This is a genomic window from Bradyrhizobium zhengyangense, assembly GCF_022012435.1.
Classification (GTDB): Bacteria; Pseudomonadota; Alphaproteobacteria; order Rhizobiales; family Xanthobacteraceae; genus Bradyrhizobium; species Bradyrhizobium zhengyangense.
The window spans coordinates 1-55109 of sequence record NZ_JAKLUA010000021.1; the positions used below are offsets into that span (position 1 = coordinate 1).

The window sequence follows — 55109 nt, forward strand, 5'->3', positions numbered from 1 at the left end:
ACGCCGCGCGCCGCGGACGTCAAGGCTGGCCGTCGCTCCTGCCTCACCCCAAACTCCGCCCTTGCCAGGCCACGCCTTGACGGCCACAAGCACGGCGTCATTCTCGAAGCAATCGGGCGGATCTTTAATGGTTGCTACGGCACCGGTGCCTTGGCCGGCCTCACCTTCCGCTGCAGCAATGCCAGCACCGCGCCCAACGCCAGCAGCGCCGCCGACACATTGAGCGCGTAACTCAAGCTCCCCAGCGCATCGGTGATGGCGCCGACCACGATGGGCCCGAGCGTCTGGCCGACGCCGAACGATATCGTCATTGCCGCGATTGCGGTCGGCCACATCTCCGGCGGATAGTTGAAGCGCACGAAGGCGGTGGTCGAGCCGACGACAGCGAAGAAGGCGACGCCGAACACCACGGCCGAGATTCCAAGCCAGGCGGGCGAATGCCCGAGGATCGGCAAGGCAGCCCCCAGCGCGTTGGTTCCGAGGATGATGGCGGTGGCGAGACCGCCGCGATCGAGCGCGAGCACGCGGCGCCAGGCCCATGGCGTGACGAAGGCACTCATGCCGATCAGGCCCCAGAATGCCGCCTGCGCCGCGGCCCCGCCGCCGCCGTCGCGGACATAGGCGATCATGAAGGTCATGTAGGCGATGTAGCCGGCGCCGAACAGGAAGTAGGCGGCGAGATAGATGAGCACGGGAAGCACAGCGAAGGCGCCGTGGCTGCCTTCCGAAAAGCGCGCGCCGCTCTCGATCCGGACCATGAACAGCGGCACGGTCATCGCGATCGAGAGCAGCGTCATCGCCCACCATACGATCCACCATGAGCCCGGACCGAAATGCTGCAGCGTGAATGGCGCGATCAGCCCGGAGGCGAGAATGCCGATGCCGGGCCCGGCATAAAACAAGCTCAGCAGGAAATTGGCCCGCTCCGGGCGCGACTGCGCGATGGTCGCCGCCAGCGCGCCACCGGCGACGAAGCCGGCCGCAGCCCCCAGGCCCAGCACGAGGCGGGCGAGGCTCAGCGCGATGAAATTCCCCGTCAGCGCACAAGTCGCGAGCGCGGCGACGCAGGCTACGGTTCCACCGCGGATTGCAGCTGACCAGCCGACACGCTGGATCAGCCGCGACGCCAAGAGCGCGCCGATGAGGTAGCCGACGGCGTTGATGGTGTTCATGAACCCGGCCGCCGAGTAGGACCAGCCGAGGTCCTCGCGCATGTCGGGCAGCACCAGCGCATAGGCAAAGCGGCCGATGCCGAGCCCGACGGTTGCGGCCAGCGACAGGGTCAGGATCAGCCGCGCGGGATGTGCGACGGGTGGGCGGTCAGGTGCGAGCAAGGGGTACTCCGGCGATCCGCAGTGTGGCAGGCCCTGCCCGGCTTGCACAGCCGCGACGCGGCAATGGTGTCTTGCCAAGCGCGCAACGCCGCTCTAGCACTCCGGCCGAATTTCGATCTCAGAGGAAACGGATATGGCGACCCACAAATTGCTGCTGCTCCCCGGCGACGGTATCGGCCCCGAGGTGATGGGCGAGGTGAAGCGGCTGATCGATTGGCTCAATAGCGCGGGAATCGCCAAATTCGAGACCGATACGGGCCTTGTCGGCGGCTCCGCCTATGACGCCCACAAGGTGTCGATCTCCGAGGGCGACATGGCCAAGGCGATGGAAGCCGACGCCATCATCTTCGGCGCGGTCGGCGGCCCGAAATGGGACGCGGTGCCTTACGAGGTGCGCCCCGAAGCCGGCCTGCTGCGCCTGCGCAAGGATCTGGCTTTGTTCGCCAATCTCCGCCCCGCCGTCTGCTATCCGGCGCTGGCGGACGCTTCGAGCCTGAAGCGCGAGGCGGTCGAGGGCCTCGACATCGTCATCGTGCGCGAGCTCACCGGCGGCGTCTATTTCGGCGAGCCCAAGACCATCACCGATCTTGGCAACGGCCAGAAGCGCGCCATCGATACCCAGGTCTACGACACCTATGAGATCGAGCGCATCGGCCGCGTCGCCTTCGAGCTTGCGCGGAAGCGCAAGAACAAGGTGACGTCGATGGAGAAGCGCAACGTCATGAAGTCGGGCGTGCTCTGGAACGAGGTCATGACCGCGGTCCACAAGCGCGAATATCCCGACGTCACGCTCGAGCACCAGCTCGCCGATTCCGGCGGCATGATGCTGGTGAAGGCGCCGAAGCAGTTCGACGTCATAGTCACGGACAATCTGTTCGGCGACATGCTGTCCGATATCGCGGCGATGCTGACCGGCTCGCTCGGCATGCTGCCCTCGGCCTCGCTCGGCGAGGTCGACGTCAAGAGCAAGAAGCGCAAGGCGTTGTACGAGCCCGTGCACGGCTCGGCGCCTGACATTGCCGGCAAGGGCCTCGCCAACCCGATCGCGATGATCTCGTCCTTCGGCATGGCGCTGCGCTATTCCTTCGATATGGGCGCGCTCGCCGACAAGGTCGACCAGGCAATCGCGGCCGTGCTCGCCAGCGGTCTTCGTACCGCCGACATCAAGTCAGAAGGCACCACCGCTGCCTCGACCACACAGATGGGCGAAGCGATTTTGAAGGAACTGCAGAAGCTGCACGCGTAAGCGGCAGACGCAGCTCTCGTAGGGTGGGCAAAGCGCAAGCGTGCCCACCATCGGTTGTGATCAGAGAGAGATGGTGGGCACGGCGCGACGCGCCTTTGCCCACCCCAGGCACCTGTTCTCGGAGCCACCCCATGGATGCCTCAGCCCGCCCCAAGATCGCGGAAACCTTCATCCATGAAACGGTGCGCCAGCGCGAGGCGCAGATCGGGCGGCGCTGCGAGATTCTCGCCGGCACGCGCATCGAATATGCCGCGCTCGGCGATTACTCCTATCTCGGCGAATCCTGCGATGTCGCCGACGCCGTCATCGGCAAGTTTACCGCGATCGCAAACTCCGTGCGGATCGGCGCGCCCAATCATCCGATGGGCCGGCCATCACAGCATCGCTTCACCTATGTCCCCGAATATTACGAGGCGAGCGCGAGCCGTGACCGCGACTTCTTCGCCGATCGCCGCGGCGACCGCGTCATCGTCGGCAATGATGTCTGGATCGGCCACGCCGCGATCCTGCTGCCCGGTGTCACCGTCGGCGACGGTGCGGTGATCGGCGCTGGCGCCGTCGTCAGCCGCGATGTCGCGCCCTATACCATCGTCGGCGGCGTCCCCGCGCGACCCATCCGCAAGCGCTTCGATGACGCCGTTGCGGCAAGCCTGCGCCGCATCGCCTGGTGGGACTGGCCGGACGAACTCATCTTCGCGCGCCTCGCCGATTTTCGCTCCGAGGCGATCGAGGAGTTTTGCCGGCGCTATGACCCGGCGGCCAATGCGTAAACAAAAAGGCCGGGCATGAGCCCGGCCTTTTGATTCGGTCGCTGCGTCCGCTCAGTACAGCGGGAAATTCTGCGGATAGCCGCCGACATCGGCCGGGGTCGCCAGCGGCTGGCGGTCGATCGGGCGGTTGAGGTTTTCGCGGGCGAAAGAGGGATAGCCGACGGCCGGCGGGAAGGCGTAATCGCTGAACTTGCGATCGCCCGGATTGACCTCGGTGCCACCGTCGAGCCATGAGCGCTTGCTCACGTAGATACGGGTGCGGCCCTGCTGGTAGACCGCATTGGGGCCGCTCGGGCCGTAATAGTGCCGGCCGCGATCGTCAAAGCGCTGCTTGGTCTTGGTGTCGGCCGACGCCGGTGCCGCGAAGGCCACGGCCATCACGGCGCTCGCCGCAAGCAAGGTCGCCAATTTGTTCGCGGCAGAAAAATTGAAGCTCATCACGTCCCCTTCAGGCGGCAAGCCGCCAGTCGATTTCATCCCATACTAGCCCGGCCGGGGGCACTGCAACTAGGTCTATTCAGTCACACCGCGCTGGAATAATCGGGCGCGCCGGCAAAAGTTGCATGGATACCAGCCACTTGAGCTTGATGCGGATCAGAGCGCGCCGCGCAATTGCGCATTCGCCGCGCCCAGCAGCCAGTCGGCCGAGCCTTGAGACGACCCCTGGGGCTCACAGGAGCGGCGCTTCAGCTCCGCATGGGCGAACATCTCCGCCAGCTTCGGCTCGTTGCCTGAGGTCAGGAGCGTCAGCCGGTTCAGGGTACAGGCGATTGCGGCGCGCCGGGCCGGCAGGGTGTCGCCCTGGCAGGAGAAGCCGGAGATCTGCAGCGCCGGCTCCTCGTTGCGCTTGAGGTAGCCGAGGCAGGCCGGCGACCCATCCGCCGTGCCCGATGGCCGGAACAGGGCGACGGGGCCGAATTTGGTGTCGATCAGGCCGGCCTGCTCCAACGTGGTGGCCGCATCCAGGCCCATCCGGGCGGCGAGGCCTGAGGCTGCCGGACGCGTCACGTCGAATTCGTTGCCTTCCCGGTAGATCTCGAGCTCGGCCCAAGGTCTGTCGGCGGGCTTGTCGGCGTCGCCAGCCCAGCGCATGACGTCGCGGCGGCCGCCTTCGGGGTGCCTTAGAATCGTGTAAGAGGCTGTTTTCTCAGATGAATCGATCCGGCTGAGCGCGAAGGCCGGATGCGAACGGTCAGCCATAGCCCAGCTGGGCTTTGCGGTCGGCTCGTCGCTGCGCAAATCAGGCAGCTGGCCGAGCCCGGCAAGCGCGAGGATGGCAAACAAAGCCAGCACCCCCACATAGGCCAACAGGCGCGCCAGCGTGCCGACCACCTCGTCGGCGAAATTGGCGAGCGCCAGATGGATCTGGGTGGGGTTTGCGGCCGTGCCGGCCTCAGGCGACTGCATCCACGTCCCTAAGGCATGGTCCAACGTTGTCTTGAGGCCGGTTCTCGCATAGAAGCGCTGCTCTTCCTGTTTAAGCGTCAGCTTCAGGAATGGGCTTTTTCATCGGAGAGTGAACGATGGGTTACAAAGTCGCAGTCGTCGGCGCGACCGGCAATGTCGGACGGGAAATGCTCAACATCCTGGATGAGCGCAAATTCCCGGCGGACGAGGTCGTGGCGTTGGCGTCACGCCGCAGCGTCGGCGTCGAGGTCTCCTATGGCGACCGTACCCTGAAGGTCAAAGCGCTCGAGCACTACGACTTCTCCGATGTCGATATCTGCCTGATGTCGGCGGGCGGTTCGGTGTCGAAGGAATGGTCGCCGAAGATCGGCGCAGCCGGCGCTGTCGTGATCGACAATTCCTCGGCCTGGCGCATGGATCCGGACGTGCCGCTGATCGTGCCCGAGGTGAATGCCGCCGCGACCGAAGGCTTCAAGAAGAAGAACATCATCGCCAACCCGAACTGCTCGACCGCGCAGCTCGTGGTCGCGCTGAAGCCGCTGCACGACAAGGCCACCATCAAGCGCGTCGTGGTCTCGACCTACCAATCGGTGTCGGGCGCCGGCAAGGACGCGATGGACGAATTGTTCTCGCAGACCAAGGCCGTCTACACCAACAGCGAGCTGATCGCGAACAAGTTCCCCAAGCGCATCGCCTTCAACGTCATCCCCCACATCGACGTCTTCATGGAGGACGGCTACACCAAGGAAGAGTGGAAGATGATGGCGGAGACCAAGAAGATTCTTGATCCCAAGATCAAGCTCTCCGCCACCTGCGTGCGCGTGCCCGTCTTCGTCGGCCACTCCGAGGCCGTCAACATCGAGTTCGAGAATCCGATCAGCGCCGATGAAGCGCGCAACATCCTGCGGGTGGCGCCCGGCTGTCTCGTCATCGACAAGCAGGAGCCCGGCGGCTACGCGACCCCTTACGAAGCGGCCGGCGAGGACGCCACCTATATCAGCCGCATCCGTGAGGACGCGACGGTGGAGAACGGTCTCGTGCTGTGGTGCGTGTCGGACAATTTGCGCAAAGGCGCCGCGCTGAACGCGATCCAGATCGCGGAAGTGCTGATCAACCGCAAGCTGATCAGCGCGAAGAAGCAGGCGGCGTAACTCCGCTGCTTCTGTCATCGCGGAACGAAACGCGGCGGATTACGCTTCGCTAATCCGCCCTACGTCACCGAATTCGGTCTCGTAGGGTGGGCAAAGGCGCGCAGCGCCGTGCCCACGATCTTTTCCGATTGCGACAGGTGGTGGGCACGCTTCGCTTTGCCCACCCTACGAGAGCGGCGATTACACCACGCTCCGTGCGCTCTTGAATGCCTTGCTCGCCTTGTCCAGCACGAACAGCGTTCCCTCGGCGACGCCGAAATAGGCGCCGTGCAGATGCATCTGGCCGCTCTCGACGGCCTTGCGCACGAACGGGAAGGTCATCAGGTTTTCGAGGCTGCGGAACACCGCGGCCTTCTCGATGCGTTCGACGAACTGCGCCATGGTCTCGTGGTCGCGCTGCTCGACCACTTCGCCCGGCTTGATGAACATCTGCATCCATTTGCCGATGAAGTCGCCCGGCGTGAGCGGCTCGATCTTGTCGACGAAGGCGCGGATGCCGCCGCATTGCGCGTGGCCGAGGATGACGATGTGCTTCACCTTCAGCACCGTGACGGCATATTCCAGCGCGGCCGAGACGCCATGCGCGTTGGCGTCGGGCTGATAGGTCGGCACCAGATTGGCGATGTTGCGAACGACGAACAACTCGCCCGGGCCGACATCGAAGATCGCCTCGGGCGAGACGCGGCTGTCGCAACAGCCGATCACCATCACTTCGGGCGACTGTCCCTTCACCGACAGTTCGCGATAGCGGTTCTGCTCGGCCGGCAACCGGTTGGTGGCGAAGGCGTTGTAGCCGTCCAGCAAGGACTTCGGGAATGTGATCATGGCCCTATGCCTAATCATATACCGGTAGGGCGAACAAGCCTTTCGAATAGGCAGGCCAGATGGTATCGCCTCCACCTAGAACCAGTCCGAGCCGTCAGGAAGGAAGTCGCATGACCCGCCCGCGCCGCAGCCATCTGTTCATGCCCGGCTCCAACCCTCGCGCCCTTGAAAAGGCAAGAAATCTCGCCGCCGATGGCCTGATCCTCGATCTCGAAGATTCCGTCGCCCCGGACGCCAAGGCGGTGGCGCGTGATGGCATCGCCGCCGCGATCGCTGCAAAAGGGTTCGGTAAGCGCGAGATCCTGATCCGGACCAACGGCCTCGACTCCCAATGGTGGGCCGACGACGTTGCGATGGCCGCCAAGGCCTCGCCTGACGGAATCCTGGTTCCAAAAGTTTCAAGCATCGAGGATCTCCAGGCCATCGGCCGCGATCTCGCCCATCTCGGCGCCGCGCCGTCCGTGAAGGTCTGGGCGATGATCGAGACCGCGCGCGCGGTGTTGCACGCCGAGGAGCTGGCCGAGGCCGGTCGCGATCCATCGTGCCGTCTTGCGGGCTTCGTGTTCGGTCCCAACGACATCTCGCGTGAGACGCGGGTCAAGATGATGCCGGGCCGCGCCGCGATGATCCCGATGATCACGCACTGCATCCTGGCAACGCGCGCCGCGGGCCTCGAGATCCTTGACGGCCCCTATAGCGACATCGCCAATCCTGATGGCTTCGCCACCGAATGCGCGCAAGGGCGCGATCTCGGCTTCGACGGCAAGACGCTGATCCACCCTTCGCAGATCGAAGCCTGCAACGCGATCTTCACGCCGCCTGAAGAAGACATCGCGCGCGCGCGAAAGATCATCGCAGCGTTCGAGCTGCCGGAAAACGTCTCGCGCGGCGCGATCCGTCTCGACGGCGCGATGGTGGAACGCCTGCACGCCGACATGGCGCGCCGCACCATCGAGATCGCGGACGCGATCGCCGCGATGAGCAAGGGCTGAGGAGGCCGGTCTGCTTGGGGAATCTGGCCAGTGCGGAACAGGGGTCGTTTTGAGGCTTTAAACGCCGCAATGGATCGATTTGCTTGAGGCACGGCTGGGCCGGTTTCTGATCACGACCGCGCGAATATCCGCCGCGGTCGCTGCCGTTGACTTGCATAAGGTCCACGTCGCAAGGTAATCCCGGAAACACTTGAAAATACTGGGTCCAACCTGGTGTGAGGTATCCTCATGACGGCTCTTGCTGAAGTGGCTGCTCCGGCCAATCTCGTCGACGAACTTACCGCCCATGCGGTGCGCAGCATCGAGGCCGCTGATCATTCCGCGTCTCCGTTTCCCCACATCGTCTTCCGCGATTTCTTCCCCGCGGATTTCTACCGGGACATGATCCGGAGCGTGCCGACCCAGGGCTACGATCCGATCACCGGTACGGGGACACGGATGGCGCTGCGTCTCTACGGCGAAAATGTCGACAAGATCGAGCCGTCGCTGCGCCCTGCCTGGGCTGCCGTCTCGGCCATGCTGACGTCGAAGCCCGTCGAGCAGGCGATACGGAACCGGCTGCATGACGGGCTCGAGATTCGCGCCCGTGGCGACAAGGTGGCTAAGCCTGAGGATCTGACGCTGGTCGCAAAGCCGGTCGTGTATGTCGACAGGGACGGCTATCAGATCAAGCCGCATCCGGACACGCGCAAGAAGGTCGTGACGATGCAGCTCTATTGTCCGGCCGACGACAGTCAGGAAGCGCTGGGAACGACGCTCTACCAGGCATCCCTCAAGGGACTGTTTCACGTCGGCTCCTACTGCCTCGAGCCCGTGAAGACGATCCCGTTCCTGCCCAATGTCGGCTATGCCTTCGTGGTCCTGAAGGCCTATCACACCCTGACCAGGATGAGCTGGCACGGCCGTCCACAGATCCATACCGATCGTGACAGGGTCACCATTCTCAACACGTTCTACATGAACGAGAAGGTCGGATTCTGAGCGCTGGGCGCTAGAGCATGATCCGGAAAAGTGTGAAGCGGTTTTCCGAAAAGATCATGCTCAAGCAAAAAGCTAAAGCGCGATGACGATTGGACCCAATCTCATCGCGCGTCAGCGCGACGCGACCTCGGTGCGATCGAGCGATTCCAGCGTCGCGGCGTTGCCGCAATAGCCGTGATAGTTTTCGGCCGCGGTGCCGTCGGCGAGATCGCGGTCGCACTGGCCCTTGTGACCGCAGAGCGAGCAGACCCGCTCCATGTCGCGCAGCAGCAGCGGCTGTGCGCGTCCGAGTGCCTCCGCGTCGATGCCGAGCTGCTCCAGCATCTTGGGCAGTTCGTCGGCGGCATGCTTGCCGTGGCGGACCAGCTCTTCGAGATCATCAGGCGCGATCCTGAGATCGTTTGCGATCCGGTCGAACTCGGAGCGATCGAGCTGCCGCATCTCGGCCATCTCGCGGCGATGCTTCAGCCAGCTCGCGAAGGACTCGATGAGATCCTGAACGATGGGATAAGGTCTGCTTGCGGTGCTCATGGAAAGCTCCATTCGAACGTCGGAACTGGAGCGACATTAGGCACAATGATGCAGGAGCACGTTGCGCTGGATCAAATTCAACTCCCGTGTCCCGGACGCGGTGCGGCGCGTCCGGGACACGGGATGAGAGACCTCAGCGAAACCGCTCTACCGCCCAGGCGAACAGGCTGCCGGGAATCGGCGGCTGCAAGGAGCGCCCCTTGCCGGAGATGTGGAGGCCGATCACTTGGGGGTCGGTGATGATGCCGAGATAGCTCGAGGGATCGAAGAACAGCCTTGGCTCGGAATGCACCGCATAGAACGATTTCTTCGGCAACGCCTTTTGAAGATCACCTGAACGCTTGGCGAGGATGGTCAAGGCCGGCGGCCCGAAGATGGCGATGCGAAGGTCGGACAGACGCTGCGAGCCGCCGCTCAGGCGCTTGATCGCAAAGCTCAAGCGGTGGCTCAGCGACAGCCATTCCGGGGTCAGTTCCTCCTGCTCCATCAGACCCTCGAAGGCGCGAACGATCTGATGGTCCTGCGGCAGATAGAGAACGGAGTTGCCGAGCCGGCGGGATCGCTCCCAGGCAAAATAAGGCTTTGCCGGATCGATCTCGACGGGTTTGAGCAGCAGCACGTCGGCGTCGAGCCAGAGGCCGAGATTCTTCGCCATCAGCTTCATGCGGAAGAAGTCGCTGAACTGGAGCGTGGTCCAGTCGCGCCAGCTGCCGTCCGGCTGCGGCGGCCGCAAGCGTTCGGAGAAGGCGTGCGGCAGGATCGCTTCGGCGTCCGCGTTCTCGATGCCAGCCGGAAGACCCGGAATGGTGTCGAAGCTATAGACCGTGACCTTGTGGCCGGCCGCCAGCTGCGAGCGCAGGCAGGTCTGGCGTAGCGTGTCCATCGGGCCATGCCAGAAGGTGACGATCTCGGGAAGCATGGCGCAGCTATACGGGATATCAGAGGCAAAGAAAAAGCCCCGGCGCTTGTCGCACCGGGGCTTCAAATGAAACTTGAGTTCAGGCCCAGGCGCGTTCGCGCTTGAGCTTCTCTTCATAGGTGTCGATCGAGGACTTCTTCTCCATCGTCAGACCGATGTCGTCGAGGCCGTTGATCAGGCAGTGCTTGCGGAACGGGTCGATCTCGAACTTGACCTTGCCGCCATCGGGCCCGCGGATCTCCTGGTTCGGCAGGTCGATCGTCAGCGTCGCGTTGGCGCCGCGCTCAGCGTCGTCGAACAGCTTGTCGAGGTCTTCCTGGGAGACGCGGATCGGCAGAATGCCGTTCTTGAAGCAGTTGTTGTAGAAGATGTCGCCGAACGAGGTCGAGATCACGCAGCGGATGCCGAAATCGAGCAGCGCCCAGGGCGCATGCTCGCGGCTCGAGCCGCAGCCGAAATTGTCGCCGGCAACCAGCACCTTCGTATTGCGATAGGCGGGCTGGTTGAGGACGAAATCCGGGTTCTCGCTGCCGTCGTCCTTGTAGCGCTGCTCGGAGAAGAGCCCCTTGCCAAGGCCGGTGCGCTTGATGGTCTTCAGGTACTGCTTCGGAATGATCATGTCGGTGTCGACATTGATGATCTTCAGCGGCGCCGCGACGCCTTCCAGCGTGGTGAACTTGTCCATCTCTAGGCTTCCCGGTTTGCAGTCAGGGGAGGGCTGTTTAGCCCGGTTGGAATACAAATCCTAGGCCGGATTCGGCAATCTTGGTCTGTCAGCTTGGCGGAGCCATGCTGTCAGGCGCAAAGCCGGTCGGCAGGCCGTCGATGCTCTTCATGTTCTTCAGGCCCCAATATTTTCGCAAATTGTTGACGCCCTGCGCCGTCCAGTAGCGGATGAGGCTGCCACGCTCTTGCTTGTAGTCGAACAGGGGCACGCCCATACCGCATGAGCTCTGCACGAGCTCGACCGAGAGGCGCACGATCTGGCGCGCTCCGGTCATGTCCTCGAACCGAGGGGCGAGCTCGGCGTATTCAGGCGAGCCACGCATGAGCGACCGCCCCTCGCCGTACAGCCGCAGGATCATCGGAGGGCCGTCGAAAGCGCAGAACAGATGGTCAACCGCTTGTCGTCGGAAGCGATCAGGTGCGCGCGGGTCTCGCTGCCGCTGCCGGTGCAGTCGAGATAGGCGACGTCGTTCTCGCCGAGCACAAGGAACGACGCCAGGCCCTTGGGAGACACGTTGATGCGTCCCTTCGGCGGGGCGCTCGCGACGAAGAAGATCTTCTGCCGCTCGATGAAAGCCCTGTGCTCGGGTTCGATCGCAGCGAATTGCTTGCCCATGTCGGTGCCGTCCTTGCTCGGCGAGAGGGCCGAGGCAAAAAGGCTAACACACCCAGGGTACCGGTTTAAGAACACAAGATATGCTGGTATAAAAACCACCATGAAACGACCAGACCCGATCGCCCCTGCTCTCTCGCTCAGCGCGTTCTTGCGGGCGCTCCGGGAGCGTCAGTCTCCGGCGGAATTCGGCCTCGCCGCCGGACCACGGCGGCGCACGCCCGGCCTCCGGCGTGAGGAGGTCGCCCAGCTCTGCGGATTGAGCGTCACCTGGTACACCTGGATCGAGCAGGGGCGCGATGTGTCGGTCTCTGCCTCGGCCCTCGCGCGCCTCGCCCGCGGATTGCGCCTGTCGCTTGCCGAGCGCGGTTATCTGTTTGAAGTCGCGGGTAAGCGCGATCCCGAGCGGCCGGGCCACAGAGACGATCCACCCGAGGAGATCCTGGCCTGCGTCGATGCGATCGATGGTCCCGCCTACATCCTCGATCGCACATGGAGCGCGCGCCGTTGGAATGCGAAAGCATCGCGGTTGTTTGCAGGATGGCTCGACGATGACGGCGAGAAAAACCTGCTGCGCTACATCTTCGTCAGGCCAGAGGCGCGAAGCCTGATCCTCGACTGGAGTTCACGTGCGCAGCGCGTCGTCGCCGAGTTCCGTGCCGCCGCGACAGCCTACTCCGACGATCCGGAAGTTCGCCGGCTGGTGGAGGAACTGAGACTGGCAAGCCCCGACTTCCAGCGCTGCTGGGAAACGCAGGGCGTCTTGGCACGCGAAGGCGGCGAACGCGCGTTCAATCATCCGACCATGGGACTGCTGCATTATCAGCAGGTGTCGCTGTCGCTCGCGGGTTGGCCCGACTATCGGCTGACGATGCTTCTGCCGGCGCCATCCCTATCCGATCGATGATTTCCTATTCGGCCTGCGCCTCGATCGCTTCCATGTCATCGTCCGAGAGGCCGAAATGGTGGCCGATCTCGTGAATCAGGACGTGGCGGAGGATATGGCCGAGGCTCTCGTCGTGCTCGGCCCAGTAGTCCAGGATCGGGCGGCGGTAGAGCCAGACCATGTTGGGCAGCCGGGCCACGTCGCCAAGGCTCTGTTGCGGCAGGCCGACGCCCTGGAATAGGCCGAGCAGGTCGAATTCGCTCTCGCATTCCATCTCGTCGAGCACGTTCTCGGTGGGGAAGTCGTCGACGCGGATGATCAGGCCCTCGCACAGCCCGCGAAACTCCGCCGGCAGGCGCTCGAAAATGTCGTGCGCCGTCACTTCCATCTCGGCCAGCGAGGGCGCTTTCAGGTCCGTCCACATGGGCTTGTCTTAGCGTGGGTTTCGCAGCGATGCATCCGGCTTTATAGGATCGCGCGGAGAGTTGACGTCGCGCGCGAAAACGAGGAGCGTACGGCGCTTCAAGGGGTTGACTGAGCCGGGTGGTGTGAAATGCGGGCAGGAACAGCGGGACTGGTTCTACTGTGCATGGGGTTGTTTTCGCTATCTGGCGTGAGCGCCCGGGCGGAGACGGCTGGCACTGTCGTCCGTATGGCCCAGGCGGTGTCGCCTGACGACGTTCCGCCGCCGCGCAGGCGGCCCCAGACGCGCCTGCGCGTCACGCCCTATTACAGCCCGGACGAGGTCTATCCGCGCTATAACCCGGGCCCCGACGCGGTGCGCGAGTGCAACGTTGCCTATGTGCAGGAACACAGGCCCAGCGGCACCGTGATCACGCCGCATATGAGCTGCTACTGGCGTCGCGGCTGATCCCGGCTCAGTGTCCGCGCAGCGCGCCGATCAGGCCGGCGCTGACAATCGCAGCGGACGCGCCATAGACCAGGATCGCCATCACGAGCTGCGTCGTTGGGCTTGCCGTGCCGCTCTCGACGCCAGGCCCCTGCGAGGCCAGTGCCGAGCTCGCGCCAAGGGCAATGCTCGCTGCGATCGCGAGGCGAGGTATTCGCAATGCTCGAAACTGTGTCATGACCGTCTCCTGCATTCGCTCGACCAGAAGATACGTACGTCGCTGACGGCTGGTTTTCATCCATAACAGATTCAGGCCCAGCGTTCCAGATTGGGCGCTTTTAACTTGCCGGCGGCCGTGTGATCCTCTCACATTGCGGGCGGAGGTCGTCATGACGAGATGGGTCGCATTGGCCGTTGCTGTCGGGCTTGCCGCGGGCGCGTCGAGCGTGTCGGCCGCGCAGAGAGTGACGAAGCTGCCGGACGCTTCCGCGGGCCGCGCGGTGTTCGATGGGCGACGGCACGTGCGATACGATGCTGCGCGCTACGTTCCGCGGCCTGATCCGCACTACTACGCGCGGCCTGTCTATTACCGTCCCTACCCTTACGGTGTGCCCGCGCCGTTCGTGCTGGGCTACGGGCCGTTCTGGTGACGCTGCTCAGCCTGCGGGCGTAAAGCCCTTCACCAGCAGCACGGTCGCTTGCGCGCCTGCCTTGCGATCGCGCGAGATGTCTTCGTAGTCGGGCGAGGTCGAGAAGGCGAGGAATGCAGCCTCGTCGGGAAACGACATCATGACAAGCTTGTCATACGGCCACGCGCCTTCGAGCACGCGCGGATGTTCGTCAGCGGCCAGCAGTCTTCCATTGAATTTCCTGAACACAACGAAGAACCGCGCCTGGTAGCGGTCATAGGCCGCGCGGTCCGTCATCTTCAACTGCGCAATCGCATAGACGGTCATCTCTCAAATTCCTCTCGGCATCGACTTGCGCGGAGCGTCGTTCATTCATGGCGCGTTCACGTCGCCGTCTCTAGTTTAATCTCGGGAGCGACTGCAAATGAACAGCGACAGCGGGACGACTACGCCGCAATGACGCTGTCCAGATTCAGGGAGACATTCCATGCTGAGGATATTGCGTCCCGGGACAAGCTCGCTGCGCTTGCTCGGGCTTGCCGCTGTGGCTGCTCTGATGTTGTCAGCAGGGATTGCGCGCCGCGCTGACGCGATGACGCCGATCAATCCGACCGCGCTACCCGCGGCGAAGGCTGCAAGCGACGACATGATGATCCAGGTCCGCCATGGCGGTGGCGGCGGTGGTGGACATTTCCATGGCGGTGGCGGACATTTCGGCGGCTTCCACGGCGGCGGAGGGCACTTCGGTGGCTTCCACGGTGGCGGTTATCGCTATGGCGGCTTCCACCGCTTTGGCGGATATGGCGGCTATCATCGCCACTGGGGTGGCTACTATCGCCCCTATTACGGCTATCGCCACTTCCACCGGCGCTATTATTACGGCGGCTATTATCCCACCTATCACTATCCGCGCCGCTGCCGGATCATCTGGACCTATTACGGCCCGCGCCGCATCTGCCACTGGCATCGTTGGCACTATCCGTACCGCTATTGGTGAGTCGAGTCGCAACGGCTGAAATGAAAAGGGCGCCTCGCGGGCGCCCTTTGCTTACCATTGCCTCACAGCCAATCCTTCAGTTTCAACGACGCCGATTTCCACCGCATCAGCGTCTCGACCTTCCACTGCTTGAGCATCGCTGGCGGCCAGCGGCTGAGCTTGGAGGTCTCCTCGGCCTCGGGCTTGGCGACGATGCGCAGCGGCGCCGCGCGCCGCCGGTGCTGGCGGGTCGCATCGCTGATCAGGTCGACATATTCAGGCTTGTTGGCCATGAGAGGTGTCCTCGCGAGATCGTCGCGAGGACACTGTCGGCGCTGCGGCTTAACAGCAATTTGCCGCGTTCGTTCAAATTGCAGGAAGCGGCTTAGCGCCAGTCCCTGACATCGACGAAGTGACCCGCGATCGCCGCCGCCGCCGCCATCGCCGGCGACACCAGATGCGTGCGGCCCTTGAAGCCCTGGCGGCCCTCGAAATTGCGGTTCGAGGTCGAGGCGCAGCGCTCTTCCGGCTTCAGCTTGTCCGGGTTCATGGCGAGGCACATCGAGCAGCCGGGCTCGCGCCATTCGAAGCCGGCCTTGATGAAGATCTTGTCGAGACCTTCAGCTTCGGCCTGCTCCTTCACGATGCCGGAGCCCGGCACGACCATGGCGTTGACGGTGCCTGCGACCTGCTTGCCTTCGGCGATCTTGGCGGCGGCGCGCAGGTCTTCGATACGGCCGTTGGTGCACGAGCCGATGAAGACGCGGTCGAGCTTGATGTCGGTGATCTTCGTTCCCGCCGTCAGGCCCATGTACTTGAGCGCGCGATGCTTGGAGAGACGCTTGGCCTCGTCAGCGATCTTGTCAGGATCGGGCACGATGCCGGTCACCGAGATCACGTCCTCAGGGCTCGTGCCCCAGGTCACGATCGGCGGCAGTTTTGCCGCATCGAGGCGCAGCTCATGGTCGAAATGCGCGCCCTCGTCGGAGCGCAGCTTCTCCCAGTAACGCATCGCTGCGTCCCAGGCCGCGCCCTTCGGCGACTTCGGACGGTCGCGCAGGAAGTCGTAGGCCTTCTGGTCGGGCGCAACGAGGCCGGCGCGCGCGCCGCCTTCGATCGACATGTTGCAGACCGTCATGCGGCCTTCCATGCTGAGCGCTCGGATCGCATCGCCGGCATATTCCAGCACGTAGCCGGTGCCACCGGCGGTGCCGATCTCGCCGATGATGGCCAGGATGATGTCCTTGCCGGTGACGCCGTCAGGCAATTTGCCGTCGACGGTGACGCGCATGTTCTTCGCCTTCTTCTGGATCAGCGTCTGCGTCGCCAGAACGTGCTCGACCTCGGAGGTGCCGATGCCGTGCGCGAGCGCGCCGAACGCGCCATGCGTCGAGGTGTGGCTGTCACCGCAGACGATGGTGGTGCCGGGCAGCGTAAAACCCTGCTCGGGGCCGATGACGTGGACGATGCCCTGGCGCTTGTCGAACTCGTTGTAATACTCGATGCCGAATTCCTTGGCGTTCTCGGCCAGCGCCTTGATCTGCTCGATGCTTTCAGGATCGGGATTCGGCTTGGTGCGATCGGTGGTCGGCACGTTGTGGTCGACGACCGCGAGCGTCTTCTCGGGCGCGTGAACCTTGCGGCCGGTGGCGCGCAGGCCTTCGAATGCCTGCGGCGAGGTCACCTCGTGCACCAGGTGACGATCGATATAGAGCAGGCAGGTGCCGTCGTCGGCTTCGTGCACCAGATGGTCGTTCCAGATCTTGTCGTACAGGGTGGTCGGCTTGGACATGAGCTTCAGCTCCGAAGAATGTGTAAGCGGAAATGCGCGGGTGGCGCGCGGGGCAACAAAATCGTCAGCGCAGCTTTTAGGCTGCGCGCGTAAGCTCTGACGTTGCCGAGGTCGCGAAGCGTCCGAAGAACCGGCCAGGCAGCCGCGAGCGATCGTCGATGACGATGCGCTGGTGGCTCACGAAGCTGGTCAGATCTGGAAACATTCCAGGAATATATAGCAGGCCGATTTGGAAGCGCGAGTAGTTTGACGCGCACGGCTGACGCAACAAAAAAGCGCGGGGGTTTGCCCCGCGCTCTTCGAAACTCGACTGTAAGCGGAGCTTACTCGTTGACGGCCTTGGCGTGCTCGGTCTTCTCGACGATGCGCGCCGACTTGCCGCGAAGATTGCGGAGGTAATAGAGCTTGGCACGACGCACCTTGCCGCGACGCACCACCTTGATCGAGTCGATCATCGGCGACATCACCGGGAACACGCGCTCGACGCCTTCGCCGTAGGAGATCTTGCGAACGGTGAAGCTCTCGTTGAGGCCACCGCCGGAACGGCCGATGCAGACGCCTTCATAGGCCTGCACGCGGGTGCGGTCGCCTTCGACGACCTTCACGTTGACGATCACGGTGTCGCCGGGACCGAATTCGGGAATGTCCTTGCCGGCGGACAGCTTGTCGAATTGCTCTTGCTCGAGCTGCTTGATCAGGTTCATGGGTAAATCTCCATCGGCGCGCCCAGCCTTTAAGAAACGGGGGCTGCGCGAAATTCGTCTATCCAGCCATTGCGGATGTGGGCGCTCCTATAAGGCAAGCCGGAGCGTTTGTCACCCGTCTGTCTTGTTTTTTGGCGTTTTTTGGCGCCCGGGCCGATTCGGGGCTTTGGGTGGGATTTGGGCCCACAAATCAGGTCGCCGGGCCTCCGTCAGGGCCTCGGATTGCGCCCGCCGCCAGGAGGCGACCTTGGCATGATCGCCCGAGGTCAGGATCTCGGGGATCGGAACCCCCTCGAACAGCTGCGGGCGGGTGTATTGGGGGTATTCGAGCAGGCCGTCCGAAAAGCTCTCCTCGGTTCCCGAGGCTTCCTTGCCCATCACCCCCGGCAGCAGGCGGACGCAGGCGTCGATCAGCGCCATCGCGGCGATTTCGCCCCCGGACAGCACGTAATCGCCGATCGAGACCTCCTCCAGGCCGCGCGCATCGATCACCCGCTGGTCGATCCCCTCGAACCGCCCGCAGACGATGAGGGGGCCGGGGCTCCGGGCCAGCTCCACCACGCGCGCCTGGGTCAATGGCCGACCCCGCGGGCTCATGAGCAGCTTCGGCCGGTCCGGGCCGATCTCGGCGGCATCGATCGCCGCGGCCAACACATCGGCCCGCAGCACCATGCCCGGCCCGCCACCGGCCGGGGTGTCATCGACGCTGCGATGGCGATCGGTGGCGGAGGCCCGGATATCCCGCGCCTCGATCTGCCACAGGCCGGAGGCCAGCGCCCGGCCGGCCAGGCTCACGCCGAGCGGTCCCGGAAACATCTCCGGAAACAGCGTCAGCACCGTCGCGCGCCAGGGTGGGGGGTTGGTCATCAAATCTCAGCTTTCGTCGTCCCGGGGCGCTCAAAGCGCGAGCCCGGGACCCATCATCACCGCACTTCGTTTTGCGATGTCTCGGGCTACCAGCTTAGCGAAAAAATTCGGCCCGTGGTTATGGGTCGCCGCCTTCGCGGGGACGACTCGTGGATCGAGCTTCGTCCTTGTCGCCCTCGATCTCCTGCGGCAGCGCGATCACGACGCGGCCGCCTTTGAGATCGACCTCTGGCACCACGGCGTTCGTGAACGGCAGCAGCATCGTCGCGCCCTTGAGCGGCGCGATCTCGATGATGTCGCCGGCGCCGAAATTATGGATCGCGAGCACGCGGCCGAGCGCATCGCCGTCAGTGGTGACGGCGGCGAGCCCGATCAGATCGGCGTGGTAATATTCGTCCTCGTCGGTCGCGGGCAATTTGTCGCGCGCGACGTAGAGTTCGATGCCGTTGAGGCGCTCGGCCTCATCGCGGGTAGCGACGCCCTTGAAGGTCGCGACCAGATGGTCCTTCGCTTCGCGGACCTGCGCCAGCTCGAACTGGCGCTTGCCGTCCTTGGAGAGAAGCGGACCGTAGCGCTTCACGGCAAAGGGATCTTCAGTGAAGGTCCACAGCTTGACCGCACCGCGCACACCATGCGCGGCGCCGATCCGCGCGACGCAGATCAGCGCCGACATGGCCTAGCCCTTAAGCCTTCGCAGCGGCTTCGGCCTGCGCCTTGCGCTCCTTGCGCGGCACGGCCTTCTCGGGGTTGTTGCGCGCTTCGCGCTTCTTGACGCCGGCGGCGTCGAGGAAGCGGGACACGCGGTCCGACGGCTGCGCGCCCTTGGCGAGCCAGGCCTTCACCTTGTCCATGTCGAGCTTCAGGCGGGTCTCGTTGTCCTTCGGCAGCAGCGGGTTGAAGTAGCCGAGGCGTTCGATGAAGCGGCCATCGCGGGGGAAACGCGAATCGGCGACGACGACGTGATAGACGGGACGCTTCTTGGTGCCTGCGCGGGCGAGGCGGATAACGACGGACATCTAGTTCTCCTTCAAAGTACGTTTTGTTCGGTTGATTGGTATTCCGCGTTGCGCGAGACCGGAGCGATCCCTCGCGACGAATTCCTCATTTCTTCTTGCCCGGGAAACCGCCGAGACCCGGCAGCGTCGGCTTGCCGCTCAGCCCGGTCAGTCCGGGCAGGTTCGGCAGGCCGGTGCGAAGACCCGGCGGCAAATCCTTCGGCAGGCTGGGCAGACCCTGTCCGCCGCCACTCTGCATCTTCTCCTGCAGCGCCTTCATCTCCTCCGGAGACGGCATCTTCATGCCGCCGCCAAAGCCCATCGCCTGCGCGATGCCGGCGAGCGGTCCGCGCTTGCCCGAGCCCATCGCCTTCATCACGTCGGCCATGTTCCGGTGCATCTTCAGGAGCTTGTTGACCTGCTCGACGCTCTGGCCGCTGCCTGCAGCGATGCGCTTCTTGCGGCTCGCTTTCAGCAGATCCGGATGACGGCGCTCGTCGCGCGTCATGGAATCGATCACCGCGACTTGGCGTTTCAAGATCTTGTCGTCGATGCCGGCGGCCGCGATCTGGTTCTTCATCTTGGCGATGCCGGGCATCATGCCCATCAGGCCGCTGATGCCGCCCATATTCGCCATCTGCAGCAGCTGCTCGCGCATGTCGTTGAGGTCGAACTGACCCTTGCGCATACGCTCGGCAGTGCGCGCAGCCTTCTCGGCGTCGATATTGGCGGCGGCGCGCTCGACCAGTGACACGACGTCACCCATGCCGAGGATGCGGCCGGCGATACGATCAGGATGGAAATCTTCCAGCGCGTCGGTCTTTTCACCGGTACCGATCAGCTTGATCGGCTTGCCGGTGACCGCGCGCATCGACAGCGCAGCGCCGCCGCGGCCGTCGCCGTCGACGCGCGTCAGAACGATGCCGGTGAGGCCGACGCGCTGGTCGAACGCGCGCGCGAGATTCACGGCGTCCTGGCCGGTGAGGCTGTCCGCGACCAGCAGCACCTCATGCGGATTGGCAGCGGCTTTGATCGCGGCGGCTTCCGCCATCATCTCTTCGTCGAGCGTGGTGCGGCCGGCGGTGTCGAGCAGCACGATGTCGTAGCCGCCGAGCTTGCCGGCTTCCAGCGCGCGCTTCGCAATCTGCGGCGGTTGCTGTCCCGCCACGATCGGCAGGGTCGGAATGTCGAGGTCGCGGCCTAACACCGCGAGCTGCTCCATCGCCGCCGGGCGATAGACGTCGAGCGAGGCCATCAGCACCTTGCGCTTGTCGCGCTGGACCAGGCGGCGGGCGAGCTTTGCGGTGGTGGTGGTCTTACCGGAGCCTTGCAGGCCGACCATCATGATCGGCACCGGCGGCACGGAATTGACGTCGATGGTCTGGCTTTCGGCGCCGAGCGTGTTGATCAGCTCGTCATGGACGATCTTGACCACCATCTGGCCTGGTGTGACCGACTTGACGACGGTGGCGCCGATCGCCTGCTCGCGGACGCGTTCGGTGAAGCTGCGCACGACTTCGAGCGCAACGTCGGCCTCGAGCAGCGCGCGGCGCACCTCGCGCATCGCGGCGTCGACGTCCTTTTCGGTCAGCGCACCGCGCCCCGTCAGACGATCGAGAATGCCACCAAGCCGTTCCGACAGATTGTCGAACAATGCAATTGTCCCTTGTCCTGCTCGCCAGAATGGCGATCTTCCAAACACCTTTGCGCCCGAGGGCGCATCGCGCTGTCGGGCGTTGACCTCTGGCCTCCGGGGCCAGTCGGCGGGTCGAAAAGAAAGCCTTTCCGAGAAAGTGGCGGGGTTAAACGCCGCTCACGCCCAAAAGTCAAGGAAAGTTAGGGTGCTGGGACGCCATTGCCAGGCCAAGGCCTTGAAATCAGGCACTTTCCGCCGACGGGTTCCTTTTTCGTCAAGCCCGCCCATATAGCCGGTGATGTCTTACCGCCGCAACCAGCCCTGAGCCCCGCCGTGCCGATCACCCGCCGCCGCCTGAAAACCTATGACGGCCCCGTCTCCGACCATTTCAACGGTCTGCATTTCTTCGATCCCGACGGCGCGCCGCCAAAGCCACTCCGCGAGGTGCTGCGCTGGCAGTTCAGCGGTCGGCGGGAGCGGGCCAAATGGCCCGATTGGGCCCCGAGCCCTCATGTCGACACGCCGCCGGAGCGGGTCGATGGCGGCAAGGTGCGGCTCTCCTTCGTTGGCCATGCGAGCTGGCTGATCCAGGCCGGCGGCCTCAACATTCTCGTCGATCCGGTCTGGTCCTCGCGGGTCTCGCCGGTCGGCTTTGCCGGGCCGAAGCGGCACAATGATCCCGGCATCGCCTTCGAGAAGCTGCCGAAGGTCGATGTCGTGCTGGTCTCGCACGGCCATTACGATCATCTCGACATGGCGACGCTATCGCGGCTTGCCAAGAATTTTGCGCCGCGCGTGGTCACGCCGCTCGGTAATGACGTGACGATGCGCGGCGCCGATTCCACCATCAAGGTGGAGGCCTTCGACTGGCACGATCGCGTCGAGCTCGGCGGCGGCGTTGCGGCGCATCTGGTGCCGACACGGCACTGGACCGCGCGCGGCATGTTCGATCGCAACAAGGCGCTGTGGGCGAGCTTTGTGCTGGAGACGCCGGCCGGAAAAATCTACGTGGTCTGCGATTCCGGCTATGGCGATGGCCGGCATTTTCGTCGCGTCGCCGAGAAGCACGGGCCGCTGCGCCTCGCGATCCTTCCCATCGGCGCCTACGAGCCGCGCTGGTTCATGCGCGACCAGCACATGAATCCGGAAGATGCGGTGAAGGCGCTGGGTGATTGCGGCGCCGAGCAGGCGCTCGGGCATCATCACGGCACGTTCCAACTGACCGACGAGGCGATCGATGCGCCTGCGAAGGCGCTGGTGGAAGCGCTCGATGCGGCGAATATTCCGCAGGAGCGGTTCGTGGCGATGAAGCCGGGGCAGGTCGTGGAGATTTAGCGCCCGCTCTCGCAACACATTGATCTCGTCGTCCCGGCGTTCGCCGGGACGACACTATTGCTGTAGCGACAGTGTGCCTCTTGCGAAGCTCTCTTATTGCTCTTTCGGCTTGATCGCCCAGCTCACATTCACCGTCACCGACAGCGTTTCCTCGCCAGGTGCTACCGCGGCGGGCGCGGCCATCGGGGCTGCGGCCATGCGGCCCTTGAACAGCGGCATCGGAGCGCCGCCTTCGGAGACGCTGAGCGGCGCACCCAGCGTGACGCCGGTGGCCTTGGCGTAGATCTCGGCCTTGCGGCGGGCATCGGCGACCGCCTGCTCGCGCGCATCGTCGAGCAGCTTGGAGGCCTGCGTCACCTCGAACGAGATGTTGCCGATGTCGTTCGCGCCGGCGCTGACCAGCGTGTCGATGACGCCGGCGACCTTGGTCACGTCGCGAATTTTCACGGTGACGCGGTTGGAGGCGCGGAAGCCGACCACGGGATTAGCGCCGGTTGAGCGGTTCGGCGCATATTGCGGCTGCAGCGACAGGCGCGAGGTCTGGTAGTCCTTCTCGGGGATTCCCGCGCCCTTCAGCGCCAGCAGCACCTTGCCCATCGCCGCGTTGTTGGCATCGGACGCTTCCTTCGCCGACTTGGCATCGTTGGCGACGCCGGCATCGATCTGCGCAAGGTCAGGTGCTGCCGAGACCGTCGCCTCGCCGCTCACCGAGATGGCGGACGGGAAATCATCGGCGAGCGCGGGCATCGTGGCAGCGACGATTGCGGCCAGGGAAACAACAAGCGCGGCAGGTTTTTTCATCGGTCTCACTTCAGCGGTACGAACACATTGATCACGAGCTTGTCCTCTGCCGTCTTGAGCGGATCGGTGAGGTACTCCTCGATGAACGTGTCCTTGGCTTCCAGCTTCTTGTCGTCGAGGTGATTGGTGATCGCCTCATAGGTGTTGTCCATGTTGTCGTAGGAGCCGCGATGGACGAATTTCAGCGCCTTGCCTTCGGGCGATTTGCCGATGCTCATGTCCTTGGGCAGGTTCTTCGGATCCTGGTCGACAGGGATTTCGGCGAAGAAGGTGAAGCCGGTGTCATCAGTCGAGGTGTAGACGATCATCGCGTTGCCGGCGTGCTTGATGCCCTGCTTGTCGAGCAGCGCGTTCAGCGCCTTGAAGGCGTCGACCAGGGTGTCGAAGGCCGAGTCCCAATTGGCGGTGCCCTTGACCATCAAGACTTTCCTGGACTCGAGCGTGGTCTCCAGGCCGAAGGGGTCGGCGGTCTGAACCGGGGCCGGCGTGGCGGCCGCAGCGGGCGGCGGTGTTGCAGGGCTCGGTGAGGCGCTGGCTGCGGGAGAGGGCGATGCCGCTGGCGCGGGCGAGGCACTGGCAGCCGGCGACGGCGTTGCTTCGGGCGAAGCGCTGGCGGCCGGAGAGGGTGAGGCCGACGGGGCCGGCGAGGGGCTTGCCGAGGCCGCAGGCGCCGGGCTCGGGGTCTGCGCGAGGGCGCCTGATAGCCCAAGCGACAAGGCCGCTGCCGGGATCAGCGCGGCCAGAGCAAGACGACGAAACCCAATCATTCTATTCTCCCCAAGGTCTTCCGTATCAAGGCCTTAACAACGAAGGCCAAAATCCGGTCGCGCATCCCCCGTCGCGCGAACTTTCGCCGTTCTAACACGCGAGCGCCAAATTCGTCCCATGACAGATGCGTCATGGCAGACGCTCCGGCCCTGCGGAGCGCAAATCACTGGCCAGAGGGCTAAGGATCGCCATATAAGACGGGCGAAATTCGGGAATTTTCATGAGCGCGCTCGCCAACCACGCATTTGCCAAGATGAACGGCATCGGCAACGAGATCGTCGTTGTCGACATGCGCGATTCTGCGGGCCGCATCACGCCCGATGACGCCCGCGCGGTGGCGTCCGCGCAGGGCGGCGTGCCCTATGATCAGCTCATGGTGCTGCAGAAGCCCCGGCTCGACGGCACCGAGGCCTTCATCAGCATCTACAACAGTGACGGCTCCGAAGCTGGCGCCTGCGGCAACGGCATGCGCTGCGTAGTCCGTCGCATCTTCGAGAAGAGCGGGCAGACCACGGTGACCTTCCAGACCGCGGCTGGCCTGCTCAATGCCTGGCAGGGCCCGGCGCCTGATCTCTACACCGTCGACATGGGCGCGCCGAAGTTCGGCTGGCAGGACATTCCGCTGGCGGAGGAGTTTCGCGACACCCGCTACATCGAATTGCAGATCGGACCGATCGACAATCCGATCCTGCATTCGCCGTCCGTGGTCAGCATGGGCAATCCGCACGCGATCTTCTGGGTCGACGACGTCAACGCCTATGATCTCGAGCGCTTCGGCCCGCTGTTGGAAAATCATCCGATCTTCCCCGATCGCGCCAACATCACGCTCGCCCATATCGTCGATCGCGAGCACATCACGATGCGCACCTGGGAGCGCGGCGCCGGCCTGACGAGGGCGTGCGGCTCGGCCGCCTGTGCGACTGCAGTCGCTGCGGCGCGGCTGAAGCGCACCGAGCGCAAGGTCGAGATGGCGTTGCCCGGCGGCAAGCTCGGCATCGAATGGCGTGAGCGCGACGACCACGTGTTGATGACGGGCACCGCGACCTTCGAATATGAAGGCAAGTTCGATCCGGCGCTGTTCGCGCCGGTGGGCTAATGGCCGTCGACATCGTCACCTTCGGCTGCCGCCTCAACGCGTTCGAGGCCGAGGTGATCCGCCGCGAAGCGGAGGGCGCGGGGCTTTCCGACACCATCGTCATCAACAGCTGCGCCGTCACCAATGAGGCGGTGGCGCAGGCACGCCAGTCGATTCGCAGGCTGAAACGCGAGCGGCCGGACGCGCGCATCGTCGTCACCGGCTGCGCGGCGCAGACGCAAAGCGCGATGTTCGCCGAGATGGCCGAGGTCGACCGCGTCGTCGGCAACGACGACAAGATGCGCAGCGAAGCGTGGCGTGCAGCGCGCGACGCCTTCGATCTCGGTGCCGGCGAGAAGGTCGCGGTCAGCGATATCATGGCCGTGAAGGACATGGCGCCGCATCTGATCGATGGCTATGCGAGCGGTCTGCCACGGGTGTTCGTGCAGGTGCAGAACGGTTGCGACCATCGCTGCACCTTCTGCATCATCCCCTATGGCCGCGGCAATTCGCGCTCGGTGCCGATGGGCGCGGTGGTCGATCAGGTGCGTACGCTGGTCGAGCGCGGTCATGCCGAGATCGTGCTGACCGGCGTCGATCTCACCAGCTATGGCGCTGATCTCCCGGGCGCGCCGAAGCTCGGCATGTTGACGAAGCAGATCTTGCGGCACGTGCCGGAGCTGAAGCGGTTGCGCATCTCCTCGATCGATTCGATCGAGGCGGATGCCGATCTGCTCGATGCCATCGCCGATGATGCCAGGCTGATGCCGCATCTGCATCTGTCGCTCCAGTCAGGCGACGACATGATCTTGAAGCGCATGAAGCGGCGGCACTTGCGCAGCGATGCGATCGCGTTCTGCGATCAGGTCCGCCGCTTGCGGCCGGATGTCGCGTTCGGCGCCGACATCATCGCGGGCTTCCCGACCGAGACGGACGAGATGTTTGCGCGCTCGCTCGATCTGGTCGAGGAATGCGGCCTGACGTTCCTGCACGTCTTCCCCTATTCGCCACGCCCCGGCACGCCGGCTGCGAAGATGCCGCAGGTTGCGGGGCCCGCCATCAAGGAACGCGCGAAGCGGTTGCGGGTAGCGGGTGACGCTGCACTACGGCAGCGGCTGCAAGCCGAGATCGGCGCAACGCGCGAGGTGCTGATCGAGAGCGAAGGGCAGGGGCGGACGGAGCACTATCTACCGGTGGCGATTGCGGGCGAGCGTGTGGGGAGCGTTGTATCGCTGAGGATTGCTGGCAATGATGGCGAGCGGCTGACCACGTAATCCGCTGTCGTCGCCCGGCTTGACCGGGCGACCCAGTACGCTGCGGCTTCTCCGTAGCTCACTGCCGTCTCCGGAATGCTGGATCCCCCGCTTTCGCGGGGGATGACACCGTCAGTTTGGTGAAAAGCGAGTCCTACGACGCCCGCACCTGCCAGAAGCGCAGCGTGCGCCGCGCGTTCTCCGCCGTCATGCGCGCAAAATTGCTCTTCGCCCTCGCCAGGTCCGCCGGCTTCATCGCGCCGGTCGCAAAACGGCTTTCGAGCACGGCGATCGTTGTTTCCCAGCTGAGCTGCGCTGCCTTGCACGGCACCAGCAGGCCGTCTTCGCGCAGGCTCTGCATCAGCGGACGGATCACTTCGACGGTCGATCCCGACAGCGCCGCCAGCGCGGCCACGGTCTCTTCGTAGCGCCGGTGTCGCGCGAAGTTGAGCAGCGTCGCCTCGTTGAGCTGGCCGGACGCCTTGAGATTTCCGACCGCCCGCTTGGCGCCCTCGAAATCGCGCACGCCCGACATCTCGCGCTCGACGCCGACGGTGACGGCGGCGATCGCATTCTGGATCTCCTCGAACAGATCGGGCGGTGCGCGTGACAGCAGGCGTGTGCGAACGGCGTCGGTTGCGGAACGCAGCAATCGCCGACGCAGGTCCGACGGCAGGTCGACGCGGATGCCGATGCTCACCGCGAGCTCGGGATCGAGCTCGGCCTGTCCGACGATAACAGTGAATCCCTTTCCGGACATGCGCGCGCCTGGATTGGCGGCGAGGCGCCGGCTGACGCTCGGATAGCGGCGCGCCAGCAACGCGTCGGTGACGATCTCCTTCAGCCACCAGCGGCCGGCGACCGCGAGCAGATGCGGCTCGCTTTTGCTGGAGGCGATCTTCAGCAGTTCACCGTCGTCGAGGCGCGCGGATTCCTGGAGCACGGGACCGGCGATGCGGATCTCGTCATTGTTGGCGAGGCGGCGGATCACCGAGGGCGGCGCCTGCGCGATCGGCGCGAGCTGGGCGCTGATTTCGGCGAGCGCAATGCGCGCTGCCACATCGGCGATGGCGCGCAGCTCGATGGTGCCGATCAGGCGCTCGAGCACGTCATCGAACAGCGCGATCTGCTCGTCGTTGAAGCTTCCGGCAGAGGAGAGAAACAGGTCGGTGACGCGCCGGGCGGTCTCCAGGCCCTTTTCCGCCGAGCCGGTCCGGATCGCGGATTCGACCTCGTCGATGATCGATAGCTGGGCCGTGGACATGACGCGTTGCTCGTCCTGAGCGGATGGGGGGCTTGTTCTAAGCAACCGCTATCATTGGCGACGAGCACTGAACGTTTCGTAAACCTTGCCTCTTCGAGGCCGCTATTCCCCGTTCCAGCCGCAGGCGCGGAGCTTCTCATGCATGTGGGGCGGGGCTGGCGCGACGACGCGGACCGGCTCCTTGTTCCGGGAGATCGGCACCACGATCTCGCGGGAATGCAGATGCAGCTTCGGCTCGCCGAAGCGCGGGCCGTTGCCGTAAATGTTATCGCCGAAGATCGGCCAGCCGGTCGCGGACGAATGCACCCGCAATTGATGGGTCCGGCCCGTCACCGGTTCCATGGCCAGCCACGTGAAGCCGTCGCCCCGGCCCATCACCTTCCAATTGGTGACGGCCTTCTGACCCTCGGGGTCGGGCTTCTGCCACCAGCCGCGCTCGGCATTGAGCCGGCCGAGCGGCATATCGATGGTGCCTTCATCCTCGGCAGGGCCGCCCTCAACCACGGTCCAGTAAGTCTTGCCGATCTTGCCGTGCTTGAAGAGAAGGCCGAGGGAGGCGGTCGCCTTGCGATGGCGGCCGAGCACCAGGCAGCCGGAGGTGTCCTTGTCCAGGCGGTGGGCCAGCACCGGCGGCCGCGGCAGGCCGAACCGAAGGGCGTCGAAGGAGTCCTCCAGATTGGGGCCACCCTTGGGGCCGCGATGCACCGGCAGCCCGGCCGGCTTGTTGATGACCAGCATCAAGCCGTCGCGGTGGAGCACGCGGCCCAGGATCTCCTCGGTGGTCAATTCGGGAACATCGAGCAATTGCAGGACTTTCGGACAAGACTTTCGTTTAACGGCGGGAACGGCTAACACACCCCCGCCATGAACGATACCACGTCAGATCCCCCCAAGCTGAGCTGGTGGCGCCGCCTGTCCAACGGGCTGAAGCGCACCTCGTCCTCGCTCGGGACCGCGGTCGCCGATCTCGTCACCAAGCGCAAGCTCGACCGCGCCATGCTCGACGACATCGAGGACGTGTTGCTGCGCGCCGACCTCGGCACGTCAGTTGCGGTACGGATTGCGGACGCCGTCGGCACCGGTCGCTATGACAAGGCGATTTCGGCCGACGAGGTCAAGGACGTCGTCGCGACCGAGGTCGAGAAGGTGCTGGCGCCGGTGGCGAAGCCGCTCGAGATCGATGCGGCCAGGAAGCCGTTCGTCGTCCTCGTGGTCGGCGTCAACGGCTCCGGCAAGACCACGACCATCGGAAAACTCTCGCAAAAGTTTGCCTCCGAAGGCCGCAAGGTGATGCTCGCCGCAGGCGACACGTTTCGCGCCGCCGCGATCGAGCAGCTCAAGGTCTGGGGCGAGCGGACCAAGACGCCCGTCATTGCGGGCGCGCAGGGCTCGGACTCGGCGAGCCTCGCCTTCAACGCGCTGACCGCTGCCAAAGAGCAGAACATCGACGTGCTGCTGATCGATACCGCCGGCCGCTTGCAGAACAAGGCCGAGCTGATGAACGAACTCGAGAAGGTCGTGCGCGTCATTCGCAAGGTGGACGCGTCAGCGCCGCACGCGGTGCTCCTCGTGCTAGATGCCACCGTCGGCCAGAACGCGCTGTCGCAGGTCGAGGCCTTCCATCGCACCGCCGGGGTCACGGGTCTCGTGATGACCAAGCTCGACGGCACCGCGCGCGGCGGCATTCTGGTGGCGCTGGCGGAGAAATTCAAACTGCCGGTGCATTTCATCGGCGTCGGCGAAGGCGTCGACGATCTCGCGCCGTTCACCGCGCGCGATTTCGCCCGCGCCATTGCCGGAATCGAAAGCTAGAGTATGGACAAGACCCAGCCGCATCCGCTGTTCAAGCTTGCGACCGAGCTCGGTCCGCTGCTCGTGTTCTTCTTCGTCAATGCGAAGTTCAATCTGTTCGCTGCGACCGGCGCCTTCATGGTCGCGATCGTGGCGGCGATGGCAGCGTCCTATGTGGTGACGCGCCACGTCCCGATCATGGCGATCGTCACAGGCGTGATCGTGCTGGTGTTCGGCACGCTGACCCTGGTGCTGCACGACGAGACCTTCATCAAGGTCAAGCCGACCATCATCTACGGCCTGTTCGCCGCGATCCTCGGCGGCGGCCTGTTGTTCGGCCGCTCCTTCATCGCCGTGATGTTCGACCAGATGTTCAACCTGACCCCGCAAGGGTGGCGCATCCTCACCCTGCGCTGGGCGCTGTTCTTTGCCGGCATGGCCGTGCTGAACGAGATCGTCTGGCGCACCCAGAGCACGGACTTCTGGGTGAACTTCAAGGTGTTCGGCGTCACGCCCATCACCATGATCTTCGCCATCGCCCAGATGCCGCTGACCAAGCGCTACGGGATCGAGCCGGTGTCGCTGGAGACCAGCGAGGCCGAGGCGGGGGACGTGAGGAAGGGCTGACGCCGGTTCCGGCCCTGCGGTTCCCGGCCGCGACCAGGCATATTCACCCTGGCGTGCGTTTCGTGCGCTCTGTCGATCGGTTTCTTCACCGCTCCGTAACTGCAAGCTGAGATTGTTCAGCGCTTTACCTTGCCTGAAAGGTCGCAGGCGATAGCCTTTCTCCTCATCCAATCCGCGGATTGAGCCCGTACGCGGAGGCCCGGTGGTGAGCGCAAAACAGGACCACACCGCTGAACACCTGATCCAGTACCTCCGGCAACTCGCACCGCAGGTCCGGCGCCGCCTGCTTGCCGAACTGGAACGGCTACATCTCCTCGGCGAGGACATTCCGCATTCCGAACCGTTGATCGCGGCGCTTCGCGCCGAGTTTCGCAACACGGGCCAGAATCATTATCGGGTCGGAAATCCCTCACGCTACTTCTTCGAGCCGCTCGAGCCGGTCCTGGTGGACAGGGCGCCGGAGCGGGCCAATAGCGGCCAGATCGCCCGTGGGTCGCTGGCACCGATCTGGAGCCTTGTGACGGAGCAATTGCTGCGCAGCATGGCCGCCGACTACATCGCCAACGCGACCGATGTCATCTCGGCCGACAGGCAGCACGAGGCGCGGCAGCTGGCCCAAGCGTTCCAGAAGAAGGTCCTGATCTCTCTCAACGGCCTGCTTGGTTCTGCCGAGGGTGCTGCCGGCATTCGCGACGGGCTGATGGCCTATACCAGCTCGCATGCGACGTTCGACGACCTCAAGAAGATGCTGCGCTACCTCGACATGCAACGGGAGCTCGAGGATTTCGGCCGGGCACTCCCTCCGAAGATTGCGCGGCTCGAGGGCGCCAGTCTCGACAAGGTCCTTGGCCTCTTGACCGCGCTCAAGGCCAGGCATGCCGATGCCGTGCCGTTCGCGCTCACGATCGTCGCAAAGCGTCTGGAAACCCCTTGGGAGCTATTGTCTATCGCGACCGTTCCGGCTGACGACCGGGCTGCGGCGCGGATCGCGGCATCTCCCTTTGCGATTGCCGTATCGATGGTGATCGATCAGATCGAGGAGAAGCACCTCCTCTTGCTCTTCGCGCTCAGGAACAGCCGCCCGACGCGGGCCAAGGAAATTGTTAGTGAGATCTACCGGATCGAGGAGGCGCTGAGGACCGAGATCGAGCTTAGGGGATCCGAATGGGCCCAGCACCTGGATGAGCTGATGACGGCGGTCCAGGCCGCCGTCGATGCGGAGATCAGTACCATTCCTGGCGATCACCGGCATCTGACGCACATTCTGGAATCGCCGCGGTTGCGTCCGGACCATTCCTTCGGCCACAAGGTCGGCCATATGTTCGAGAAGGGCTGGGATGTCGTGGCCGGCCTGCTTGCGGGCGACACGGACCAATCGTCGCGATGACTTGGTGAGCTCAGGTGGGCGGACGAGCTCATCGGCGAGATCGTCAGCTTCCGGCTTTGAGTGCCTTGTCGAGTTGCGGCAACAGCACGGCTTTGAGATTGTCCGGCGTGATCGGGCCGACCAGCTTGTAGACGATGGTGCCTTCAGGGCCGACCACAAAAGTCTCCGGTACGCCATAGACGCCCCACTCGATCGAGGCGCGGCCATTGGCGTCGGCACCGACGCGGCCGAACGGATTGCCGTAGCGGCCGAGGAAACGGCGGGCGTTGTCGGGTGTATCCTTGTAGTTGATGCCGACGAGCTGGAAGCGCTTGTCTTTGGCAAGTTCGCTCAGGAGCGGCGCCTCATCATGACAGGGCACGCACCAGGAGGCCCAGACATTGACGAGACTGACCTTGCCCTTGAATGCGGAAGGGTCGAAGCCCGGCACCTGGACATTGTCGGCCTGCAATCCCTCCAGTGGCGGCAGCGTGGTCTGCGGCGCGGGATGGCCGATCAGCGCGGAGGGAATCCGCGAGGGATCGCCGCTGCCGAGCCGAAACCAGAACAGCACGGCGAGTCCGATAAAGGCAAGCAGCGGCAGCACCATCAGGAAGGTGCGGCGCTGCGGCGGCGCGGAAGTGGTTTGATCGCTCATATCGTTGTCTTTGGTGTGTCCACAGCACTGCGACCCGAGCGGCGCGTGACGCCGCTACGCTCGAGCTCGCGCAGCCGCGCCGTCTGGTTGCGGTAGTCGATGATGACCCAACCGATCAGGAGCGCGACCACGATGGCGGCGGCGGCATAGGACGTCACGATGAAGGACGCGTAGGGGCCAAGCGATATCGTCATGCCACCCCTTTCGACGCGCTTTCCTGGCGCGAAGCGGTCCCCACATCGCTCGAAAACGCGACGCGGCTCGCCTGCATCATCTGCAAGGAGCGCACGCGCCGGCGCAAAATCTCGTTGCGCATGGCCGCGATGTGCAGCGTCACGAACAGCAGCGTGAACGCGATCGCCATCACCAGGAGCGGAATCAGGAACGATTTGTCGAGCGTCGAGCCGCCCATGCGCATCACCGAGGCCGGCTGGTGCAGCGTGTTCCACCAGTCGACGGAGAATTTGATGATCGGGAGATTGAGCGCGCCGACCAGCGTCAGCACGGCGGCGGCACGCGCTGCGCGCGAGGGATCTTCTACCGCGCGCCACAGCGCCATCAGGCCGAGATACATCAGGAACAGGATCAGCACCGAAGTCAGCCGCGCATCCCACTCCCAATAGGTGCCCCACATCGGCCGGCCCCACAGCGAGCCCGTGAGCAGCGCAAGGAAGGTGAAGCTGGCGCCGATCGGAGCTGCGGCTTTCGCCGCGACGTCGGCGAGCGGATGCCGCCACACCAGCGTGCCGAGCGAAGCCACGCTCATCACGCCCCAGACGAACATCGACAGCCACGCATTGGGCACGTGGATGAACATGATCTTCACGGTCGCGCCCTGCTGATAATCGTCGGGCGCGTATGCGGATTGATAGAGGCCGATCGTGAGCAGGATGATGGTCGCGGCCACAAGCCACGGCAGCACCCGCGCCGAAAGCGCGAGGAACCTGGTGGGGTTGGCGAGGTCGATCAGCGACATGGTATTCTGATAATCACAGGTGGACGCTCACGCAATCAGCATGAAAGCGCGCAGCGAAAGTTGATCGGGGTCAAGCGACCGGCTCATTTCAATCCAGTCCATGTTTCAGGCTCGCCGCCGCCGCGAACGGGCCGATCACGAGGCTGACCAGCGACAGCGCGCAGAGGATCGAGAACGGCGCGCCGAACGACAACGGCCCCGTGATTGCGGCCTGCGAGGCCGCGACCCCGAAGATCAGCACGGGAATCGACAGCGGCAGCACCAGCACGGCCATCAGCAGCCCGCCCCGATGCAGCGTCACCGCCAACGCCGCGCCGATCATGCCGGTGAAGGTCAGGGCTGGCGTGCCGGCCAGCAGCGTCAGCGCCACCGCGCCGGTCGCGACCATGTCGAGGTTGAGAAGCAGGCCCAGCACCGGGGTTGCGACAATCAGCGGCAGGCCCGCGGCCAGCCAATGCGCCAGCGCCTTGGCGGCGCAGGCGAGTTCCAGCGGCGTCCGGCTCATCGTGATCAGGTCGAGCGAGCCGTCCTCATGGTCGGCCATGAACAGCCGGTCCAGCGTCAGCAGGCTCGCCAGCAGCGCGCCGAGCCACAGGATCGCCGGTCCCAGCCGCGACAGCAGCGCCAGGTCCGGCCCCACCGCGAAGGGCATCAGGACGACGACGGTCAGGAAGAACAGCACGCCGATCAACGCCCCGCCGCCGACGCGGAGGGCGATCTTGATGTCCCGGCGGATCAGGGCGGCGAGGGCGGTCATGGGTGACCTCCGGTGGCGAGGCGGTCATGTGAGCCCGGCTCGCGCCGCAGGCAAACTGCGCTCCCTCCCCCCTTGTGGTGGAGGGTAGGGGAGAGGGGTAGCCCAGGAAATGGCGTGCTTGGGAGCAGAGAAAAACTTCGATCGACCGAGAGAGTCCCCGTGTGACACCCCCCTCCCTGACCTCGAGAGCGAGCTTCGCTCGCCTCGGACCCCACAAGGGGGGAGGGAACGGAGAGAGCGGCGCCGGGCCGTTCGAAAAGCTGAGGGTCGCGCCACCTCATGCCGTCCCCCCGATCCGCAGCTCGCGCGTGTCGATCCCCAGCGGCGCATGGGTGGCGGCGACGATCATCCCGCCCCTTGCCAGATGCTCGCGCATCAGGCCGCCGAACATGTCCTGTCCGGCGACGTCCAGCGCATTGGTCGGCTCGTCCAGCAGCCAGACCGGCCGTCGGACCGTCAGCAGCCGGGCCAGCGACAGCCGGCGGCGCTGTCCCGCCGACAGGAAGCCCGCGGGCAGATCGGTGGCATGGTCGAGCCCGACGGTGGCGAGACTTTCCGCCGCGTCACAGCGCTCGCCGCCCAGAAATTCCGCCCAGAATGACAGATTTTCAGCCACGCTCAGCGCCGGTTTCAGGGCATCGCGATGGCCGAGATAGTGACACTGCTCGGGCAGCGTCATGTCGGCGTCGCCCCCGTCCAGTACGATCGTGCCGCCGGCCGGAATGAGCAGCCCCGCGATCAGCCTGAGCAGCGAGGTCTTGCCCGATCCGTTGCGGCCGACGACCGCCACGGCCTCGCCGGCAACAGCCTCGAAATCGAGCCCGGAAAACACCTCGCGGCCGCCGCGCACGCAAGTCACGCCGCGTCCGGCCAGCTGCATCTTGACTGGTACCAACCCGTTCACAGCCGGGCCTCAGGAAATCTTGGGGTAGCGCATCAGAATTTTTGGCTCGCGACTTGCTCGGTACTGTTGTGGCTGTGGCGGCGCGGTTAGAAAGCTTCTATAAGCCCGGAACTACTTGATGCAGCAACTCAACCTGCCCCTGCAAGCGATCCAGCCTGCTACGCTGACGGTGTTAAAATACCCTGCCGGGTATGTCTAACAATTGGGATTTCCTACATGACCTCGCTCGACAGCTTCAAATGCAAAAAGACCCTCAAGGTCGGCGCCAAGACCTATGTCTATTACAGCCTGCCCACGGCCGAGAAGAATGGTTTGAAGGGAATTTCGAAACTCCCCTATTCGATGAAGGTGCTGCTCGAGAACCTGCTCCGCAACGAGGACGGCCGCTCGGTCAAGAAAGAGGACATCGTCGCCGTCTCGAAGTGGCTGCGCAAGAAGTCGCTGGAGCATGAGATTGCCTTCCGCCCGGCCCGTGTGCTGATGCAGGATTTCACGGGCGTTCCGGCCGTGGTCGACCTGGCCGCCATGCGCAACGCCATGCAGAAGCTCGGCGGTGATGCCGAGAAGATCAATCCGCTGGTGCCGGTCGACCTCGTCATCGACCACTCCGTGATCGTGAATTTCTTCGGCGACAACAAGGCCTTCGCCAAGAACGTCACCGAAGAGTACAAGCAGAACCAGGAGCGTTACGAGTTCCTGAAATGGGGCCAGAAGGCGTTTTCGAACTTCTCGGTCGTGCCGCCCGGCACCGGCATCTGCCACCAGGTCAATCTCGAATATCTCTCCCAGACGGTGTGGACCAAGAAGGAGAAGATGACGGTCGGCAAGAAGACCGGCACCTTCGAGGTCGCCTATCCTGACTCGCTCGTCGGCACCGACTCCCACACCACCATGGTCAATGGTCTCGCCGTGCTCGGCTGGGGCGTCGGCGGCATCGAGGCGGAAGCCTGCATGCTCGGCCAGCCGCTGTCGATGCTGCTGCCCAACGTCGTCGGCTTCAAGCTGAAGGGTGCGATGAAGGAAGGCGTCACCGCGACCGACCTCGTGCTGACGGTCACGCAGATGCTGCGCAAGCTCGGCGTCGTCGGCAAGTTCGTCGAGTTCTTCGGCCCTGGCCTCGACAATCTTTCCGTTGCCGACAAGGCGACGATCGCCAACATGGCGCCGGAATATGGCGCGACCTGCGGCTTCTTCCCTGTTGACGCCGCTGCGATCGACTACCTCAAAACCTCCGGCCGTGCGGCACCACGCGTTGCGCTGGTGCAGGCCTATGCCAAGGCGCAAGGGCTGTTCCGTACCGCCAAGTCGGCCGATCCGGTGTTCACGGAAACGCTGACGCTAGACCTCGCCGAAGTGGTGCCGTCGATGGCCGGCCCGAAGCGTCCCGAAGGCCGCATCGCGCTGCCGTCGGTCGCCGAAGGTTTCTCGCTCGCGCTCGGCACCGAGTACAAGAAGGCCGACGAGCCCAACAAGCGCTTCGCCGTCGAGGGCAAGGACTACGAGATCGGTCACGGCGACGTCGTCATCGCCGCCATCACCTCCTGCACCAACACCTCGAACCCGAGCGTGCTGATCGGTGCCGGCCTTTTGGCGCGTAACGCCGCTGCGAAGGGCCTCAAGGCCAAGCCGTGGGTGAAGACCTCGCTGGCTCCGGGCAGTCAGGTCGTCGCCGGCTATCTCGCCGATTCCGGTCTGCAGAAGGATCTGGACAAGGTCGGCTTCAACCTGGTCGGCTTCGGCTGCACCACCTGCATCGGCAATTCCGGTCCGCTGCCGGAGGAGATCTCGAAGTCGATCAACGACAACGGCATCGTCGCCGCGGCGGTGCTGTCCGGTAACCGCAACTTCGAAGGCCGCGTCTCGCCAGACGTGCAGGCGAACTACCTGGCCTCGCCGCCGCTGGTCGTTGCCCACGCGCTCGCCGGCAGCGTCACCAAGAACCTCGCGGTCGAGCCGCTCGGCGAAGGCAAGGACGGCAAGCCGGTGTACCTGAAGGACATCTGGCCGACGACGAAGGAGATCAACGCCTTCATGAAGAAGTTCGTGACCGCGTCGATCTTCAAGAAGAAGTATGCCGACGTGTTCAAGGGCGACACCAACTGGCGCAAGATCAAGACGGTCGAGAGCGAGACCTATCGCTGGAACATGTCGTCGACCTATGTGCAGAACCCGCCCTATTTCGAAGGCATGAAGAAGCAGCCGGAGCCGGTCACCGATATCGTCGAGGCGCGCATCCTCGCCATGTTCGGCGACAAGATCACCACCGACCACATCTCGCCGGCCGGTTCGATCAAGCTCACCTCGCCCGCCGGAAAATATCTCAGCGAGCACCAGGTGCGTCCGGCCGACTTCAACCAGTACGGCACGCGTCGCGGCAACCACGAAGTGATGATGCGCGGCACCTTCGCCAACATCCGCATCAAGAACTTCATGCTGAAGGGCGCGGACGGAAACATCCCTGAGGGCGGTCTGACCAAGCACTGGCCCGACGGCGAGCAGATGTCGATCTACGACGCCGCGATGAAGTACCAGCAGGAGCAGGTGCCGCTCGTCGTGTTCGCCGGCGCTGAATACGGCAACGGCTCCTCGCGCGACTGGGCAGCGAAGGGCACGCGCCTGCTCGGCGTTCGCGCCGTGATCTGCCAGAGCTTCGAGCGCATCCATCGCTCCAACCTGGTCGGCATGGGCGTGTTGCCGCTGACCTTCGAGGAAGGCACCTCCTGGTCGTCGCTTGGCCTGAAGGGCGACGAGAAGGTCACGCTGCGGGGCCTGGTCGGCGATCTCAAGCCGCGCCAGAAGCTGACCGCGGAGATCGTGTCCGGCAATGGTTCGTTGCAGCGCGTTTCGCTGCTCTGCCGCATCGATACGCTGGATGAGCTCGATTACTACCGGAATGGCGGCATTCTGCACTATGTGCTGCGCAAGCTCGCGGCCTAGAGCATGATCCGGACCCGCAGGGCCGCGTTAGCGCAAAGTGTGCAGCGGTTTTCCGGAAAGATCATGCTCCGACAACAAACTAAAGTGCGCTCGGCGCACTTTAGCGCGCGAATTTGTGAACGGTGGCTCACCGCGACGTGAGTAGAAGGTTAAACGAAGGCGGCCTATCACAAGGCCGCCTTCGTACGTTTTGCGGTATGTTTCAGATGGGCCCGTCCGGCAGAATCCTGTGCTGGACGGTTGAATGTACCGCGCCCGTAAGACTACGGTGATCATCAGGCGATAAGATCTTCCCCCAACGAGCGACGTGTGTGACCTTCAACATGACTGGCATGATGGCTTCCAATTTCGTTTCGCGGTGGTCCGGAGCATTCTGGTCGGGAGCACTCGGCATCTGCGCCATCGTCGCCGTCATCCGTCCGGCCCAGGCCGATCCCCGCGCCGTGGTCGAGCTCTTCACCTCCCAGGGCTGCTCCTCCTGCCCGCCTGCCGACAAGGTCATCGGCGATCTCGCCAAGGATCCCTCGATCATCGCGCTGAGCATGCCGATCGATTATTGGGACTATCTCGGCTGGAAGGATACGCTGGCGGATTCACGTTTCTCGGCGCGGCAGCGCGCCTATTCGCGTATGCGTGGTGACCGCGAAGTCTATACGCCGCAAGTGGTGGTCAACGGCGCCGCGCACGTCATCGGCAGCGACCGCTCCGGCATCGAAAACGCGATCGACAAGACCGACGCGGGCACCGGCGTCATGAGCGTGCCGGTGACGATGTCGCTCGCGGGCAAGCAGATCAATGTGTCCGTCGCGGCGAGCAAGGAGCCGACGGTCTCGCATGGCGAGGTCTGGATCTGCTCGATCGTGAAATCGGTGCCGATCGAGATCAGTCGCGGTGAGAACCGCGGGCAGCAGATCACCTACCACAATGTCGTACGCAATTTGCTCAAGGTCGGCGACTGGCACGGACATCCGGAAAGCTGGACGGTACCGATCGAGAATTTGACGTCGCGCGATGGCGTCGACGGCGCGGTGGTCTACGTCCAGGACGGCAGCCGCGAGAAGCCTGGCCCAATGCTCGGCGCGGCGTACACGTCGCTGCACTGAAGCGCGCGTCAGATCTCTCTGAAAAATTAGTCGTTGTCATTCCGGGGCGCGCGAAGCGCGAGCTATGGTGTGCAATTGCGCGCCTGAGAATCCATTTCTCATCGCGATGATTGGATCGATGGATTCCGGGTTCGCGCCAAGCGGCGCGCCCCGGAATGACGGGAGGCAGACACATCCCACCACAAACAAAAAAGGACCAACTCGCGTTGGCCCTCCTTGTCGCGCGTACAGACCCGATCCTGTTCGACCCCGGGGGGCTGGGGGCTGAGGAATCCGGAACCGAAAGGACCGGGTCAACGCACACGAGTCTTTTCGCAATGCAGGGCGGCAGGCGGTGGGCGGAAAAGCGGCGATCCTGTGATTCCTGCTAACGATCCCGTGACGGTTTGCCGCTGAGAAGTTCCACCGTTGCGTGTGTCATGATTCGCTGGCCGTTGGCGAGGTGAACCCCGGTCCGCATGGGGCTTGCAAGAGGCCCTTGCGGCGGGGAACAGTTGGCGCGATCATGCAGATGTCATGATCCGCGGCTCCGGGGACGGTCTTCGCGGACGTGGATCATGCTGAGCGATGAGGAGGCGCCCCATGAGCTTGACGTCGGAGGATGCCGATCCGAGCGAGCAGCGCGCAGTGGCGCGCCCTGCCGCTGCGAATGCCCAACCCGGCCGGGTGACGTTCAACCGGCTCGAGCTGCACCGAATTCTCAATCTCTATGGCCGCATGGTCGCCGACGGCGAGTGGCGCGACTATGCCATCGACTTCCTGAAAGACCGCGCGGTGTTCTCGGTCTATCGCCGCGCCTCCGAAGTGCCGATCTACCGCATCGAGAAAGATCCGCGGCTCGCGCGCAAGCAGGGCATGTACAGCGTGATCTCCGCGACCGGCCTGATCCTGCGCCGCGGCCACGAGCTCGAGCGCGTGCTGTTGGTGATCGATCGGAAGCTGGCGGTGGTCTAACTACACGATCGCTGCCGTAGGGTCAGCAAAGGCGTTCTTGCGCCGGCCCACGAACCTTCTCTATCGCCACAGACCGTGGGCACGCTACGCTTTGCCTACCCTACGAGACTTCGCGCGCCCCGGACCTACTTCCCCGGCACCGTCTTCGCGCCCTCGCCGAGATCGCGCTGCATCATCACCGTATCCAGCCAGCGGCCAAACTTCAGGCCGACATTGGGATGCGTGCCGATCATCTTGAAGCCGCCTCTGGTGTGCACGCCGATCGAGCCGGCATTGGCGGAATCGCCGATCACGGCGATCATCTGGCGGAAGCCGCGCGCCTCGCATTCGCTGATCAGCCGCTCCAGCAGCTTTGAGCCGATGCCGCGGCGGTGGAAGCTGGGATCCAGATAGATCGAGTTCTCGACCGTGAAGCGATAGGCCGGACGCGGCCGATAGGCGCCGGCATAGGCGTAGCCGGCCACGCGACCGTCGAGGATGGCCACGAAATAGGGATAGCCGCCGTCGACCAGCGTGCGATAGCGGCGCGTCATCTCGGCGAGGTCAGGCGGCTCCAGCTCGAACGTCGCGGTGCCCTCGCGGACAGCCTGCTGGTAGATGGCGGTGATGGCGGGGAGGTCGGCCTCGATCGTCGGCCTGATTTCGGGTGCGGACATGGGGCAAGATTAGAGCGTCCTCCCGGCGGCTGGAAGAGGCAACGCTGCTGCCACACCCGTCATTGCGAGCGCAGCGAAGCAATCCAGAAATGCATCCGCGGAGGGACTGTGGATTGCTTCGCTGCGCTCGCTACGATGAGGAGTGGCCGCGGGCAAACAAAAACCCCGGCCTTGCGGCCGGGGTTCGTGTCCGTTCCCTCGAGGTCTTGCGCTTAGTCGCGCTGGCCGAGGAGCTGCAGCAGCAGCGTGAACAGGTTGATGAAGTTCAAGTACAGCGACAGTGCGCCCGAGATCGCCGCACGCTCTGCGATGTCACCGCCGGCCGAAGCGTAGCCGTAGATGTAGTCGTTCTTCAGCCGCTGGGTATCCCAGGCGGTGAGGCCTGCGAACACCAGCACGCCGACCACCGACACGATGAACTGCAGCGCGGTGCTGGCCAGGAACAGGTTCACCAGGCTCGCGATGATGATGCCGATCAGGCCCATGAACAGGAACGAGCCCATGCCGCTCATGTCACGCTTGGTGGTGTAGCCGTAGAGGCTCAGCGCGCCGAAGGTCGCCGCGGTGATGAAGAACACCCGCACGATCGAGGTGTGCGTGTACACCAGGAAGATCGAGGACAGCGAGATGCCCATCAGCGCCGAGAACACCCAGAACAGGATCTGGGCGGTCGAGGGAGCCAGACGGTTGATGCCGGCCGAGATCACGAACACCATGGCGAGCGGCGCCAGCATGAACAGATATTTCAGCGGGCTCACGAACATCGCGTAGCCGAACGGCGTCAGGAACAGCTTGCCGACGCGGACGGCTTCCGGGGTCGGAACGTCAGTCACGGCAGCCATGTAGACACCGAGCGCGGCGAGGCCGGTGATGGCCAGGCCGATGCTCATGTAATTGTAGATGCGCAGCATATAGGCGCGCAGACCGGCGTCGACCGTCGCGGCGTCAACACGCCCGGCGGCCCTACCGAAAGGAGAAGCGTAATTGCGGTCTAGGTCCGACATGGTCGAATTCCCGTTGGTTGCCCGGTCCGGCACAGGGGTTGCCATGCCGCCGGTTCGTCAATTCTATCTCGGATACCGATGTCCGCCGACATTAATTTTGGCTAACAATCGGGACTCCGAACCCATCCGATATGTGGGAAACTAACACATTCGCTGCAACGGTCCACGCGCGGCCGAATGTCGCCCTTGCGGTGCAATCCTGACGTGAGCCTGACAAGCTGACGTGGTTAACCGCCGAAATCCCGTGATTCCGGTCCCGCGCGGCCAGCCGCTACTTTTTGTCACAAATTCCGCAACACTGTGGCGGGCTTTTTGTTCAACGCCAGCAGTGTTCCAGCAAGACCGAGCCCGACGGTGACGACGAGGGCGGCGGCCACCACGCCTGCCGCGCTTGCGGCCTGCCAGACGAAGGTCAATGTCATCAGCCGCGTCACGATCATCCAGGCCGCGATGCTGCCGGCGATCACGCCGAACACCGCGGTGGCAAGCCCGATCAGCAGATATTCGAGCGCATAGGCGCCGAGCAGCCGCAACCGCGTCGCGCCAAGGGTCTTCAGGATCACCGCATCGTAGACGCGGTGGCGATGGCCGGCGGCGAGTGCGCCGCCCAGCACCAGGATCGCGGAGATCAGCGTCACGGCGCTGGCGCCGCGGATCGCGAGCGCGAGGTTGGTCACGACCGCGCCGACCGTCTCCATCACCTCGCGCACGCGTACGCTCGTCACCATCGGGTAGGCGTCCGCAACCTGCTTGATGATCTTGCCGTCGCCGGTCGCATCGCCTGAGGCTTCGGTCAGCGTCGCGATGTGGGTGTGTGGCGCGCCCTTGAAGGCGTTCGGCGAGAACACCAGCACGAAATTGATGCCGAGACCTTGCCAGTCGATGGTGCGCAGATTGCCGATTTTCGCCGGGATGTCGCGGCCGAGCACGTTGACCACGATCTCGTCGCCGAGCTTGAGGTCGAGGCCGTCGGCGATCTTCTTCTCCATCGAGACCAGCGGCGGGCCGGAATAGTCCGCGCCCCACCATTCGCCCTCGACGATCTTGGAGCCCTTCGGCACCTCGCCGGTATAGGTCAGGCCGCGGTCGCTCTGCAGCACCCATTCGGAGTCCGTCGTGGGCTTGAGATCCTCGGCGCGGACGCCGCGGGCGGCGACAATGCGCCCGCGCAGCATCGGCACGTCCTCGACCTTGGCGCCCGGGGCGATCTGGCGCAGATAGTCGTCGAAGGGAGCGGCCTGCGTGCTCGGAATGTCGATGAAGTAGAACGACGGCGCGCGGTCGGGCAGCGCGGCCAAAAACTGCCGGCGCAGATTGCCGTCGATCTGGGTGATGGTGACGAGCACCGCGAGACCGAGGCCGAGCGACAGCACGACCGACGGCGTCAGCGCGCCCGGCCGGTGAATGTTGGCGATCGCCAGCCGCAGCATGGTGAAGCGCGTGCGCGGCAGTTTTCGCGCGATTGCCATCAGCAGCGCGGCGACGCCGCGCAGCACAGCGAACACGACGACGGAGGAGACCACGAACACCGCGGCGATGCGCTTGTCGAAGGACAGTCCGATCACGACGGCAACGAGCAGCGCGACGACGACGCCCATGAACACGAGATAGCCCATGCGCGGCCGGTGCCATTCGGCGGCGATGGTGTCGCGGAACAGCGCGGCCACCGGCACGTCGTGCACGCGTCCGAGCGGCCACAGGCCGAAGGCAAGCGCGGTCAAAAGGCCATAGACGAAGGACAGCGCGAGTTCGCCTTCATGCACGGCCGGCACCACCGGCAGGGGCAGCAGCTTTCCGAACAGGCCGACGATGGCGAACGGCATCGCTGCACCCAGCGCGAGGCCAATCACCGAGCCGATCGCGGCGAGCAGGATCACTTGCGCGAGATAGATGCCGAACACGTCACGCCCCGTTGCGCCGACGGCCTTGAAGGCCGCGATCACCTCGAGCCGGCGATCAATATGGCTCTTCACGGCGTTGGCGACGCCGACGCCGCCGACCAAGAGCGCGGCGAGGCCGACCAGCGTCAGGAACTGCGTGAAGCGGCTGATGTTGCGTTCCAGCTGCGGCGAGGCGTTGGAGCGGCTGCGCACTTCCCAGCCGGCCTGCGGCGCGGCGTTGCGCGCGTCCGCGATGAACGCCTCGGTGGCGCGGTCGCTGTTGGCGGCGTCAGGCAGTTTCACGCGGTAGACCCAGCGCACCAGGCTGCCGGGCTGGATCAGCCCGGTGGCACGCAGTGCGGCCTCGCTGATCAGGAAGCGCGGACCAAAGCCGATGCCGCCGGCAAGCTTGTCGGGCTCGGCCTCGACGGCGCTGCGGATCTGGAACGTGGCCGAGCCGATGGTGACGCGGTCGCCGATCTTGAGCGACAGCCGCGCCAGCAACGCCGGATCGGCGGCCGCGCCGAATGCGCCGTCCTTCTCCGCGAGCAGATCGCTCAGTGGCAGCGGCGGTGCCAGCGTCAACTGGCCGAGCATCGGATAGGTATCGTCGACCGCCTTCATCTCCACCAGCGCGAGCTTGCCCTCGGCCGAGCGCGCCATACCGCGCAGGGTGGAGGCGACGGAGACTGTACCGCGCGAACGCAGGAAGGCGACTTCTTCGGGTTTTGCCTCGCGCTGGAACAGCACGAACGACACGTCGCCGCCGAGCAGCGTGCGGCCTTCGCGCGCGAGGCCATCGCTCAGGCTCGCCGACACCGAGCCGACGCCGGCGATTGCCATCACGCCGAGCGCGATGCAGGCGATGAAGACGTAAAAGCCGCGCAGGCCGCCGCGCAATTCGCGCAAGGCATAGCGCAGCGCCAGCGCGACGCCGTTCGGCTTCGCAAACGGTTCGATCGCGACGCTCATGGTTTGGTCGTCTGCGTGTCGATGCGGCCCGAGCGCAGGCGGATCACGCGATCGCAGCGATGCGCCAGCGAGGAATCGTGCGTGACCAGCACCAGGGTCATGCCGCGCTCGGCATGCTTGGTGAAGAGCAGATCGACGATCTGCTTGCCCGTCGCCTCGTCGAGATTGCCGGTTGGCTCGTCCGCAACGAGGATGGCGGGATCGGGCGCCAGCGCGCGCGCAAGCGCCACGCGCTGCTGCTCGCCGCCGGAGAGCTGCGTCGGATAATGATGCAGGCGATCACCGAGCCCAACCGATTGCAGCTCTTCGGCCGCGCGCTTGTTGGCATCAGGGTTGCCGGCGAGCTCGAGCGGCACCGCGACGTTCTCCAGCGCCGTCATGGTCGGGATCAGATGGAAGGACTGGAAGACGATGCCGACCTGACGGCCGCGGAAGCGGGCCAGCGCGTCCTCGTCGAGGGCATTGAAAGGCGTGCCATTGACCACCACCTCTCCGCTATCAGGACGCTCCAGCCCCGCCATCACCATCAGCAGCGTGGATTTGCCCGAGCCTGACGGGCCGATCAGCCCGATCGTCTCCCCCGAGCCGACGCGCAAGCTGATATCCTTGAGGATGTGAACGCGTGCTGCCCCCGACCCCAATGAGAGATTGACGTTGGAGATGGCGATGGTGTCCGGCGTCGTGCCGGCGAGCGAAGAGGTTTCGATGCGACTGTCCATGGTCCGGTCATATGGCAACTCCGATAGCGCGGTCGAGAGGCGTTACGGATTGTTCATGCACATAGCCGTGTTGATGCTCGTTTTGATGACGCTCGCCCATCCGGCCTGGGCGGATGCGGCAACGCCGATCAAGCTTGTCGTTCTCGGCGATTCCTTGAGTGCCGGTCTCGGCCTCCCGGCCCAGGATGCGTTTCCTGCCAAGCTTCAAAAAGCCTTGCAAGCCAAAGGCATAGTGGTCGACATGACCAACGCCGGCGTGTCGGGCGATACCTCGTCCGGCGGCCGCGACCGGCTCGAATGGTCGGTGCCCGAGGGAACAGAGGGCGTGATCGTCGAGCTCGGCGCCAATGACGCGATGCGCGGTATCGACCCTGACTTGACGCGGGCGGCGTTGACCGACATCGTTCAGCGTCTCAAGGCGCGCAAGATCGCCGTGATGTTGTGTGGCATGCTGGCGCCGCCGAATTTCGGCGCGGATTATGGTGCGCGCTTCAATTCGATTTATCCGGATTTGGCGAAACAGTTCGACGTGCCGCTCTATCCGTTCTTTCTCGACGGCGTCGCGGCCGATGCCAAGCTCAACCAGGCCGACGGCATTCATCCGACCGCTGAAGGTGTCGACATCGTCGTCGATAAGATGTTGCCCACGGTGGAGGCATTCGTGCGCACGATCGGCGAGCAACGCCGTTGAAAAGCAGGCAATGCTAACCCTGACTCCCAGGGTTTTCCCGGTGTAGCCTTGGCAACACTTCGCAGAGTCACACAACTGCGATAGGAATCAGGGTACCGGTGATTCGTCACCGGCTCTAATTTGGATAGGGTCCTGCTTCTTGAGGACTGTACCCAAGCATCGGGAGTACGAAACGATGCCGCGTTTGTTCACTGGTCTGGAAATTCCGGCCGAGATCGGCCAGTCGCTTTCCAACTTGCGAGGTGGCCTCCCCGGCGCCCGGTGGATCGATCCCGAAAATTATCACGTCACTCTGCGCTTCATCGGCGATATCGATGGCGCCTCCGCCAACGAGATCGCATCGATGTTGTTTCGTGTCGATCGCAAGCCGTTCGAGGTGAAGGTGCAGGGCTTGCAGAGCTTCGGCGGCCGCAAGCCGCGCGCGGTGGTCGCCACCATCGCACCAAGCAAGCCGCTGATGGATCTGCAGGCCGAGCTCGAACGCATGATGCAGCGGATCGGCCTCAATCCGGAAGGGCGCAAATTCATTCCGCATGTCACGCTGGCCCGGCTGCACGACGCCACCGACCGTGACGTCGCCGACTATCTCTCGATCCGCGGCTACTTCCCGAGCAAGGCCTTCATGGCCGAGCGCTTCGTGCTTTTCTCGTCGCGCGCGTCGACAGGCGGCGGCCCGTATGTCGTCGAGGACGCCTACGAGCTGTGTGAGTAGGTCTTTACCTCGGCGCGTTATCGCGGCGCACAGCGCCTGACCGGCTGACATCGGTCTTCGCGAAGTCATCGCCCTTGAACAGCAGCGGTTCGCCGCGGGTCATGGCCAGAGCGTAGGAAAAGCAATCACCGTAGTTGAGCGACGCGGCGTGACGCCCTTTCCCGTAGCGCCGCCAGGCACGTCGCGCCGCATCGGTTTGTCCGGCGTCAACTGCCACGATCTCGGCGCCGATCTTGACGAGCCAGAGGTCGAATTCGCGCCCGCCCGCATCACCTAGCCGCGTCTCGATCACCATCGTTGTCTCAAGCACCGTGGCCGCCGAGATCAGGCGGATCGGATCGTCCACGATCAGTCGCTCGATATCTGCTGCATCGTCTTCATTGAGTGCAATTGCCACGATCGCCGACGTATCGATCACCATCAGCGCGGCAATCCATGGTCGTCGTATCCGAGAATTTCCTCAGGCGTGCGGTCGTCCACGACGCGCATTTCGCTCCAGCGCCGCCTGATCTCGGCCATGTCCTCCAGCAGCGCGTCTTTGTGAGCCTGTCCGCCGAGCCGGCGCAATCGCTCCTCGATGGCGCGCTTGGTTGCCGTCGTGATGTTCTCGCCGGTCAATTGCGCGAGGCTTCGCGCCAACTGCTCCGTTTCAGGGTCCTTGATGCTTAGCGCCATTTGAGGTTCCTTGGTTCCTCAATAGGTATATTCTACCATGGCGGAGTGCAACAATAGATCCGTGCGGCGACCTGGACGCCGTGCTTGCACCCAGGTGGATGTCGGCGCGCAGTTCGTTCGCGAAGGCAGGAGCGCATAAGCCCTTGCGCCAATATGTCGTTGCAATTTCCGCCGGTCTCTGGCGGTAAAGGGCGATGCTCTCCACCCCGAACTCCTCCTTCAGCGAAGCCTATCAAGCCCAGATCGCCTCCGGCGCGATCGAGCCCGATGCCGCGCAGGCCGAGGTCGCCGAGGCCTATGCGGCACTCGACCTGCGGCTCGCGAACTACAGCCCCAAGCGCAAGCAGGGCCTGCTCGCCCGCCTGTTCAACGGTGGCGACAAAGACGAGGCGCCGCGCGGGCTCTACATCCATGGCGAGGTCGGTCGCGGCAAGACCATGCTGATGGACCTGTTCTTCCAGCACTCGAATGTCGAGCACAAGCGCCGCGCGCATTTCCACGAATTCATGGCCGATGTGCACGAACGCATCTACGATTATCGGCAGGGCATCGCGCGCGGACAGATCCCTGATGGCGATGTCATCGCGCTGACCGCGCAAGCGATCTTCGAGGAGAGCTGGCTGCTCTGCTTCGACGAATTCCACGTCACCGACATCGCGGATGCGATGATCCTGGGGCGCCTGTTCGCAAAACTGTTCGAGCTCGGCACCGTCGTGGTCGCAACCTCCAACGTCGCGCCCGACGATCTCTACAAGGGCGGGTTGAACCGCGCGCTGTTCCTGCCCTTCATCAAGCAGATCACCGACCACATGGACGTCTCGCGGCTCGATGCGCGCACCGACTTCCGGCTGGAAAAACTTCAGGGCGTGCCGATGTGGCTGACGCCGGCGGATGGCGATGCCGACGCCGCGCTCAATCGCGCGTGGGTGAAAATGACGGGCAATGCCAAATGCAAGTCGCGCGACATCCAGATCAAGGGCCGCATCCTGCACGTGCCGTGCTCGGCCCATGGCGTCGCGCGCTTTGCCTTCGCCGATCTCTGCGAGAAGCCGCTGGGTGCGTCCGACTACCTCAGGCTGGCGCACGACTATCACACCATCCTGGTCGACCATATTCCAGTGATGGACGTCTCCCAGCGCAACGCCGCCAAGCGCTTCATCACGCTGATCGACACGCTCTATGACAATGCCGTGAAGCTGATGGCATCGGCCGACGCCAACCCGATCTCGCTCTATCTCGCCCATGAGGGCAACGAGGCCATGGAGTTCAAGCGGACCTCCTCGCGCCTGATCGAGATGAGCTCTGAATCCTATCTGGCGCTGCCGCATGGTCGCAAGGATTCCACCGCCAGCGGCTCCACCAAGGGCTTGGTCGAGACTTAAGTCCTATTCTCGCCGAAGGTACCGCTGTCATTCCGGGGCGCGACAAAGTCGCGAGCCCGGAATCCATCGCGCCACAAACTCAGCCGCCCGATGGATTCCGGGCCTGCGCCTGTCGGCGCATCCCGGAATGACGGATCGGGTATGCTGATTGCTATCTCGCCAAGCCCGACAATTGGGCATCCACCGACTTGAACGGGGGAAGCGAAAGGGATAACCACCCATTCAGTTTTTCCCTCCTCACGTGTCTAAAGGACAGGTTCACATGGCGCGCGACAAGATTGCTTTGATTGGCTCCGGCCAGATCGGCGGAACGCTGGCTCACCTCATCGGCCTGAAAGAACTGGGCGACGTCGTGATGTTCGACATCGCCGAGGGCGTGCCGCAGGGCAAGGCGCTCGACATCGCGCAGTCCTCGCCGGTCGACGGTTTTGACGCGCACTATACCGGCGCCAATTCCTACGAGGCGCTCGACAACGCCAAGGTCTGCATCGTCACTGCCGGCGTGCCGCGCAAGCCCGGCATGAGCCGCGACGACCTCCTCTCCATCAACCTCAAGGTCATGGAGCAGGTCGGCGCCGGCATCAAGAAGTACGCCCCCGACGCGTTCGTCATCTGCATCACCAACCCGCTCGACGCCATGGTCTGGGCGCTGCAGAAGGCCTCGGGCCTGCCGCACAAGAAGGTCGTCGGCATGGCCGGCGTGCTCGACTCCGCGCGCTTCCGCTACTTCCTCGCCGACGAATTCAACGTCTCGGTCGAAGACGTCACCGCCTTCGTGCTCGGCGGCCACGGCGACACCATGGTGCCGCTGGTGAAGTACTCCACCGTCGCCGGCATCCCGCTGCCCGACCTCGTCAAGATGGGTTGGACCTCGCAGGCGCGCCTCGACGAGATCGTCGACCGCACCCGCAACGGCGGCGCCGAGATCGTCAATTTGCTCAAGACCGGCTCGGCCTTCTACGCGCCGGCCGCCTCCGCCATCGCGATGGCCGAGAGCTATCTGCGTGACAAGAAGCGCGTGCTGCCCTGTGCCGCCTATCTCAACGGCGAGTACAGCGTGAAGGACATGTATGTCGGCGTGCCGGTCGTGATCGGCTCCAAGGGCGTCGAGCGCGTCGTCGAGATCGAACTCGCCGGCAAGGACCGCGAGGCCTTCGACAAGTCGGTCGGCGCGGTGCAGGGCCTGGTCGATGCCTGCAAGAAGATCGCCCCCGATCTTCTCGGCCGCTAAGCGCGACAATTCCCGCCGAAGATCGAAACCCGGTCTTCGGCGGTTTCATTTCCGGACCCGGCTGGCCGGGGTGGGGTCTGGTCCACAATTTCGATATCAAAGAATCCGGGTTGCAGTTCCTGTGGTATATGGTATGCCAGCCACAAGACTGAGGTGGGCCCATGGGGTCACCGCCCGCGGGTTCAGGGAGCGACCATATGAATATTCATGAATATCAGGCCAAGGCGCTGCTGGGTGAGTTCGGGGTACCGATCTCCAAGGGTGTCCCGGTTCTCAAGGCCGCTGACGCGGAAGCCGCCGCCAAGGCGCTGCCCGGTCCGGTCTATGTGGTGAAGAGTCAGATCCATGCCGGCGGCCGCGGCAAGGGCAAGTTCAAGGAAGCCTCGGCCGGCGACAAGGGCGGCGTCCGCATCGCCAAGTCGGCCGCAGAGGTCTCCGAATTCGCCAAGCAGATGCTCGGCGCCACGCTGGTGACGATCCAGACCGGCCCGGCCGGCAAGCAGGTCAACCGCCTCTACATCGAGGACGGCTCCGACATCGACAAGGAGTTCTATCTCTCGATCCTGGTCGACCGCGAGACCTCGCGGGTCTCCTTCGTCGTCTCGACCGAAGGCGGCGTCAACATCGAGGACGTCGCGCACAATAGCCCTGAGAAGATCGTCACCTTCTCGGTCGATCCCGCCACCGGCATCATGGGCCATCACGGCCGTACCGTCGCGAATGCCCTGAAGCTCTCGGGCGATCTCGCCAAGCAGGCGGAAAAACTCACCGCGCAGCTCTACGCGGCCTTCGTCGCCAAGGACATGTCGATGCTGGAGATCAACCCGCTGGTCGTGACCAAGCAGGGCCAGCTCCGCGTGCTCGACGCCAAGGTGTCGTTCGACGACAACGCGCTGTTCCGTCACCCCGAAGTGCTCGCGCTGCGCGACGAGACCGAGGAAGACGCCAAGGAAATCGAGGCGTCCAAGTACGACCTCAACTACGTCACTCTCGACGGCAATATCGGCTGCATGGTCAACGGCGCCGGTCTTGCCATGGCGACGATGGACATCATCAAGCTCTACGGCATGGCGCCGGCGAACTTCCTCGACGTCGGCGGCAGCGCCAGCAAGGAGAAGGTCGCGGCCGCGTTCAAGATCATCACCGCCGATCCCAACGTGAAGGGCATCCTGGTCAACATCTTCGGCGGCATCATGAAGTGCGACGTGATCGCCGAGGGCGTCACGGCTGCGGTTCGTGAAGTCGGCCTCAGCGTGCCGCTGGTGGTTCGCCTCGAAGGCACCAATGTCGAGCTCGGCAAGAAGATCATCCGCGAATCCGGCTTGAACGTGGTGCCGGCGGACAATCTAGACGACGCCGCGCAGAAGATCGTGAAGGCCGTCAAGGGAGGCTAAGGCCATGGCCCAGGACCATCTCTCCGCATCGTCTCCGCTTGCAGAGCATGCGCGTCTCGCCGCATTCGCCGGCGAATGGAACGGTGAAGAGATGGTCTTTCCGTCGCGCTGGACGGAAGGCGGACCGGCCACCTCGCGTACCGTCGCGCGCATGGATCTCAACGGGTTCTATTTGATCCAGGACTCGGTGCAGATGCGCGATGGCAAGCAGGCCTTCGCCACCCACGGCCTCTTCACCTACGACCGCGACGACCGGACCTACAAATTGTTCTGGTACGACTCGCTCGGCTACACGCCGCCCTCGCCCGCCTCGGGTGGGTGGGTCGGCAACACCCTGACGCTGGTGCGCGGTTCGCTCCGCGGCAATGCGCGCCACGTCTACGAGATCATCGACGACGCCTCTTACTCGTTGAAGATTCAGTTCTCGCCGGATGCGGAAGGCTGGGCCGACGTGCTCACCGGCATCTATCGCCGCATCCACTGATCCTCTCACTCCGTTAGTTTCGCGAAAGCAGACCTCATGTCCATCCTGATCGACAAGAACACCAAGGTCATCTGCCAGGGCTTCACCGGCAAGAACGGCACCTTCCATTCCGAGGCTGCGATTGCTTACGGCACCAAGATGGTCGGCGGCACCTCGCCCGGCAAAGGCGGCTCGACCCATCTGAACCTGCCGGTGTTCGACACCGTGCGCGAGGCGCGCGAGAAGACCGGTGCCGATGCATCGGTGATCTACGTGCCGCCGCCGGGCGCGGCCGACGCGATCTGCGAAGCCATCGACGCCGAGATCCCGCTGATCGTCTGCATCACCGAAGGCATCCCCGTCATCGACATGGTGCGCGTGAAGCGCTCGCTCGCCGGCTCCAAGTCGCGCCTGATCGGACCGAACTGCCCGGGCGTCATGACCGCCGGCGAGTGCAAGATCGGCATCATGCCGGCCAACATCTTCAAGACCGGCTCGGTCGGCATCGTCTCCCGGTCGGGCACGCTGACCTATGAAGCCGTGTTCCAGACCTCCCAGGAAGGCCTCGGCCAGACCACCGCGGTCGGCATCGGCGGCGATCCGGTCAAGGGCACCGAATTCATCGACGTCCTCGAAATGCTGCTGGCCGATCCCAAGACCGAGTCGATCATCATGATCGGCGAGATCGGCGGTTCGGCCGAGGAGGACGCCGCCCAGTTCCTCAAGGACGAGGCCAAGCGCGGCCGCAAGAAGCCGATGGTCGGTTTCATCGCGGGCGTCACCGCACCTCCCGGCCGCCGCATGGGCCATGCCGGCGCGATCATTTCCGGCGGCAAGGGCGACGCCGGTTCCAAGACCGAGGCGATGAAATCCGCAGGGATTACAGTGTCCCCGTCGCCTGCCCGCCTCGGCCACACGCTTGCCGAAAAGTTGAAAGGCTAATTCACTCCTTCGTGCTTTTCCGGGCGAAGTTTCGCAGCAAATAGGGTAAAGGGTGCCTGTCGCGTCGAGCCTCTGTCGGGGGAGCTCGGCGCCAGCGCCGTTTGTTATGCGCGAACCGAAATCGCCAGGAACCCAGTATGTCTCGCCAGGACGCGAACGCAGCCTTTGCCCTGTCATCATTTTTGCAGGGCACCAACGCCACCTACATCGACGAAATCTACGCCCGCTACGAGAAGGACCCATCCTCGGTCGACGCCGAGTGGCAGGAGTTCTTCAAGAGCCTCAACGACCAGCCGGCCGACGTCCGGAAGAACGCCGAGGGTCCGTCCTGGGAGCGCGACAACTGGCCGCTGACCCCGCAGGACGATCTGACGTCCGCCCTCGACGGCAATTGGGCCGAAGTGGAGAAGGCGGTTGGCGCCAAGATCGCCGCCAAGGCGCAAGCCAAGGGGGGCGACAAGGGCGCCGCGATTACTTCCGCCGAATTGCTCCAGGCCACGCGCGACTCGGTCCGTGCGTTGATGCTGATCCGCTCCTACCGCATGCGCGGCCACTTTCACGCCAAGCTCGATCCGCTCGGCATCGAAGCCCAGCGCAACCGCGAAGAGCTTGACCCGCGCACCTACGGCTTCAGCGAAGCCGATTTCGACCGCAAGATCTTCCTCGATCACGTGCTCGGCCTCGAATACGGCAGCTTGCGCGAGATCACCGCGATCTGCGAGCGCACCTATTGCCAGACGCTCGGCGTCGAGTTCATGCATATCAGCAATGCCGCGCAGAAGGCCTGGATCCAGGAGCGCATCGAGGGGCCGGACAAGGAAATCTCCTTCACCCGCGAAGGCCGCAGAGCCATCCTGACGAAGCTGGTCGAAGCCGAGGGCTTCGAAAAATTCTGCGACACCAAGTTCACCGGCACCAAGCGCTTCGGCCTCGATGGTGGCGAAGCCTTGATCCCCGCGCTCGAGCAGATCATCAAGCGCGGCGGCAATCTTGGCGTAAAGGAAATCGTGCTCGGCATGCCGCATCGCGGCCGCCTCAACGTGCTGACCCAGGTGTTGGGCAAGGCCCATCGCGCACTGTTCCACGAGTTCAAGGGCGGCTCGGCCAACCCCGACGCGGTCGAAGGCTCGGGCGACGTCAAGTATCACCTCGGCGCCTCCTCGGACCGCGAGTTCGACGGCAACCGCATCCATCTGTCGTTGACCGCCAACCCCTCGCATCTCGAGATCGTCGATCCCGTCGTGCTCGGCAAGGTGCGCGCGAAGCAGGACCAGCACGGCGATCCGCCGGACCAGCGCATCTCGGTGATGCCGCTCTTGATGCACGGCGACGCGGCGTTCGCCGGCCAGGGCGTGGTGGCGGAATGTTTCGGACTGTCGGACCTGAAGGGCTACCGGACCGGCGGCTCCGTGCACTTCATCGTCAACAACCAGATCGGCTTCACCACCTATCCGCGTTACTCGCGCTCCTCGCCCTATCCGTCCGATGTGGCGAAGATGATCGACGCGCCGATCTTCCATGTGAATGGCGACGATCCGGAGGCCGTGGTGTTCGCGGCCAAGGTCGCGACCGAATTCCGGCAGAAGTTCCACAAGCCTGTCGTCATCGACATGTGGTGCTATCGCCGCTACGGCCACAATGAGGGCGATGAGCCCGCGTTCACCCAGCCCGTGATGTACAAGCGGATCGCGGCCCATCCCTCGACCCTCACGCTCTACTCCAAGCGCCTGATCGCCGAAGGCGTGGTCACCGAGGGAGAGGTCGACAAGCTCAAGGCCGACTGGCGCGCCCGACTCGATGCCGAGTTCGAGGCCGGCACCTCCTACAAGCCGAACAAGGCCGACTGGCTCGACGGCAAATGGTCCGGCTTCAAGATCGCCGACCAGGAAGAGGATGCACGCCGCGGCGTCACCGGCGTCGACCTGCCTGTTCTCAAGGACATCGGTCGCAAGATCACCAAGGTGCCGGATGGTTTCCGCGTTCACCGCACCATCCAGCGCTTCCTCGACAACCGTGCCAAGGCGATCGACACCGGTGCCGGCATCGATTGGGCGACCGGCGAAGCGCTGGCGTTCTGCACGCTGCTCAACGAGAACCACCATGTCCGCCTGTCCGGACAGGATTCGGAGCGCGGCACCTTCTCGCAGCGTCACTCGGTCCTGATCGACCAGGAGGACGAGAGCCGCTACACGCCGTTCAACCATCTCGGCAACGAGCAGGGCCATTACGAGGTCATCAACTCGCTGCTGTCGGAAGAAGCGGTGCTCGGCTTCGAATACGGCTACTCGCTGGCCGAGCCGAATACGCTGACGCTCTGGGAAGCCCAGTTCGGCGACTTCGCCAACGGCGCGCAGGTCGTGTTCGACCAGTTCATCTCCTCGGGCGAGCGCAAATGGCTGCGCATGTCCGGCCTCGTCTGCCTGTTGCCGCACGGCTATGAGGGCCAGGGTCCGGAGCACTCCTCGGCTCGTCTGGAGCGTTACCTGCAGATGTCCGCGGAAGACAACATGCAGGTTGTCTATCCGACCACGCCGGCGAACTATTTCCACGCGCTGCGCCGTCAGCTTCATCGCGAGATCCGCAAGCCGCTGATCATGATGACGCCGAAATCGCTGCTGCGTCACAAGCGTGCGGTCTCGCGTCTCGAGGAGCTCGCGAAGGGAACGACCTTCCACCGCATCCTCTACGATGACGCCCAGATGCTGCCGAACGAGCCGATCAAGCTCGTTCCGGACGACAAGATCCGCCGCATCGTGCTCTGCTCGGGCAAGGTCTATTACGACCTCTATGAAGAGCGCGAGAAGCGCGGCATCGACGACATCTATCTGATGCGCGTCGAGCAGCTCTATCCGGTGCCGCTGAAGGCGCTGGTGGCCGAGCTGTCGCGCTTCAAGAAGGCGGAAGTGATCTGGTGCCAGGAGGAGCCGCGCAACATGGGCGCCTGGCACTTCATCGAGCCCTATCTGGAATGGGTGCTGAACCAGGTGAA

The 55109-nt window shown here is 64.2% G+C and carries 58 protein-coding genes and 1 pseudogene (1 of these 59 running past the window's edge); 26 read left to right on the forward strand and 33 right to left on the reverse strand.

The window, feature by feature from the left end; translation table 11 throughout:
* Positions 1-134: 134 nt before the first annotated feature.
* Positions 135-1334 carry a YbfB/YjiJ family MFS transporter gene (locus tag L6637_RS36250; RefSeq protein WP_237861165.1) on the reverse strand — a complete coding sequence of 400 codons (1200 nt, stop codon included), beginning with the start codon at positions 1332-1334 and terminating at the stop codon, positions 135-137.
* Between the two features lie 133 nt (positions 1335-1467).
* On the opposite strand from L6637_RS36250, the gene leuB reads away from it, so the two are divergent.
* Both leuB and L6637_RS36260 read left to right on the forward strand, forming a co-directional pair.
* Positions 1468-2580 carry a 3-isopropylmalate dehydrogenase gene (gene leuB, locus L6637_RS36255; protein ID WP_237861166.1) on the forward strand — a complete coding sequence of 371 codons (1113 nt, stop codon included), beginning with the start codon at positions 1468-1470 and terminating at the stop codon, positions 2578-2580.
* A 131-nt stretch (positions 2581-2711) separates the two neighbouring features.
* On the forward strand, positions 2712-3350 hold the full coding sequence (locus tag L6637_RS36260) for a DapH/DapD/GlmU-related protein (RefSeq protein ID WP_237861167.1): 639 nt from the start codon (positions 2712-2714) through the stop codon (positions 3348-3350).
* Positions 3351-3401: 51 nt separating this feature from the next.
* On the opposite strand, the gene L6637_RS36265 is transcribed toward L6637_RS36260, so the two are convergent.
* Both L6637_RS36265 and L6637_RS36270 read right to left on the reverse strand, forming a co-directional pair.
* Positions 3402-3788 (reverse strand): hypothetical protein, encoded by a 387-nt coding sequence (locus tag L6637_RS36265; protein ID WP_237861168.1) that lies wholly within the window; start codon positions 3786-3788, stop codon positions 3402-3404.
* A 156-nt stretch (positions 3789-3944) separates the two neighbouring features.
* Complete coding sequence (locus L6637_RS36270; RefSeq protein WP_237861169.1) at positions 3945-4757, reverse strand: hypothetical protein; 813 nt, start codon at positions 4755-4757, stop codon at positions 3945-3947.
* Positions 4758-4873: 116 nt separating this feature from the next.
* On the opposite strand from L6637_RS36270, the gene L6637_RS36275 reads away from it, so the two are divergent.
* Positions 4874-5908, forward strand: coding sequence for an aspartate-semialdehyde dehydrogenase (locus tag L6637_RS36275; protein WP_237861170.1), 1035 nt, complete (start codon positions 4874-4876; stop codon positions 5906-5908).
* Between the two features lie 180 nt (positions 5909-6088).
* Here the strand turns inward: L6637_RS36275 and L6637_RS36280 are convergent, their stop codons facing one another.
* Positions 6089-6733 (reverse strand): carbonic anhydrase, encoded by a 645-nt coding sequence (locus tag L6637_RS36280; protein WP_237861171.1) that lies wholly within the window; start codon positions 6731-6733, stop codon positions 6089-6091.
* Between the two features lie 110 nt (positions 6734-6843).
* Between L6637_RS36280 and L6637_RS36285 the strand changes: the two genes are divergently transcribed.
* Both L6637_RS36285 and L6637_RS36290 read left to right on the forward strand, forming a co-directional pair.
* A complete protein-coding gene (locus L6637_RS36285; protein ID WP_237861172.1) occupies positions 6844-7725 on the forward strand; it encodes an HpcH/HpaI aldolase/citrate lyase family protein in 882 nt (293 codons plus the stop codon).
* Between the two features lie 228 nt (positions 7726-7953).
* Positions 7954-8706, forward strand: a complete 753-nt coding sequence (locus L6637_RS36290; protein ID WP_237861174.1) for a hypothetical protein — start codon at positions 7954-7956, stop codon at positions 8704-8706.
* 111 nt (positions 8707-8817) lie between these two features.
* On the opposite strand, the gene L6637_RS36295 is transcribed toward L6637_RS36290, so the two are convergent.
* The 4 genes and pseudogenes from L6637_RS36295 to L6637_RS36310 all read right to left on the reverse strand — a co-directional run bounded on the left by L6637_RS36295 (position 8818) and on the right by L6637_RS36310 (position 11498).
* Entirely contained in the window at positions 8818-9237 is a 420-nt protein-coding gene (locus tag L6637_RS36295) for a DUF6455 family protein (RefSeq protein ID WP_237861175.1), read from the reverse strand.
* Positions 9238-9370: 133 nt separating this feature from the next.
* Positions 9371-10156: a capsular polysaccharide synthesis protein gene (locus L6637_RS36300; protein WP_237861176.1), complete on the reverse strand. Its 786-nt coding sequence runs from the start codon at positions 10154-10156 to the stop codon at positions 9371-9373.
* A gap of 79 nt (positions 10157-10235) precedes the next feature.
* Positions 10236-10841, reverse strand: coding sequence for a 3-isopropylmalate dehydratase small subunit (leuD, locus tag L6637_RS36305; protein ID WP_084808657.1), 606 nt, complete (start codon positions 10839-10841; stop codon positions 10236-10238).
* Positions 10842-10929: 88 nt separating this feature from the next.
* A pseudogene (locus L6637_RS36310) lies at positions 10930-11498 on the reverse strand (pyridoxamine 5'-phosphate oxidase family protein).
* Between the two features lie 100 nt (positions 11499-11598).
* Between L6637_RS36310 and L6637_RS36315 the strand changes: the two are divergent.
* Positions 11599-12402 (forward strand): helix-turn-helix transcriptional regulator, encoded by an 804-nt coding sequence (locus L6637_RS36315; protein ID WP_237861316.1) that lies wholly within the window; start codon positions 11599-11601, stop codon positions 12400-12402.
* 4 nt (positions 12403-12406) lie between these two features.
* On the opposite strand, the gene L6637_RS36320 is transcribed toward L6637_RS36315, so the two are convergent.
* Complete coding sequence (locus L6637_RS36320) at positions 12407-12805, reverse strand: metallopeptidase family protein (RefSeq protein ID WP_237861177.1); 399 nt, start codon at positions 12803-12805, stop codon at positions 12407-12409.
* A 165-nt stretch (positions 12806-12970) separates the two neighbouring features.
* Here L6637_RS36320 and L6637_RS36325 point away from each other — a divergent pair, with 165 nt between their 5' ends.
* Complete coding sequence (locus L6637_RS36325) at positions 12971-13252, forward strand: hypothetical protein (protein WP_237861178.1); 282 nt, start codon at positions 12971-12973, stop codon at positions 13250-13252.
* 7 nt (positions 13253-13259) lie between these two features.
* Here the strand turns inward: L6637_RS36325 and L6637_RS36330 are convergent, their stop codons facing one another.
* Positions 13260-13469, reverse strand: a complete 210-nt coding sequence (locus L6637_RS36330; RefSeq protein ID WP_237861179.1) for a hypothetical protein — start codon at positions 13467-13469, stop codon at positions 13260-13262.
* Between the two features lie 151 nt (positions 13470-13620).
* Here L6637_RS36330 and L6637_RS36335 point away from each other — a divergent pair, with 151 nt between their 5' ends.
* Positions 13621-13881, forward strand: a complete 261-nt coding sequence (locus L6637_RS36335; RefSeq protein WP_237861180.1) for a hypothetical protein — start codon at positions 13621-13623, stop codon at positions 13879-13881.
* Between the two features lie 6 nt (positions 13882-13887).
* Here the strand turns inward: L6637_RS36335 and L6637_RS36340 are convergent, their stop codons facing one another.
* Positions 13888-14187, reverse strand: coding sequence for a DUF1330 domain-containing protein (locus L6637_RS36340; protein WP_237861181.1), 300 nt, complete (start codon positions 14185-14187; stop codon positions 13888-13890).
* Positions 14188-14347: 160 nt separating this feature from the next.
* On the opposite strand from L6637_RS36340, the gene L6637_RS36345 reads away from it, so the two are divergent.
* A complete protein-coding gene (locus tag L6637_RS36345; RefSeq protein ID WP_237861183.1) occupies positions 14348-14857 on the forward strand; it encodes a hypothetical protein in 510 nt (169 codons plus the stop codon).
* Positions 14858-14919: 62 nt separating this feature from the next.
* On the opposite strand, the gene L6637_RS36350 is transcribed toward L6637_RS36345, so the two are convergent.
* The 7 genes from L6637_RS36350 to ffh all read right to left on the reverse strand — a co-directional run bounded on the left by L6637_RS36350 (position 14920) and on the right by ffh (position 20848).
* Positions 14920-15129, reverse strand: a complete 210-nt coding sequence (locus L6637_RS36350; protein WP_237873710.1) for a hypothetical protein — start codon at positions 15127-15129, stop codon at positions 14920-14922.
* Between the two features lie 92 nt (positions 15130-15221).
* Positions 15222-16628, reverse strand: a complete 1407-nt coding sequence (leuC, locus tag L6637_RS36355) for a 3-isopropylmalate dehydratase large subunit (RefSeq protein WP_237861185.1) — start codon at positions 16626-16628, stop codon at positions 15222-15224.
* A 323-nt stretch (positions 16629-16951) separates the two neighbouring features.
* Entirely contained in the window at positions 16952-17332 is a 381-nt protein-coding gene (gene rplS / locus L6637_RS36360) for a 50S ribosomal protein L19 (RefSeq protein WP_092233923.1), read from the reverse strand.
* A 111-nt stretch (positions 17333-17443) separates the two neighbouring features.
* A complete protein-coding gene (trmD, locus tag L6637_RS36365) occupies positions 17444-18199 on the reverse strand; it encodes a tRNA (guanosine(37)-N1)-methyltransferase TrmD (protein ID WP_237861186.1) in 756 nt (251 codons plus the stop codon).
* Positions 18200-18317: 118 nt separating this feature from the next.
* Positions 18318-18872, reverse strand: a complete 555-nt coding sequence (gene rimM / locus L6637_RS36370; protein WP_237861187.1) for a ribosome maturation factor RimM — start codon at positions 18870-18872, stop codon at positions 18318-18320.
* A gap of 10 nt (positions 18873-18882) precedes the next feature.
* Positions 18883-19215 (reverse strand): 30S ribosomal protein S16, encoded by a 333-nt coding sequence (gene rpsP, locus L6637_RS36375; RefSeq protein ID WP_057740692.1) that lies wholly within the window; start codon positions 19213-19215, stop codon positions 18883-18885.
* A gap of 85 nt (positions 19216-19300) precedes the next feature.
* On the reverse strand, positions 19301-20848 hold the full coding sequence (gene ffh / locus L6637_RS36380) for a signal recognition particle protein (protein WP_237861188.1): 1548 nt from the start codon (positions 20846-20848) through the stop codon (positions 19301-19303).
* 315 nt (positions 20849-21163) lie between these two features.
* Here ffh and L6637_RS36385 point away from each other — a divergent pair, with 315 nt between their 5' ends.
* On the forward strand, positions 21164-22165 hold the full coding sequence (locus tag L6637_RS36385; protein ID WP_377803211.1) for an MBL fold metallo-hydrolase: 1002 nt from the start codon (positions 21164-21166) through the stop codon (positions 22163-22165).
* A 93-nt stretch (positions 22166-22258) separates the two neighbouring features.
* On the opposite strand, the gene L6637_RS36390 is transcribed toward L6637_RS36385, so the two are convergent.
* Both L6637_RS36390 and L6637_RS36395 read right to left on the reverse strand, forming a co-directional pair.
* Positions 22259-22966: an SIMPL domain-containing protein gene (locus L6637_RS36390; protein ID WP_237873713.1), complete on the reverse strand. Its 708-nt coding sequence runs from the start codon at positions 22964-22966 to the stop codon at positions 22259-22261.
* A gap of 5 nt (positions 22967-22971) precedes the next feature.
* Positions 22972-23733 carry a GyrI-like domain-containing protein gene (locus tag L6637_RS36395; protein WP_237873715.1) on the reverse strand — a complete coding sequence of 254 codons (762 nt, stop codon included), beginning with the start codon at positions 23731-23733 and terminating at the stop codon, positions 22972-22974.
* 221 nt (positions 23734-23954) lie between these two features.
* On the opposite strand from L6637_RS36395, the gene dapF reads away from it, so the two are divergent.
* The gene (dapF, locus tag L6637_RS36400) at positions 23955-24830 is read left to right on the forward strand and encodes a diaminopimelate epimerase (protein WP_237861191.1); all 876 of its coding nucleotides are present in this window, start codon (positions 23955-23957) and stop codon (positions 24828-24830) included.
* The gene (mtaB, locus tag L6637_RS36405; RefSeq protein WP_237861192.1) at positions 24830-26083 is read left to right on the forward strand and encodes a tRNA (N(6)-L-threonylcarbamoyladenosine(37)-C(2))-methylthiotransferase MtaB; all 1254 of its coding nucleotides are present in this window, start codon (positions 24830-24832) and stop codon (positions 26081-26083) included. Before dapF ends, mtaB begins: the two co-directional genes overlap by 1 nt.
* Before the next feature lie 133 nt (positions 26084-26216).
* On the opposite strand, the gene L6637_RS36410 is transcribed toward mtaB, so the two are convergent.
* Both L6637_RS36410 and L6637_RS36415 read right to left on the reverse strand, forming a co-directional pair.
* Entirely contained in the window at positions 26217-27326 is a 1110-nt protein-coding gene (locus L6637_RS36410; RefSeq protein WP_237873717.1) for a DUF2336 domain-containing protein, read from the reverse strand.
* 102 nt (positions 27327-27428) lie between these two features.
* Entirely contained in the window at positions 27429-28130 is a 702-nt protein-coding gene (locus L6637_RS36415) for an RluA family pseudouridine synthase (protein WP_237861195.1), read from the reverse strand.
* 60 nt (positions 28131-28190) lie between these two features.
* Here L6637_RS36415 and ftsY point away from each other — a divergent pair, with 60 nt between their 5' ends.
* From ftsY to L6637_RS36430, 3 genes are all read left to right on the forward strand, one after another.
* On the forward strand, positions 28191-29138 hold the full coding sequence (gene ftsY, locus L6637_RS36420) for a signal recognition particle-docking protein FtsY (RefSeq protein WP_237861196.1): 948 nt from the start codon (positions 28191-28193) through the stop codon (positions 29136-29138).
* A 3-nt stretch (positions 29139-29141) separates the two neighbouring features.
* Complete coding sequence (locus L6637_RS36425; RefSeq protein ID WP_237861197.1) at positions 29142-29744, forward strand: septation protein A; 603 nt, start codon at positions 29142-29144, stop codon at positions 29742-29744.
* A 205-nt stretch (positions 29745-29949) separates the two neighbouring features.
* The gene (locus tag L6637_RS36430; RefSeq protein ID WP_237861198.1) at positions 29950-31131 is read left to right on the forward strand and encodes a hypothetical protein; all 1182 of its coding nucleotides are present in this window, start codon (positions 29950-29952) and stop codon (positions 31129-31131) included.
* Between the two features lie 43 nt (positions 31132-31174).
* Here L6637_RS36430 and L6637_RS36435 read toward each other — a convergent pair whose 3' ends face one another.
* The 5 genes from L6637_RS36435 to ccmA form a co-directional block, all read right to left on the reverse strand.
* On the reverse strand, positions 31175-31768 hold the full coding sequence (locus tag L6637_RS36435) for a DsbE family thiol:disulfide interchange protein (RefSeq protein WP_237861199.1): 594 nt from the start codon (positions 31766-31768) through the stop codon (positions 31175-31177).
* On the reverse strand, positions 31765-31962 hold the full coding sequence (gene ccmD, locus L6637_RS36440; protein WP_237861200.1) for a heme exporter protein CcmD: 198 nt from the start codon (positions 31960-31962) through the stop codon (positions 31765-31767). The genes L6637_RS36435 and ccmD overlap by 4 nt, the downstream gene beginning before the upstream one ends.
* Positions 31959-32744 carry a heme ABC transporter permease gene (locus tag L6637_RS36445; protein WP_237861202.1) on the reverse strand — a complete coding sequence of 262 codons (786 nt, stop codon included), beginning with the start codon at positions 32742-32744 and terminating at the stop codon, positions 31959-31961. Before L6637_RS36445 ends, ccmD begins: the two co-directional genes overlap by 4 nt.
* Before the next feature lie 88 nt (positions 32745-32832).
* Complete coding sequence (gene ccmB, locus L6637_RS36450) at positions 32833-33501, reverse strand: heme exporter protein CcmB (RefSeq protein ID WP_237861203.1); 669 nt, start codon at positions 33499-33501, stop codon at positions 32833-32835.
* A 277-nt stretch (positions 33502-33778) separates the two neighbouring features.
* Positions 33779-34381, reverse strand: coding sequence for a heme ABC exporter ATP-binding protein CcmA (gene ccmA / locus L6637_RS36455; RefSeq protein ID WP_237861204.1), 603 nt, complete (start codon positions 34379-34381; stop codon positions 33779-33781).
* A 240-nt stretch (positions 34382-34621) separates the two neighbouring features.
* Here ccmA and acnA point away from each other — a divergent pair, with 240 nt between their 5' ends.
* The 3 genes from acnA to L6637_RS36470 all read left to right on the forward strand — a co-directional run bounded on the left by acnA (position 34622) and on the right by L6637_RS36470 (position 39399).
* Positions 34622-37342: an aconitate hydratase AcnA gene (gene acnA / locus L6637_RS36460; protein ID WP_237861205.1), complete on the forward strand. Its 2721-nt coding sequence runs from the start codon at positions 34622-34624 to the stop codon at positions 37340-37342.
* A 323-nt stretch (positions 37343-37665) separates the two neighbouring features.
* Complete coding sequence (locus L6637_RS36465; RefSeq protein ID WP_237861318.1) at positions 37666-38445, forward strand: DUF1223 domain-containing protein; 780 nt, start codon at positions 37666-37668, stop codon at positions 38443-38445.
* Between the two features lie 582 nt (positions 38446-39027).
* Positions 39028-39399 (forward strand): DUF2794 domain-containing protein, encoded by a 372-nt coding sequence (locus L6637_RS36470; protein ID WP_237861206.1) that lies wholly within the window; start codon positions 39028-39030, stop codon positions 39397-39399.
* A gap of 125 nt (positions 39400-39524) precedes the next feature.
* On the opposite strand, the gene L6637_RS36475 is transcribed toward L6637_RS36470, so the two are convergent.
* From L6637_RS36475 to L6637_RS36490, 4 genes are all read right to left on the reverse strand, one after another.
* Positions 39525-40055 (reverse strand): GNAT family N-acetyltransferase, encoded by a 531-nt coding sequence (locus L6637_RS36475; RefSeq protein WP_237861207.1) that lies wholly within the window; start codon positions 40053-40055, stop codon positions 39525-39527.
* 212 nt (positions 40056-40267) lie between these two features.
* Positions 40268-41059 (reverse strand): Bax inhibitor-1/YccA family protein, encoded by a 792-nt coding sequence (locus L6637_RS36480; protein WP_234684314.1) that lies wholly within the window; start codon positions 41057-41059, stop codon positions 40268-40270.
* 281 nt (positions 41060-41340) lie between these two features.
* Positions 41341-43911, reverse strand: coding sequence for an ABC transporter permease (locus L6637_RS36485; protein ID WP_237861208.1), 2571 nt, complete (start codon positions 43909-43911; stop codon positions 41341-41343).
* Positions 43908-44630, reverse strand: coding sequence for an ABC transporter ATP-binding protein (locus L6637_RS36490; RefSeq protein WP_237861210.1), 723 nt, complete (start codon positions 44628-44630; stop codon positions 43908-43910). The genes L6637_RS36485 and L6637_RS36490 overlap by 4 nt, the downstream gene beginning before the upstream one ends.
* Positions 44631-44685: 55 nt before the next feature.
* Between L6637_RS36490 and L6637_RS36495 the strand changes: the two genes are divergently transcribed.
* Both L6637_RS36495 and thpR read left to right on the forward strand, forming a co-directional pair.
* Entirely contained in the window at positions 44686-45321 is a 636-nt protein-coding gene (locus tag L6637_RS36495; RefSeq protein WP_237873719.1) for an arylesterase, read from the forward strand.
* Between the two features lie 175 nt (positions 45322-45496).
* Positions 45497-46033 carry an RNA 2',3'-cyclic phosphodiesterase gene (thpR, locus tag L6637_RS36500; RefSeq protein ID WP_237861213.1) on the forward strand — a complete coding sequence of 179 codons (537 nt, stop codon included), beginning with the start codon at positions 45497-45499 and terminating at the stop codon, positions 46031-46033.
* A gap of 4 nt (positions 46034-46037) precedes the next feature.
* On the opposite strand, the gene L6637_RS36505 is transcribed toward thpR, so the two are convergent.
* Together L6637_RS36505 and L6637_RS36510 are read right to left on the reverse strand one after the other, a co-directional pair.
* A complete protein-coding gene (locus tag L6637_RS36505; RefSeq protein ID WP_237861214.1) occupies positions 46038-46454 on the reverse strand; it encodes a type II toxin-antitoxin system VapC family toxin in 417 nt (138 codons plus the stop codon).
* On the reverse strand, positions 46454-46708 hold the full coding sequence (locus tag L6637_RS36510) for a type II toxin-antitoxin system VapB family antitoxin (RefSeq protein WP_237861215.1): 255 nt from the start codon (positions 46706-46708) through the stop codon (positions 46454-46456). Before L6637_RS36510 ends, L6637_RS36505 begins: the two co-directional genes overlap by 1 nt.
* Positions 46709-46902: 194 nt before the next feature.
* Here L6637_RS36510 and zapE point away from each other — a divergent pair, with 194 nt between their 5' ends.
* The 6 genes from zapE to L6637_RS36540 all read left to right on the forward strand — a co-directional run.
* On the forward strand, positions 46903-48090 hold the full coding sequence (gene zapE, locus L6637_RS36515; RefSeq protein ID WP_237861216.1) for a cell division protein ZapE: 1188 nt from the start codon (positions 46903-46905) through the stop codon (positions 48088-48090).
* Positions 48091-48352: 262 nt separating this feature from the next.
* Positions 48353-49321, forward strand: a complete 969-nt coding sequence (gene mdh / locus L6637_RS36520; protein ID WP_128949093.1) for a malate dehydrogenase — start codon at positions 48353-48355, stop codon at positions 49319-49321.
* Positions 49322-49518: 197 nt separating this feature from the next.
* Positions 49519-50715, forward strand: a complete 1197-nt coding sequence (gene sucC, locus L6637_RS36525; protein WP_237861217.1) for an ADP-forming succinate--CoA ligase subunit beta — start codon at positions 49519-49521, stop codon at positions 50713-50715.
* A 4-nt stretch (positions 50716-50719) separates the two neighbouring features.
* Complete coding sequence (locus L6637_RS36530; protein ID WP_237861218.1) at positions 50720-51199, forward strand: DUF1579 family protein; 480 nt, start codon at positions 50720-50722, stop codon at positions 51197-51199.
* Between the two features lie 36 nt (positions 51200-51235).
* Positions 51236-52120, forward strand: coding sequence for a succinate--CoA ligase subunit alpha (sucD, locus tag L6637_RS36535; protein WP_092234007.1), 885 nt, complete (start codon positions 51236-51238; stop codon positions 52118-52120).
* 137 nt (positions 52121-52257) lie between these two features.
* Positions 52258-55109, forward strand: partial view of a 2-oxoglutarate dehydrogenase E1 component gene (locus tag L6637_RS36540; RefSeq protein ID WP_237873720.1) — the 5' portion only. The gene runs 118 nt beyond the window's last position; only the first 2852 of its 2970 coding nucleotides appear in the window; its start codon is at positions 52258-52260; the stop codon falls past the right edge of the window.

Bases quoted from the DNA above. Each gene is read 5' to 3' on its own strand.
- leuB (WP_237861166.1), top strand. From the start codon at position 1,468: ATGGCGACCCACAAATTGCTGCTGCTCCCCGGCGACGGTATCGGCCCC.
- L6637_RS36260 (WP_237861167.1), top strand. From the start codon at position 2,712: ATGGATGCCTCAGCCCGCCCCAAGATCGCGGAAACCTTCATCCATGAA.
- L6637_RS36265 (WP_237861168.1), bottom strand. From the start codon at position 3,788: ATGAGCTTCAATTTTTCTGCCGCGAACAAATTGGCGACCTTGCTTGCG.
- L6637_RS36270 (WP_237861169.1), bottom strand. From the start codon at position 4,757: ATGCAGTCGCCTGAGGCCGGCACGGCCGCAAACCCCACCCAGATCCAT.
- L6637_RS36275 (WP_237861170.1), top strand. From the start codon at position 4,874: ATGGGTTACAAAGTCGCAGTCGTCGGCGCGACCGGCAATGTCGGACGG.
- L6637_RS36280 (WP_237861171.1), bottom strand. From the start codon at position 6,733: ATGATCACATTCCCGAAGTCCTTGCTGGACGGCTACAACGCCTTCGCC.
- L6637_RS36285 (WP_237861172.1), top strand. From the start codon at position 6,844: ATGACCCGCCCGCGCCGCAGCCATCTGTTCATGCCCGGCTCCAACCCT.
- L6637_RS36290 (WP_237861174.1), top strand. From the start codon at position 7,954: ATGACGGCTCTTGCTGAAGTGGCTGCTCCGGCCAATCTCGTCGACGAA.
- L6637_RS36295 (WP_237861175.1), bottom strand. From the start codon at position 9,237: ATGAGCACCGCAAGCAGACCTTATCCCATCGTTCAGGATCTCATCGAG.
- L6637_RS36300 (WP_237861176.1), bottom strand. From the start codon at position 10,156: ATGCTTCCCGAGATCGTCACCTTCTGGCATGGCCCGATGGACACGCTA.
- leuD (WP_084808657.1), bottom strand. From the start codon at position 10,841: ATGGACAAGTTCACCACGCTGGAAGGCGTCGCGGCGCCGCTGAAGATC.
- L6637_RS36315 (WP_237861316.1), top strand. From the start codon at position 11,599: ATGAAACGACCAGACCCGATCGCCCCTGCTCTCTCGCTCAGCGCGTTC.
- L6637_RS36320 (WP_237861177.1), bottom strand. From the start codon at position 12,805: ATGTGGACGGACCTGAAAGCGCCCTCGCTGGCCGAGATGGAAGTGACG.
- L6637_RS36325 (WP_237861178.1), top strand. From the start codon at position 12,971: ATGGGGTTGTTTTCGCTATCTGGCGTGAGCGCCCGGGCGGAGACGGCT.
- L6637_RS36330 (WP_237861179.1), bottom strand. From the start codon at position 13,469: ATGACACAGTTTCGAGCATTGCGAATACCTCGCCTCGCGATCGCAGCG.
- L6637_RS36335 (WP_237861180.1), top strand. From the start codon at position 13,621: ATGACGAGATGGGTCGCATTGGCCGTTGCTGTCGGGCTTGCCGCGGGC.
- L6637_RS36340 (WP_237861181.1), bottom strand. From the start codon at position 14,187: ATGACCGTCTATGCGATTGCGCAGTTGAAGATGACGGACCGCGCGGCC.
- L6637_RS36345 (WP_237861183.1), top strand. From the start codon at position 14,348: ATGCTGAGGATATTGCGTCCCGGGACAAGCTCGCTGCGCTTGCTCGGG.
- L6637_RS36350 (WP_237873710.1), bottom strand. From the start codon at position 15,129: ATGGCCAACAAGCCTGAATATGTCGACCTGATCAGCGATGCGACCCGC.
- leuC (WP_237861185.1), bottom strand. From the start codon at position 16,628: ATGTCCAAGCCGACCACCCTGTACGACAAGATCTGGAACGACCATCTG.
- rplS (WP_092233923.1), bottom strand. From the start codon at position 17,332: ATGAACCTGATCAAGCAGCTCGAGCAAGAGCAATTCGACAAGCTGTCC.
- trmD (WP_237861186.1), bottom strand. From the start codon at position 18,199: ATGACCAACCCCCCACCCTGGCGCGCGACGGTGCTGACGCTGTTTCCG.
- rimM (WP_237861187.1), bottom strand. From the start codon at position 18,872: ATGTCGGCGCTGATCTGCGTCGCGCGGATCGGCGCCGCGCATGGTGTG.
- rpsP (WP_057740692.1), bottom strand. From the start codon at position 19,215: ATGTCCGTCGTTATCCGCCTCGCCCGCGCAGGCACCAAGAAGCGTCCC.
- L6637_RS36390 (WP_237873713.1), bottom strand. From the start codon at position 22,966: ATGAAAAAACCTGCCGCGCTTGTTGTTTCCCTGGCCGCAATCGTCGCT.
- L6637_RS36395 (WP_237873715.1), bottom strand. From the start codon at position 23,733: ATGATTGGGTTTCGTCGTCTTGCTCTGGCCGCGCTGATCCCGGCAGCG.
- dapF (WP_237861191.1), top strand. From the start codon at position 23,955: ATGAGCGCGCTCGCCAACCACGCATTTGCCAAGATGAACGGCATCGGC.
- mtaB (WP_237861192.1), top strand. From the start codon at position 24,830: ATGGCCGTCGACATCGTCACCTTCGGCTGCCGCCTCAACGCGTTCGAG.
- L6637_RS36410 (WP_237873717.1), bottom strand. From the start codon at position 27,326: ATGTCCACGGCCCAGCTATCGATCATCGACGAGGTCGAATCCGCGATC.
- ftsY (WP_237861196.1), top strand. From the start codon at position 28,191: ATGAACGATACCACGTCAGATCCCCCCAAGCTGAGCTGGTGGCGCCGC.
- L6637_RS36425 (WP_237861197.1), top strand. From the start codon at position 29,142: ATGGACAAGACCCAGCCGCATCCGCTGTTCAAGCTTGCGACCGAGCTC.
- L6637_RS36435 (WP_237861199.1), bottom strand. From the start codon at position 31,768: ATGAGCGATCAAACCACTTCCGCGCCGCCGCAGCGCCGCACCTTCCTG.
- ccmD (WP_237861200.1), bottom strand. From the start codon at position 31,962: ATGACGATATCGCTTGGCCCCTACGCGTCCTTCATCGTGACGTCCTAT.
- L6637_RS36445 (WP_237861202.1), bottom strand. From the start codon at position 32,744: ATGTCGCTGATCGACCTCGCCAACCCCACCAGGTTCCTCGCGCTTTCG.
- ccmB (WP_237861203.1), bottom strand. From the start codon at position 33,501: ATGACCGCCCTCGCCGCCCTGATCCGCCGGGACATCAAGATCGCCCTC.
- ccmA (WP_237861204.1), bottom strand. From the start codon at position 34,381: ATGCAGCTGGCCGGACGCGGCGTGACTTGCGTGCGCGGCGGCCGCGAG.
- acnA (WP_237861205.1), top strand. From the start codon at position 34,622: ATGACCTCGCTCGACAGCTTCAAATGCAAAAAGACCCTCAAGGTCGGC.
- L6637_RS36465 (WP_237861318.1), top strand. From the start codon at position 37,666: ATGACTGGCATGATGGCTTCCAATTTCGTTTCGCGGTGGTCCGGAGCA.
- L6637_RS36470 (WP_237861206.1), top strand. From the start codon at position 39,028: ATGAGCTTGACGTCGGAGGATGCCGATCCGAGCGAGCAGCGCGCAGTG.
- L6637_RS36475 (WP_237861207.1), bottom strand. From the start codon at position 40,055: ATGTCCGCACCCGAAATCAGGCCGACGATCGAGGCCGACCTCCCCGCC.
- L6637_RS36480 (WP_234684314.1), bottom strand. From the start codon at position 41,059: ATGTCGGACCTAGACCGCAATTACGCTTCTCCTTTCGGTAGGGCCGCC.
- L6637_RS36485 (WP_237861208.1), bottom strand. From the start codon at position 43,911: ATGAGCGTCGCGATCGAACCGTTTGCGAAGCCGAACGGCGTCGCGCTG.
- L6637_RS36490 (WP_237861210.1), bottom strand. From the start codon at position 44,630: ATGGACAGTCGCATCGAAACCTCTTCGCTCGCCGGCACGACGCCGGAC.
- L6637_RS36495 (WP_237873719.1), top strand. From the start codon at position 44,686: ATGCACATAGCCGTGTTGATGCTCGTTTTGATGACGCTCGCCCATCCG.
- thpR (WP_237861213.1), top strand. From the start codon at position 45,497: ATGCCGCGTTTGTTCACTGGTCTGGAAATTCCGGCCGAGATCGGCCAG.
- L6637_RS36505 (WP_237861214.1), bottom strand. From the start codon at position 46,454: ATGGTGATCGATACGTCGGCGATCGTGGCAATTGCACTCAATGAAGAC.
- L6637_RS36510 (WP_237861215.1), bottom strand. From the start codon at position 46,708: ATGGCGCTAAGCATCAAGGACCCTGAAACGGAGCAGTTGGCGCGAAGC.
- zapE (WP_237861216.1), top strand. From the start codon at position 46,903: ATGCTCTCCACCCCGAACTCCTCCTTCAGCGAAGCCTATCAAGCCCAG.
- mdh (WP_128949093.1), top strand. From the start codon at position 48,353: ATGGCGCGCGACAAGATTGCTTTGATTGGCTCCGGCCAGATCGGCGGA.
- sucC (WP_237861217.1), top strand. From the start codon at position 49,519: ATGAATATTCATGAATATCAGGCCAAGGCGCTGCTGGGTGAGTTCGGG.
- L6637_RS36530 (WP_237861218.1), top strand. From the start codon at position 50,720: ATGGCCCAGGACCATCTCTCCGCATCGTCTCCGCTTGCAGAGCATGCG.
- sucD (WP_092234007.1), top strand. From the start codon at position 51,236: ATGTCCATCCTGATCGACAAGAACACCAAGGTCATCTGCCAGGGCTTC.